We start from the raw sequence: 54435 nt of genomic DNA, 5'->3' as shown, positions 1-54435 counted from the left end.
ATGTCGGCGTCCGTCAGGCTCGTCAGCAGCGGACGCCCCGACTTCTCGTCCGGCGTCGTCGTCGCGTGGCGCGCCCAGACCCCGGCGTAGCAGTCCGCCTGCAGCTCCACCCGTACGGCGTTGGATTCCGCGCCCGTCCGCCCGTCCTGGGAGCGGGCCAGGGTCCCCATCATGTTCTGCACGTGATGGCCGTACTCGTGCGCCACCACGTACGCCTGCGCGAACGGGCCGCCGCTCGAGCCGAACGTGGTCCGCAGCTCGTCGAAGAAGCCGAGGTCGAGATAGACCTGCCGGTCCCCGGGGCAGTAGAACGGCCCGACCGCCGAGGTGGCCGAGCCGCAGGCGGTGGAGACCCGCTGGGAGAACATCACCGTGCGCGCGTCCCCGTACCGGCCGCCCCGGCGCTCGTACTCCGCCCGCCAGAAGTCCTGCACGCTGTTGACGACGGCCACGATGCGGCAGTCCTCGCGGGTGTTCGCGTCCGCGCCGGTCCGGCAGGTCCGCTCGACCTGGGCCAGTGAGGAGGAGGTCGGCACCGGCTCCGGGTCGCCGGAGGAGAGCCCGAGCTGCTCGGGACCCACCCCGAACAGCATCCCCAGGATCAGGGCGATGAGGCCGACGATTCCGCCGCCGACGGTGGCCTTCCCGCCGGGGATGCGGCTGCCGCGGACGTCCCGTACCTCCGAGGTGTCCAGGTTGGCGTCGTCGTCGAACCGCATGGGGCACCACCTCCGCCGTCTCTGCCGCGGCAGTGGCCGCCGCCCTGCGCCCGAGTATCGGCGAATCGGTCAGGGCTCGCCCCTTTTGCCGGTCATGGGCGGGACGCGCGGGGATGTGGCGGGACGCGCGGGGCGCGGTGCCGGCGCCTCCGGCCCTTCGGGCATGGCCGAAAAGCAGTTGCAGGGGCCCGTTAGACTGGCCGCATGGCCATTCTCCTCGTGCACTAGCGGCGTCGATCCGCCCAAGAGCCCTTCCGCCGTCCATCCCCCGCCCTGGAGTCTGTCCGTGATCACCGCTTCCGGCATCGAGCTGCGCGCCGGCGCCCGCATCCTCATCGAGTCCGCTTCCTTCCGCATCGCCAAGGGCGACCGCATCGGTCTCGTCGGCCGCAACGGAGCGGGCAAGACCACCCTCACCAAGTGCCTCGCGGGCGAGGGCATGCCCGCCGCCGGGCAGATCGCCCGCTCCGGCGAGGTCGGCTACCTCCCGCAGGACCCGCGCACCGGCGACCTCGACATCCTGGCCCGCGACCGCATCCTCTCCGCCCGCGGCCTCGACGTCCTGATCAAGAAGATGCGGATGAACGAGGAGCGGATCGCGACCGGCTCCGGCGCCACCCGCGACAAGGCGATGAAGCAGTACGAGCGCCAGGAGACCGAGTTCCTCACCAAGGGCGGGTACGCCGCCGAGGCCGAGGCGTCCACCATCGCCGCCGCGCTCGGGCTCCCCGACCGGGTCCTCGGCCAGCCCCTGCACACCCTCTCCGGCGGTCAGCGCCGCCGGGTCGAGCTGGCGCGGATCCTCTTCTCGGACGCCGACACCCTGCTCCTCGACGAGCCCACGAACCACCTCGACGCCGACTCCATCGTCTGGCTGCGCGACTACCTCAAGACCTACCGCGGTGGCTTCATCGTCATCTCCCACGACGTCGACCTCGTCGAGACCGTGGTGAACAAGGTCTTCTACCTGGACGCCAACCGCTCGACGATCGACGTCTACAACATGGGCTGGAAGCTCTACCAGCAGCAGCGCGAGGCCGACGAGAAGCGCCGCAAGCGCGAGCGCCAGAACGCCGAGAAGAAGGCCGCGGCCCTCAACTCGCAGGCCGACAAGATGCGCGCCAAGGCCACCAAGACCGTCGCCGCCCAGAACATGGCCAAGCGCGCCGAGCGTCTGCTCTCCGGCCTGGAGGCGGTCCGCGTCTCCGACAAGGTCGCCAAGCTCCGCTTCCCGGAGCCCGCGCCCTGCGGCAAGACCCCGCTGACGGCGGAGGGCCTGTCCAAGTCGTACGGCTCACTCGAGATCTTCACCGATGTGAACCTCGCCATCGACAAGGGCTCGCGCGTCGTCATCCTCGGCCTCAACGGCGCGGGCAAGACCACGCTCCTGCGTCTGCTCGCCGGGGCCGAGACCCCCGACACCGGCGAGGTGACCCCGGGCCACGGCCTCAAGCTCGGCTACTACGCCCAGGAGCACGAGACCCTCGACCCGGAGCGCACCGTCCTGGAGAACATGCGCTCCTCCGCGCCCGACCTCGACCTCGTCGAGGTGCGCAAGACGCTCGGCTCCTTCCTCTTCTCCGGCGACGACGTCGACAAGCCGGCCGGGGTCCTCTCCGGCGGCGAGAAGACCCGGCTCGCGCTGGCCACCCTGGTCGTGTCCTCGGCGAACGTGCTGCTCCTGGACGAGCCGACGAACAACCTCGACCCCGCCAGCCGCGAGGAGATCCTCGGCGCGCTGCGCACGTACAAGGGCGCCGTCGTCCTCGTCACCCACGACGAGGGCGCGGTCGACGCGCTGGAGCCGGAGCGGATCATCCTGCTGCCGGACGGCGTCGAGGACCTGTGGGGCCCGGACTACAAGGACCTGGTGGCCCTCGCCTGATCATCCCGGTCTGGATCATTCGGCTCATGGGTGATCCATCATCTGAGTGAGTGCGTCTCATACCCCCGGCGCGGCCCCGATGAGGAATCCTTCCCTCGGGGCCGCGCCGCCCTTGTGCGCCGGGCACGGCGCTGACCTGGCACTTCCCGGCCCGAGCGGCTCCGGGCCGGGGGCCGCGCCCTGCGGAATGCGAGATTCCGGTCGTGACGGGACCTTCCACGGTTGCCAACCTTGTGGCACGGACCTTGTCGAATGGGTGGCCAGGACGTCCGGAAGGGGTGATCATGAGAAGTCCAGAGCGCACTTCCCATGAGGAGGCACGGGTGGCCGAGACTCTGAAGAAGGGCAGCCGGGTGACCGGCGCCGCGCGCGACAAGCTCGCGGCAGACCTGAAGAAGAAGTACGACTCCGGTGCGAGCATCCGGGCGCTGGCCGAGGAAACCGGCCGCTCCTACGGATTCGTCCACCGGATGCTCAGCGAATCCGGAGTCACGTTGCGCGGACGCGGCGGGGCGACACGGGGCAAGAAGGCTGCCTCGGCCTGAGTCGGTCGCGGTTCGTCGGGTCCACCGGTTCCGCGGTGGCCACCCGGTCGACCGTGCGGTCGGCCGGGTGGTTACTGTGCAGTCACTTAGCAGTGCTGCACCGGAACCGGAGGCGCCCCATGACTTCGCTCGACTCTGTGCTCGTGTTCGACAAGGACGGTGTACGGCTCACCGTCGAGGACGCCGTTGCCACGGTGACTCTGACCAACCCGGCGAAGCGCAACGTCCAGTCTCCCGCTCTGTGGCGGGCGTTGACGGAAGCCGGACGGTCACTGCCGGGCAGCGTGCGGGTCGTGATCCTGCGGGGCGAGGGTACGTCCTTCTCCGCCGGGCTCGACCGGCAGGCGTTCACGCCCGAGGGCTTCGACGGCGAGCCGTCCTTCCTCGACCTGGCACGTGGCTCGGACGACGACCTCGACGCGGTCATCGCCGAGTACCAGGAGGCGTTCACCTGGTGGCGCCGCGGCGACATCGTCTCGATCGCCGCTGTCCAGGGGCACGCCATCGGTGCCGGATTCCAGCTCGCCCTCGCGTGCGACCTGCGGGTCGTCGCCGAGGACGTGCAGTTCGCCATGCGCGAGACCAGCCTGGGCCTCGTGCCGGACCTGACCGGCACGCACCCGCTCGTCTCGCTCGTCGGCTACGCCCGCGCGCTGGAGATCTGCGCCACGGGCCGCTTCGTCCACGCGCAGGAGGCCGAGCGCATCGGCCTCGCCAACATCGCCGTGCCCGGCGACGAACTCGACGCCGCGGTACGGGACCTGAGCGCCGCGCTGCTCGCCGCGCCGCGTGACGCGGTGATCGAGACCAAGGCGCTGCTCCAGGGCGCCGCGGGCCGCTCCTACGAGGACCAGCGCACCGCCGAGCGCGCCGCCCAGGCCCGCCGCCTGCGCGATCTGGCCGGCCTCGGCGACTGACACCGCCGCTCAGCGGATCTCCGACACCAGGACCGTGACCGCCGTTCCCTCGGAGGCGGTCGCGGTCGCCGCGGCGCGCACGGCCCGGGCCACGTCCAGCGGGCGGTGCCCCGCGGTCACCGCCACCTCCACGCGCAGTCCGCCCGGGCCGCGATGGAACGCGCTGCCCAGCACGTCGGTGAGCGCCGCCACGCCCTCGACGGCGAGCACCGCCGGGGCCGCCGGATCCTCCGACGACGGCGACGTTCCCCCGGGTGGGGGAGTGGCGGCCGATGCGTCCGGGGCCTTCTGCGCGCGCTCGGCGATGCCCGTCACCCGAAGATCCACCGCCACGACGTTCAGCCCCAACTGCGCTGTGGCCGAGGCGAACAGTGCCTCGCGCACCTCCGCGGCGAGCGTCGGCAGCGGCCTGCTCGCCTCCGTTCCGTACTCGGCCGCGAACTCGGCCGAGATCCCGAGCGTCCCCGGCGGCAGTCCGCCCGGCGGTACGGGGAACGGCTCCTCACCGCTCGCCTCCACGAGCCCCACCCGGAGCACCCCGGGCACCACTCCTCGTACGGCCTCCGCCGCCCTCAGCAGCACCGCCCGCGCCGCCCGCTCCGTCAGCCACGCGCCGTCCGCCGCCTCCCCGAGAGGGAGCAGCCGACCTGGCCCGAGCCGCTCGCGTACCGCTGCCGCCCATCCCGTCCCCGCTGTCGTCGTCATGTACCCAGACTGCCGCATCCCTGGCGCGAGATAGGGCAAGCGCACTTAATGTGGGCGAAGGAGTACGAATCCGCAGGGAAGGGATGAGGACCATGAACGACCCCGCGCACCCCAAGGACCCGAACGTGACCAAGCGCGGCGGCGGTGACCCCGCCTCCCGCGGCCGGACCACCATCGCCGACGGGGTCGTGGAGAAGATCGCCGGCCTCGCCGCCCGCGACGTCGTGGGCGTCCACGCCATGGGCAGTGGAATCTCCCGCACCCTCGGTGCCGTACGCGACCGGGTGCCGGGCGGCGGCGGGGCCAAGTCGAACGCCACGCGAGGCGTGAAGGCCGAGGTCGGCGAGGTGCAGACCGCGCTCGACCTGGAGATCGTCATCGAATACGGCGTCTCGATCGCCGACGTGGCCGGGGCCGTGCGCGAGAACGTCATCGCGGCCGTGGAGCGGATGACCGGTCTGGAGGTCGTCGAGGTCAACATCGCGGTCAGCGATGTGAAGCTCCCCGACGAAGAGGACGAGGACGAGTCGGAGCAGCGGCTCCAGTAGCCGTGGTCAGCCCGGCGGAAAGGGGCACAGCATGAGCATGTCGGTGGTCGGCCTGGTGGCCGGAATGGCCCTCGGTTTCGCCGGGTACTTCGGCGGCTTCGGGGCGTTCGTCCTGGTCGCGGCCTTGGGCGCGATCGGTTTCATCGTCGGACGGTTCGTCGAGGGGGACCTCGAACCCGGCGACTTCTTCCGGAGTCGCGAGCGCGGCGAGCGGCGGCGGTGACGGGGGGTGGCAGCAGACCCGGTACAGCCCGCCGGTCGGGGGGCGACGACCATCGCCGACCGGGTCGTCGCGAAGATCGCCGCGCGGGCCGCGCGGGAAGCCCTCGACGCACTGCCCCCCGGTGCTTCCAAGCCGCATGCGACGGTCGTCGTGCAGCGTGATTCGGCGCGGGTCTCGGTGAGCCTGGAACTCGGACACCCCACGGACCTCGCCCGGCAGTGCGGCGCGGTCCGCAAACAGGTGACGCGCCGGGTGCGGGAGCTGGCGGGTCTGGAGGTACCCGAGGTGGCGGTCCATGTCGAGCGTCTCCACTCGCCGCGTACGGCGCGCGAGTCGGCCGGACGGGGGCTGCGATGAGCACGGTCGGCGACCCCGGAACCGTACCCGTACTGAAGGAAGAGCCACCGGTCACGGCCCAGGCGCGCCGCTTCTGGTCGGCCCGGCGGATCCCGGCGGCCCTGGTCGCCCTCGTCCTCCTCGGCGCCACCGGCCTGCTCCTCTACGACGTGGCGGCCGTACGGGCCGGCCACGGGGCCATGGCCTGGCGCCGCGAACTCGCCGACGCCCTCGCCACCCGGCCCCTCGACAACGGCTGGGTCCTGACCGGCGCCGTTCTCGCCGTCCTGCTCGGCGCCTGGCTGCTGGTGCTCGCGTTCACCCCCGGGCTGCGGGCCGTGCTCCCGATGCGGCGCGAGCACGCCGACGTACGCGCCGGACTCGACCGCGAGGCGGCGGCCCTGGCCCTGCGGGACCGGGCGATGGAGGTCTCCGGCGTGCAGTCGGTACGCGTACGGATGGGGCGCCGGAAGGTGAGGGTGCGGGCGGTCTCGCACTTCCGCGAACTCGACGAGGTGCGCGCCGACGTGGAGAGCGTCGTCGCCACCGGCATCGGCCGGCTGGGGCTCGCCCGCCCGCCCACGCCGAACGTACGGGTGGCCCGTCCACCGAGGAAGGGATGAAGGAGTGACCGTCATTCTGCGGCGCGTCAACCGGGTGCTTCTCGGACTGGCGGGCCTGCTGCTCCTCGCCGTCGGCGGGGCGGTCCTCGCGGCCGGATTCGACCTGCCGGTGCCCTCCTGGTGGCCCTGGTCGGGGCCCTCCGACGTCCTGCTGAGCGAGGCGGACCGGCAACGATGGCGCGACGAGGGCTGGTGGTGGCCCGTGGTCATCGCCGTCCTCGCGCTCCTCGTGCTCCTGGCCCTGTGGTGGCTGCTCGCGCAGTTCCGCCGGGCCCGGCTCGCGGAGGTCCTGATCGACACCGGCGACGGGGAGGGAGCGGCGGTGCGGGGCCGGGCGCTGGAGGCCGTCATGGAGGCGGACGCGGTGGCACAGGACGGGGTGTCCCGTGCCCGGATCGCCCTGACCGGCCGCCGTACCGCCCCGCGCACGCGGGTGGCCCTGCGCCTGGAGCCCTACGCCTCCCCGGGCGACGCCCTGACGTCCCTGACCACCGAGGCCCTGGCCAACGCCCGTACCTCGACGGGCCTGCCGTCGCTCCCGACGGAGGCCCGCCTCCGCGCGGTCAAGCACCGCGCCCGCCGCGTGACCTGACGCGGCGCCGGGACCGTCGGTCAGAACCCGTGCCGCGCCCCGCCGTCCACGTTCACCATCACGCCCGTCACGTACGACGCCGCCGGCGACAGCAGGAACGCCGCCGTGCGGCCGAACTCCTCCGGCGTGCCGTACCGGCGCAGGGGAATGCGGGACTCGCTCGCCGCCCGCGCCGCGTCCGCGTCGCCCGACATCGCGTCGAGCGACCGGACCCGGTCCGTGTCGATGCGCCCCGGCAGAACGCCCACGACCCGGATGCCCCGCGGCCCCAGGTCGCCCGCGAGGGACTTCGCGAAGCCGGCGAGCCCGGGGCGCAGCCCGTTCGAGATCGTCAGGCCCGGGATCGGCTCGTGGACGGAGCCGGAGAGCACGAAGCCGATGACGCCGCCCTCGGACAGGGTCTCCGCCGCCGCCCGGGCCATCCGTACCGCCCCCAGGAAGACCGTGTCGAACGCCGACGCCCACTGCTCGTCGGTGTTGTCGGCCCCGAAGCCGGGCGCCGGGCCGCCCACGCTGACGAGGACGCCGTCGAAGCGCCCGAAGCGGGAGCGTGCCTCGGCGATCAGCCGGCCGGGCGTCGCGGGGTCGGCGTTGTCCGCCGCGAGACCGGCCGCTCCCGGGCCCAGCTCCCCGGCCGCCTCGGCGACCGACTTCTCCTCGCGCCCGGTGATCAGCACCTTCGCGCCCTCGGCGAGCAGCGCCTCGGCCGATGCCCGGCCGAGCCCACGCGTCGCGCCGGTCACCACGTACACACGGTCCTTCAGTCCAAGATCCATGGGCCTATCCTGCCGGGTCCTGCCACGGCAGCGCGACGGCGGTCCCCACCAGCCCGACGTGGCTGAACGCCTGCGGGAAGTTGCCCAGCTGCCGCCGCGCCACCGGGTCGTACTCCTCCGCGAGCAGTCCCACGTCGTTGCGGAGGGCGAGCAGATGCTCGAAGAGCTCCCGCGCCTCCTCCTCCCGCCCGGTCATCCGCAGCGCGTCCGCGAGCCAGAAGGAACAGACGAGAAACGTTCCCTCGCCTCCGGGCAGGCCGTCCACCGAGACCCCTTCGGTGCTGTAGCGCCGGAGTAAACCGCCGTGCGTCAGTTCCTTGCGCACCGCGTGGACCGTCCCGACCACCCGCGGATCGTCCGGCGGCAGGAACCCGACCCGAGGGATCAGCAGCGTCGCCGCGTCCAGCTCCCGCGAGCCGTACGACTGCGTGAAGGTGTTGCGCTCCGGGTCGTACCCCTTCGCGCACACGTCGGCGTGGATCTCGTCCCGCAGCGTGCGCCATCGCGCCGCCTCCCCGCGCAGCGACGGATCCATCTCCAGGGCGCGCACCGCGCGGTCGGCGGCGACCCAGGCCAGCACCTTGGAGTGCACGAAGTGACGGCGCGGCCCCCGTACCTCCCACAGCCCTTCGTCCGGCTGCCGCCAGTTCGACTCCAGGAAGTTCAGCAGGCTCAGCTGCAGGTTCCAGGCGTTCCGCTCGGCCGGGATCCCCGCCGCCCGTGCCATGTCGAGCGAGTCCATGACCTCGCCGTACACATCGAGCTGGAACTGGTCCACCGCCGCGTTCCCGATCCGTACCGGCGCCGAGTCCGCGTAGCCGCGCAGCCAGGGCAGCGTCATCTCCGGCAGCCGCCGCTCGCCGGCCGGCCCGTACATGATCTGCAGATCGGCCGGATCGCCCGCCACCGCCCGCAGCAGCCAGTCGCGCCACGCCGCCGCCTCCTCGACATAGCCGGCCGACAGCAGCGCGCCGAGCGTGAGGGTCGAGTCGCGGAGCCAGCAGGAGCGGTAGTCCCAGTTCCGTACGCCGCCCAGCTCCTCCGGGAGCGAGGTGGTGGGCGCGGCCACGATGCCGCCCGTCGGCGCGTAGGTGAGCGCCTTGAGCGTGATCAGCGAACGGATCACCGCGTCGCGGTACGGGCCTTCGTAGGTGCACCGCGCCGACCACTCCCGCCAGTCGGCGAGCGAGTGCTCCAGGGCGTCGTAAGGGTCGACGAGGGCGGGGCGCGGCTCGTGCGACGGATGCCAGGTGAGGACGAACGCCACCTTCTCGCCCTCGCCGACGGTGAACGACGAGCAGGTGGCGTACTGCTGCCCCCAGGTCTTCACCGGCGGCTCGCTGCGCAGCCACACCGAGTCGGGCCCGGCCACGGCCACCCGATGGCCGTCGCTGCGCCGGACCCACGGCACGATCGAGCCGTAGTCGAAGCGCAGCCGCAGCACCGAGCTCATCTCGACACGGCCGCTGACGCCCTCCACGATCCGCATCACATCGGGCGCCTTGTCGCGCTGCGGCATGAAGTCGACGACCTTCACGATGCCGGTGCGGGTCTCCCAGTACGTCTCCAGGACGAGGGAGTCGCCCGCGTAGCTCCGCCGGGTGCAGGTCGTGGCGTCCTTGGGCGCGATCCGCCAGTGACCGTTGTCCTCGTCGCCGAGCAGCGCGGCGAAACAGGCGGCCGAGTCGAAGCGCGGCAGACACAGCCAGTCGATGGATCCGTCGCGGCCGACGAGTGCGGCGGTCTGCAGATCGCCGATGAGGGCGTAGTCGTCGATACGTTGCGTCACGCTCTGGCGTGTTCCCGAAAGCGACGACGGTCAATCAACGGGGCGCGGTGGGCTGGACAGCCGCAGGCTCCGGCTCGGGGGTCCCCGCGCCCGCGTCGGTGCGGGCCGCCGCTTCGCGATCGCGCTTCTCGCGGCGTACCAGGATGACCCAGCCGACCGGCACGCCGGCCGTGAAGAGCCACCACTGCACGGCGTACGCCATGTGCGCGCCGATCGAGTCGTGGTCCGGCTCGGGAACCAGCTCGGGCGTGTCGCCCGCGGGCTCGGGCGCCGTCTGCTCCAGGTAGCCGCCGAGGACCTCGCGGCCGAGCAGCTCGGCCTGCTGCGCGCTGTTGATCAGCATCACCTGACGGTCCGGCAGGCCGCGCAGGTCCTTGATGCCGCTGGCGTCGGTCGTCTCGTCGGCCTTGAGGCGGCCGGTGACGGTGATCTCGCCCTCGGGGGCGGGCGGCACCTCGGGGTACGCCTTCTGGTCGGGGGCGGCCGGGACCCAGCCGCGGTTCACCAGGACGACCCGGCCGTCCTTCAGGACCAGCGGGGTGAGCACCATCACACCCTGGCGGTCGTCGGCGTTGGTGCGGCGCCGGACGACGACCTCGTGCGCGGTGTCGAAGGTGCCGGTGGCGGTCGCCTGCCGCCAGTAGTCGGCGCGCGGAACGGTGTGACCGGGGGAGGTCAGCTCCTGGACCGGGAGCGGCTTCGCCTTCAGGTTCTCCGCGATCAGGGCGTTCTGGGCGACCCGGCGCTCGTGCCGGTGGAACTGCCAGAAGCCCAGCTCGACCATCGTCGGGACGAGGGCGAGGGCGACGAGGGTGAGGATCACCCACTGCCGGGACAACAGGAAGCGGTACACCCCATGACCGTACAACTCCGGGCATGGGGTGCACGCACGGGGGTTCCGGTCCCGGGAGCCGGGCCGGAGCTCAGACGTGGTCGACGATCCCCGCCTTTCCCTCCGCGCGGGCGCAGTGGCCGCCGCAGTACCAGCTGCCCTCGACCTCGACGCCCTGGCCGATGATCTGCACCTTGCAGTGCTCACAGATGGGCGCCATGCGGTGAATGGCGCAGGAGAAGCAGTCGAAGACGTGCACCGCGCCCTGCGCGTGCACCTCGAAGGACATGCCGTAATCGTTTCCGCAGACCTCACAACGTGCCATGCGCCACAGGGTGCGGTGCGCGCCGGGCGAAGCGCGGGCGGCACGCCCGGTGCGTCACCCGTCTGCCGGGGCCACGTCCCGCAGCAGCTGGGTGAAGGCCGCCTCGTCGACGACCGGAGTGCCGAAGGCCTTCGCCTTGACCGTCTTGGACGTGGCCGCGTCCGGGTCGTTCGTCACCAGCAGGCTCGTCAGGCGGGAGACGCTCGTGGCCACATGGAGCCCCGCCTCGACCGCGCGGTCCTCCAACAGCTCGCGGTCGATGGAGGTGTCGCCCGAGAACGCCACCCGCATGCCCTGCTTGAGCGGTTTGTCTGTTTCGTAACGCCCGGGATTGGGATGCGGGCACGGCGGCCGCTTCCGCGAAGGGCGCCAGCTGTCCGCGTGGTACGAGGCCTGGTAGCCGATCCGCGGGGCGGGCGGGGTGGACACCCACTCCGTCAGCGGCCGGCATTCGAGCAGCGGCAGCCGTACGTTCCGCTCCGCCGCGGTGTGCAGACTCGGCCGGAACGCCTCGGCCAGCACGCGCGCGTCGTCCAGCGCGTGGTGCGCGCGCTGCTGGACCACGCCGAAGTGCGCGGCCAGCGACTCCAGCTTGTGGTTGGGCAGCGGAAGCGACAGCTCCTTGGAGAGGGCGATGGTGCACAGTCGCTGCCGCACCGGCGCGGTGCGCTCGGCCCGCGCGTACTCCCGGGCGATCATCTGCCAGTCGAAGATCGCGTTGTGCGCCACCAGGACCCGGCCGTCGAGCCGGGCGGAGAACTCGGCGGCGATCTCCGGGAAGAGGGGCGCTCCCTCCAGGACGTCACTGGTGAGCCCGTGGATCCAGACCGGCCCCGGGTCCCGCTCCGGATTGACGAGGGTGTACCAGTGGTCCTCGACGTTGCCCTGGGCGTCGAGGCGGTAGACGGCAGCGGACACTATCCGGTCGTCGCGGGCGAGTCCGGTGGTCTCCACGTCGACGACCGCGTACCCCTGCGGGTAGGCGGCCGGCCACGTCGCTGCTGTCGTACGGTCGTCGAGCATGGTCACTGAGAATACGGGCAGCCACCGACAGGGCGGCCCCCGGTGTCCACATCCCGCCGCCGCGATCCGGCCGCCGGGTTGACGCCAGAGGCCCACGAGCGGCTGCCCGTACGGCAGTTCGCGTGCGCTCACCTCGGGTCGGCCCCACGCGCGCGGGGAGCCGGATCAGTCCGGGGATCCGCCACTCTCGCCCCGGGTCGCCAGCAGGCCGTCCACCAGGGCCCGTACGGACGTGATGAAGAGGCGCTCCGTGTCGATCGGCGAGGCCAGGGCGCGCGCGAGGGCGGGGTCGGCGGGGTCCGTCGTCCGCGGCTCCCAGAGCTCCACCTCGGCGGGCGACTGGACCGGGGCCCGCTCGCGGTTGCGCTCGACCAGGACGTGACCGACCACCTGGAACTGCACCGCCCGGACCACCTCCGCCGCCCGAGCGCCGCGCAGGCCGGCCGCGTGCACCTCGTGGGCGAGGGCGCGCTGCGCGGGCAGGAACATCCGCTCCGTCAGGCCCCGCTCGTGGACCATCGCCACCAGATGCGGGTGCTCGCGCAGGTCGCGGCGGAGCGCGCGGGCCACCGAGACGATCCGCGCGGCGGGGGTGCGGCCGCGCGGGGTGATCGCGGACAGATCCGCGACCGTCCGCTCGACCAGCGCGTCGAGCAGGGACTCGCGGTTGCCGACGTGCCAGTAGATCGAGGTGACCGCCGTGCCGAGCTCGGCGGCGAGCTTGCGCATGGTGAGGGCGGCGGGGCCGTGCTGCTTCACCATCGCGGCGGCGGTCTCCAGGACCTCCTCGCGGCTGAGTGCGGTGCGCGCCATCGTCCGTCCCCCGATTCTCTTGCCCGCGCGGCTCTTTACCCTTCATCGCCATCGGTGTAACTGTGTTACAGACCCGACCCCTTGAAGGGTGGTACGTCATGGCACGAGTACGGTACGGGGCGCGCACCGACGCCGAGATCACGGCGGCCCGCACGAAGAGCGCGAAGCTCCCCGACATCTGGTCCACCGGAGTGGTCGCCGTCTGGGAGACCGATCCGGACGTGGTGGCGGCCGTCCTGCCGCCCCCGCTGAAGCCCACCGAGCGGCCCCTCGTGCGGGCCAACATCTCCCAGGTCGACCTGCCCGGCTACCCCCTCGGTGCCGGCTCCGTCGCCGTCGCCGCCGGCCACGGCGACCAGGAGGGCTGGTACCCGCTCGTCATGCCGATGACCCTGGAGCGCGCCCTCGTCGGCGGCCGTGAGGTCTTCGGCGAACCGAAGAAGCTCGGCGAGGTCGCCGTCGAACGCGACGGGCTCGTCGTCCGCGCCTCGCTCGCCCGCCACGGCATCGCCTTCGTCGAGGTGCGCGGTGCGGTCTCCGGCACGCTGCCCCTGCCCGAGCCCGCCGAGAAGACCGACTTCTACTTCAAGTTCCTGCCGGCCGTCGATGGCGCCGGCACCGGCTTCGACGCCGACCCCGTCCTTGTCCACTGCGTCCGGAACGAGAAGGTCCGGAAGCTGGAACGGATCACGGGCGACATCGTCCTGCGCGAGTCCATGTACGACCCCGTCGCCGACCTCCCCGTCCGCCGGATCGTCGAGATCACCATCGGCGAGAAGACCACCGACCAGAAGGGCCGGGTCGTGGAGCGGGTGAGCGCCCAGGCCCTCCTGCCGTACATCCACCAGCGGTACGACGACCCCCAGCAGATCCTCGACGCGCCCCCGGAGGGGTCGACCGGGGGGAGTGTCTGATGGAGCTGCGCGAGGGACAGGTCGCCGTCGTCACCGGCGCGGCGAGCGGCATCGGACTCGCCATGGCGCGCCGCTTCGCCGCCGAGGGGCTCGCCGTCGTCCTCGGCGACGTGGAGGAGGCCGCGCTCGCCGAGGCGGCCGAGGAGCTGATGGAGGGCGGCGCGCAGATCCTCGCCCGTACCGTCGACGTCAGCGAGGCCGCCTCCGTACGGGCCTTCGCCGACGCGGCCTACGACACCTTCGGCGCCGTCCATGTCCTCTGCAACAACGCCGGGGTCGGCTCCGGCGCGGAGGGCCGTATGTGGGAGCACGAGCCCAACGACTGGAAGTGGGCCTTCGCCGTCAACGTCTGGGGCGTCTTCCACGGCATCCAGGCGTTCGTCCCGCGCATGCTCGCCGGCGGCGAGCCCGGACACGTCGTCAACACCTCGTCCGGGGACGGCGGGATCGCCCCGCTGCCCACCGCCTCCGTGTACGCCGTCACCAAGGCGGCCGTGGTGACGATGACCGAGTCGCTGTACGCGCACCTGAAGGCGGAGCACGCGCGCGTGGGGGCCTCCGTGCTCTTCCCGGGCCCGCACATGCTGCGCACCGGCCTGTGGGAGTCGCACCGCAACAGGCCCGCGCGGTACGCCAAGGAGCGGCCGCGCAAGACCCCGTACCGCAGCCTCGACCAGTGGGAGGCGGCCATGAAGGACGCCGGTCACGAGGTGGCCTTCACCCCGGTGGAGGAAGTCGCCGAGCACGTCGTCGACGGCATCCGCGCCGACCGGTTCTGGATGCTCCCGGCGAGCGAGCACAGCGACCGGCAGATCAGGGCGCGCTCGCGGTCGATGCTCGACCGCGCCGACCCGTCGTACCTGGAGAGCTTCATACTCGACTGAGGGACGTGACCATGAGCCACGAGGACCCGTACCTGATCATCTCCTCCGACTGTCACGCCGGTCTGCCCACCGAGCTGTACCGGCCCTATCTCGACTCCCGCCACCACCGCGCCTTCGACGAGTTCCTCGCCGGGCGGGAGGCCCGCCGCGAGGCCATGACCCGGCTCGGGGTGCGCAACGAGGACTTCGCGAACAAGTGGTTCAGCGACAACGAGGAAGGGCTGCGGGGCGGCTGGGACGCCGCGCAGCGGCTCAAGGAGCTGGACGGCGACGGGGTGGCCGCCGAGGTCGTCTTCCCCGACGCGGACGCCGTCGACAGCCGGACCGCCGCGCCCTTCGGGGTCGGCCTCGGGCTCTCCGGCGACCAGGACCCGGAGCTCGGCATGGCGGGCGCGCAGGCGCACAACCGCTGGCTGGCCGAGTTCGTCGGGCAGAATCCCGAACGACACTGCGGGGTCGCGCTCCTCCCGATCACGGCCGAGCCCTCGCGCGTCGTCGCCGAGATCCACCGCGCCAAGGAGTCCGGGCTCGGGGCGCTGATGATCCCCTCCATGTGGGTGGACAAGGAGCCGTACCACGACCGGCGCTACGACCCGGTCTGGGCGGCCGCCGCCGAGACCGGGATGCCGCTCGTCACCCACTCCGGCGCGGCGCCGCGCGAGGAGTACGGCGACCATCTCGGGATCTACGTCAGCGAGGTGACCTGGTGGCCGGCCAGGCCGCTGTGGTTCCTGCTCTGGTCCGGCGTCTTCGAGCGCCACCCGGGGCTGAGGTTCGGCGTCGCCGAGTCCGGCTGCTGGTGGCTGCCGAATCTGCTGTGGTTCATGGACCGGCTCTACCTGGGCGCGCACGGCGGGAAGAAGCTGTCCCCGTTCGCGGAGCTGAAGCGGCCGCCGAGCGAGTACCTGGACCGCCAGATCTTCGTCTGCGCCACCAACACCAAGCGGCGCGAGCTGGCGCAGCGGTACGAGATCGGCGTGGACAACATCCTGTGGGGCTCCGACTTCCCGCACCCGGAGGGGACCTGGCCCGCCACGCGCGCGTGGCTGCGGAACACGTTCCACGACATCCCGGTGGAGGAGACGCGCCGGATGCTGGGCCTGGCTGCGGCGGAGGTCTTCGGATTCGATATTCGAATATTGGATCCGATCGCCCGCCGCATCGGCCCTACCCCCGCCGAGCTCGGCCAGTCGCCCGACCAGGCGGCGGTGGAGGCGTCCTGGGCGCGCTCCCGCGAGGTCGGCCGCCACTGGCTGACGGACCACGACTTCCCGACCCTGGGAGTGACGCCATGACGGACCGTTACACGGTCGTCTCGGCGGACTGCCACGCCGGCGCGGACCTGCTGGACTACAAGCCGTACCTGGAGAAGAAGCACCACGAGGACTTCGACGCGTGGGCGGCCGGCTACGTCAACCCGTACGAGGACCTGCTCGCCGACACCGCCGACCGCAACTGGAACTCGGAGCGACGGCTGTGCGAGCTGGAGGCGGACGGGATCGTCGCGGAGGTCGTCTTCCCCAACACCATCCCGCCGTTCTTCCCCTCCGCCTCGCTGATGGCACCGGCCCCGACCCGGGCGGAGTTCGAGCAGCGCTGGGCCGGGCTGCGCGCGCACAACCGGTGGCTGGCCGACTTCTGCGCGGCCGCGCCCGGCCGCCGGGCGGGCGTGGCGCAGATCCTCCTCAACGACGTCGACGAGGCGGTACGGGAGATCCGCCGCACCAGGGAGGCGGGCCTGACCGGCGGCATCCTGCTGCCCGGCGCCCCGCCCGGCAGCGGGGTCCCGGAGCTGTACTCGCGTACGTACGACCCCATCTGGGCCGTCTGCGCGGAGCTGGACATCCCCGTCAACCACCACGGCGGCTCCGCCTCGCCGCCGCTCGGCGACGAACCGGCCGCGCGTGCGGTGTTCATGGTGGAGACGACGTGGTTCTCGCACCGGGCGCTGTGGCACCTGGTGTTCGGCGGAGCGTTCCGCCGCCACCCCGGCCTGAAGCTCGTCCTGACCGAGCAGGGTTCGGGCTGGATCCCCGGGGTCATGGAGATGCTGGACTACTACCACGCGCGCCTGGTCGCGGCCGCCTCGCGGGCCGCCACCGCCGAATCGAAGTTCGGAGCCGGCCTCGCGGAGTCGATGGGCAAGGGTCCCAGCGAGGTCTGGCGGGACAACTGCTTCGTCGGCGCGAGCTTCATGCGCCCGCACGAGGTGCCGCTGCGCGACCGGATCGGTCTCGACAAGATCATGTGGGGCAGCGACTACCCGCACGACGAGGGCACGACCCCGTACTCCCGCGAAGGCCTCCGCATCGCCTACGCGGGGCTGCCGAGGGAGGAGGTCGCGGCGATGGTCGGCGGCAACGCGGCCCGGGTCTACGGCTTCGACCTGAGGCTCCTGGACTCCCTGGCGGCCGTGCACGGCCCGACCGTCGAGGAGATCGCCGAGCCCCTGAAGGAGGTCCCGCCGGACGCCACGAGCCCCGCCTTCGCCCCGGGCGGGTCGGTCCGCGTCTGGTGAGGGGCCGGGTGAGACCCTCCCGGTTGTGACTGATGCCCCTGTGCACGACGAAGCCCATGGCGGCGGTCTCGGAGTCCGTCTCAACTGGCTCCGGGCCGCCGTGCTGGGAGCCAACGACGGCGTCGTCTCCACCGCCGGACTCGTCGTCGGCGTCGCCGGCGCGACCGAGTCGCAGGCGGCGCTCCTGACCGCCGGTCTGGCCGGCCTGCTGGCCGGTTCGATGTCGATGGCGGCGGGGGAGTACGTCTCGGTCTCCACCCAGCGCGACTCGGAGAGGGCGGCTCTGGCGGAGGAGAAGCGCGAACTGCGGGAACAGCCGGAGGCCGAACTGGCCGAGCTGACCGGCCTGTTGTCGGACCGCGGCCTCTCCCCGGACGTCGCCCGCGAGGCCGCGGAACAACTCACCGAACGCGACGCGCTGCGCGCCCACGCGCGCGTGGAGCTCGGTATCGACCCCGACGAGCTCACCAACCCCTGGCACGCCGCCGGTGCCAGCTTCCTCGCCTTCACGGCCGGCGCCCTGCTCCCGCTCCTCGCGATCGTCCTCCCACCCGCCTCGATCCGCCTCTGGGTCACGGTCCTGTCCGTCCTCGCCGCCCTCGCGGTCACCGGCTGGTGGAGCGCCCGCCTGGGCGCGGCCCCACCGGGCCGAGCGGTCCTGCGCAACATGGGCGGCGGGGCCTTGGCGATGGCGGTGACGTACGCGGCGGGGTCGCTGCTGGGAGCGGCGGGGGTGTGAGAAAGCGCGGTCCTTGTCGGAAGGTGCCAAAGCCTGCTGACAAGTCGTCTCGCATACTTGTTGGTAACAACGTCTAGCCGCGCCCCGACCCCCACCTCTACCGTCGTCGGCATGCCGAACCTGCCCGATGTCGTGCTCTGGTCCATACCGGCGTTCGTCCTGCTCACCGTCCTCGAGATGGTCAGCTACCGGCTCCATCCCGACGAGGACGCCGCCGGATACGAGACCAAGGACGCTGCCACCAGCCTCGGCATGGGGATCGGCAGTCTCGCCTTCGACTTCCTCTGGAAGATCCCGATCGTCGCGATCTACACCGCGGTCTACGAGCTCACCCCGCTCCGGGTGCCCGTCCTGTGGTGGACGATCCCGCTGATGCTGCTCGCCCAGGACTTCTTCTACTACTGGCAGCACCGCGGCCACCACGTCATCCGCATCCTGTGGGCCTGCCACGTCGTCCACCACAGCAGCCGCAAGTTCAACCTCACCACCGCGCTGCGCCAGCCCTGGACCAGCCTCACCTCGTGGCCGTTCTACCTGCCGATGATCGCGCTCGGCGTCCACCCGGCCGCCGTCGCCTTCTGCTACTCGGTCAACCTCGTCTACCAGTTCTGGATCCACACCGAGCGCATCGACAAGCTGCCCCGCCCCTTCGAGTACGTCCTCAACACGCCCTCCCACCACCGCGTCCACCACGCCTCCCAGGGCGGCTACCTGGACCGCAACTTCGGCGGCATCCTGATCGTCTGGGACCGCATGTTCGGTTCCTGGGTGGGGGAGACCGCCAAGCCCGTCTTCGGGCTCACCAAGAACATCGAGACCTACAACCCGCTGCGCGTCGCCACCCACGAGTACGCCGCCATCGCCCGCGACGTACGGGCCGCCACCAGCTGGCGCGAGCGCGCCGGACGGGTCTTCCGCGGGCCCGGCTGGCAGCCCGGTCCCGCCGCCGGCAAGGGCCCCGGCCCCGCCGCCGCGGAGCCGGCCGCGTGAGGCCGTCGTCCCGAGTCCTCCTCGCCGCCTTCGCGCTCGCCGTCGCCGTCGACCTGGTCTCCCTCCTCGCGGGCGCCGAACTCGGGCACCGGATCGCCAAGCCGCTGCTCATGCCGCTGCTCGCCGCGTACGCCGCCACCCGCGGCGCCCCGAGGCTCCTGCTCGCCGCACTCCTCTTCGGCTGGGGCGGGGACGTCTTCCTGCTCTCCGACGCCGACTGGGCCTTCCTCGTCGGCATGGGCTCCTTCGCCGCCGGTCACGTCTGCTACCTGGTGCTGTTCGGACGACGGCGTACGTCCCTTCCCCTCGGGATCGCGTACTCCGCCGCCCTCGTCGGCACCGTCGCGCTCCTGTGGCCCGACCTCCCCGCCGAGCTGCGGATCCCCGTCGCCGGCTACTCGCTCCTGCTGACCGCCATGGCGTACAAGTCCAGTGCTCTGGGCCTCACCGCGGGGGTCGGCGGCGCGCTGTTCCTGCTCTCCGACACACTCATCGCGAGCGGGGTCGCCGACTGGCCCCAGCCGCCGGTCCCCGACTTCTGGGTCATGCTGACCTACATCGCCGCCCAGTACCTGCTGACCGCGGGCGCCCTGAAGGCGGAGTGCGGCGAACGTCGTACGACCGGCTGACGGCGAGGACCGCCCGCCAAGCGCGCCACCACCATCCACGCGCCGCTGCGCGGCGGCGTCGCGCCGGTCCGGGCGTACATCCCCGAACTGCTCCCGGACGTCCTCGACGGGACGATCGACCCGTCCCCGGTCTTCGACCTGACCGTCGGCCTCGACGGCGTACCGGACGGCTACCGGGCCATGGACGAGCGCACCGCGCCGAAGGTCCTCGTCACGCCGTGAGCCAGGCCGGGTCGTCTCCGCCCTGGCGGCCCGGCGGACGTGACCAGCTCGCCGGGCCGCCCTCGTACGAGACGGGCGAGAGCGCGTGCCGCAGCCGGCCCAGCGGCCCGTCCGTCTCGGTCAGGTACCGCTCCGGCTCGTACCGGGGGAGCGTGTGCGTCAGCCAGTGGCCCGTCTGCGCCAGCGCGAGACGTACGAGACGGGTGCCGCCGTCCCGGTCCTGCTCGGTCAGGGAGCGCAGCACGGCCGCCGCGAGCAGATACCCGGAGCCGTGGTCCAGGGCCTGGGCCGGCAGCACGCCCGGCTTCTCCTCGGAGCCCTCGGTCGCGGCGATACCGGTCGCCACCTGCACCAGGCTGTCGAAGCCGCGCCGCTCGCCCCAGGGGCCGTAGTCACCCCAGGCCGAGAGCCGCGCGATCACCAGACCCGGCCGGTGGAGGCCGAAGCGGTCCAGGGCGCCCGGGCGGTATCCGGTGACCAGCACGTCGGCCGCGTCCAGCAGCTCGTCGAACGTGCGGCGGTCCGCGGAGCGGTCGAGATCGAGCGCGGCCGTCCGCTTGCCGATGTCCGTGTCCGCGTGCTGGTCGGGCAGCTCGGGGTTCTCCGGCGGGTCGATCCGCAGCACGTCCGCCCCGAGCAGGGCGAGCGTCCTCGTCGCGACAGGCCCGGCGATGACCCGGGTCAGGTCCAGCACCCGGAGGGGACCCGAACGCCGCCTCGGCGCCGCGTCGTCCAACCGCTCACGCGTCAGCGGCGGCCGCTTCGCCACCTCCCGGCCCTGCTCGGACGCCGCCCACTCCTCCGGGGTGCGCAGGGCGACAGCGAGGCCCCCGGCCGCGTACACGGCTGTCTCCAGCTCCTCGGCGCCGCGCCGCCCGATCGCCGACCTGACGGCCTCCGGCGACTCCTCCCGTACCTCCAGCGCGCGCAGCAGCGCCGCCCGATGGTGCGGGTAGTTGGCGTGGGTACGGATCCAGCCGTCGGCGGCGCGGAAGAAACCGGACAGCGGCGCGAAGTTCACCGGTGCCCGCCCGTCGACGCGGAGATGACGCTCGCTCACGAACGCCGTGGCGACCGCCCCGTCGTCGACCCGGACCGGACCGGGAAGGCCCGCCCGCTCCACCGCCGCCAGGCCCGCGACCGCGACCGTCGCCCGGGCCAGGTCCATCACCGGCAGCCGGGCCGGCAACAGCCCGGAGGGCCCGCCGTACGACACCCGGTCGACCAGGGCGGGATCGCCGCCGAGAGCCGACCACAACAACTCCGTACCTGTACGTACTGTGTTGACCATGACCGCATGATGGCACTCGGTGCCATGCGAAGGGGCCCTGGTGTGGCGTACCCCACCAGGGCCCCTCCCTCACATGCGTGCCGGTCAGCGGCGCACGGCGTCGAGCGCGTCGACCATGCCGGCTCCGTAGAAGCCGTTCTTGTTGACACCGCCCTCGCAGACGGCGTCGACGGTGCCGTTGCCGTCGATGTCGTACGGGTTCGTGCAGGCGCGGTCGTCGGCCTGCGCGTAGAGCAGAGCCTTGAGCGCGGCCGGGCTCGCGTGCGGGTGCGTCGACTTCAGCAGCGCGAGCACACCGGCGGCGTGCGGCGCGGCCATCGACGTACCGGCCTTGTAGTTGTAGCCGCCGTTGACCGTGGTCGACAGGATGCGGCCGTTGACCGCCGGGGCGGCCGGGGTCTGGTACTCGGTGCGGTCGCCGCCGGGCGCCGCGATGTCGATGACGCCGTCACCGTAGTTCGAGTACGAGGACTTCAGGTCCTTGGCACCCGTCGCGGAGACCGTGACCACGCCCGGCAGCATGGCCGGGTAGTCGAGGCACTCCCGCGGGTCGATGACGCGGGTCACCGGCGTGGTGTCGTTCGGGCTGGTGACGTCCGTGAGTTCGTCCGCCGCCAGGTCCATCTTGGAGTTGCCGGCCGCCGCGACGTTGACCGTGCCCTTGCGCTCCGCGTAGCGGGTGGCGCGGGTGACGGCCTCGATCAGCGCCTTCTGGTCGGCGTCGTTCTTGCACGCGAACAGCCACGGGTCCGTGTAGTAGCTGTTGTTGGTGATCTCGATGCCGCGCTCGGCCGCCCACATGAAGCCGCAGACGACGGCCTCGGTGTAGAAGAAGCCGTCCGGGGTGGACACCTTGATGCCCGAGATCTTCACGCCCGGCGCGACGCCGGTGACGCCGATGCCGTTCTTGGCGGCGGCGATGGTGCCGGCGACGTGCGTGCCGTGATCGCTCTCGCCCGGGTTCGGACGCCACGAGCCCGGCGTCGTGTCCGGAGCGCCGGTCACGCAGTTGGCGGAGGCGGCGGCGTCGAAGTTCGGCGCCAGGTCGGGGTGGGTGTCGTCGACACCCGTGTCGATGACGCCGACCGTCACCTTGCTGCTGCCGAGCGTCTTCTGGTGGGCCTTGTCCGCCTTGATGGCGGGCAGGTCCCACTGCAGGGGCTCGAGCGGGTCCTGCGCGTCCGTGGCACCGGCCGCGGCGGCCGTCGCCTCGGCCGCGGTGAGCGCCTGGGCGCCTTCGCCGACCGAGGTGTCGGTCTGGGCGGAGAGCGGCGCGGTACGCGTCGAACCGGCGGACACCACGCCGTCGGCCTGGCGGATCGTCTTCGCGAACTCGGGGTTCTGCGAGTGGACGACGATGACACCGATCTGGTCATAGGAGATGACCACCGTGCCACCGGCCGCGGCTATCGCCTTCTTCACCGAGGCGGCCGTCCAGCGGCCTCCCTCGATGTTCACGACGTACGACAGCTTGGGGCCGTCCGTCGAGACGGCGGCCGTCGCCGGGGCGTCGCTCACCTCGGCGGCGGATGCGCCGGCCGGAAGGAAGCCGAGGGAGGCCGTGAGCGCGAGTCCGGCAGGCAGAGCGAGTACTCGGCCGCGTCTCGATCCCAGATGAGCCATGGGTTCTCCACATCATCCGTATGTACTGCCCGCGCGCGGATTACGGACGGGCAGGTGCATGACGAGTGAAGTTATCGCTGATCTTGCCGACCCTTCAATGAGTTGAGCCGACTTGATACAGATCAGGAGGAAGATCCAGGACGGGTCCCCGGGAGAAAAAATCCGCGGTGAACCGCGTCGCCCCGGCCTCCGTGCCGTTGTGCAGGGGAGGAGCTCCGCAGCGGAGCGCCGTCCCCCACCCCCCAGCGAGGCCCCTTTGTCCATGCCCACCGCACCCGCGTCCCGAGGAGAATCCGTGGCCACCGAAGCACCACCGCCGCCCCCGGGCGGCACGGACGCCGCTCCCCACGGCCCCGTCCAGCCCACGACCGAGGCCTTCGTCGAGGTGCAGGAGAGTGCGGAATTCGGCGAACTGCGCCGCACGTACCGCTCCTTCGCCTTCCCCCTGACGGTCGCCTTCATCGCCTGGTACCTGCTGTACGTGCTGCTCTCCAGCTACGCGGGCGGCTTCATGGGGATCAAGCTCTTCGGCAACATCAACGTGGCGCTCGTCCTCGGCCTCGGCCAGTTCGCCACCACCTTCCTCATCGCCTGGCTCTACTCGCGGCACGCGGCGAACCGCCTCGACCCGAAGGCCGAGGCCATCAAGTCCCGTATGGAGCGCACGGAGGCCGACGCGTGAGCAGCACGACTCTTCTCCTCGCGGCGGGCAACGCCACCAGCGAGCACCGACCGCTGATCATCGCCCTCTTCGGTGCCTTCGTCGTCGCCACGCTCGTCATCACCGTCTGGGCCGGCCGCCAGACCAAGAGCGCCGCCGACTTCTACGCCGGCGGCCGCCAGTTCACCGGGTTCCAGAACGGCCTGGCGATCTCCGGCGACTACATGTCCGCCGCGTCCTTCCTCGGCATCGCCGGCGCCATCGCGCTCTTCGGCTACGACGGCTTCCTGTACTCGATCGGCTTCCTGGTCGCCTGGCTGGTCGCCCTGCTCCTGGTCGCCGAGCCGCTGCGCAACTCCGGCCGCTTCACCATGGGCGACGTCCTCGCCTACCGGATGCGCCAGCGCCCCGTCCGTACCGCCGCCGGCACCTCCACCATCGTCGTCTCGATCTACTACCTGCTCGCCCAGATGGCCGGCGCCGGCGTCCTCGTCTCGCTGCTCCTCGGCATCACCAGCGACGGCGGAAAGATCGCCATCGTCGCCCTCGTCGGCGTGCTGATGATCGTGTACGTCACCATCGGCGGCATGAAGGGCACCACCTGGGTGCAGATGGTCAAGGCCGTCCTGCTCATCGCGGGCACGCTCCTGATCACCTTCCTCATCCTGCTGAAGTTCAACTTCAACCTCTCCGACCTGCTGGGCGCGGCCGCCACCAACAGCGGCAAGGGATCGGCCTTCCTGGAGCCCGGGCTCAAGTACGGCGTCAGCGGCATCTCGAAGCTGGACTTCATCTCGCTCGGCATCGCGCTCGTCCTCGGCACGGCCGGACTGCCGCACATCCTGATCCGCTTCTACACGGTGCCGACCGCCAAGGCCGCGCGTAAGTCGGTCAACTGGGCCATCGGTATCATCGGCGCCTTCTACCTGATGACGATCGTCCTCGGCTTCGGCGCCGCGGCCCTGCTGAAGAACAGCGACATCATCGCCTCCAACAAGGCGGGCAACACGGCTGCCCCGCTGGCGGCCCTGGAGATCGGCGGAGGCGCCGGCTCCACCGGCGGCGCGATCCTGCTCGCGGTGATCTCCGCCGTCGCCTTCGCCACCATCCTCGCGGTCGTCGCCGGACTGACCCTGGCCTCGTCCTCCTCCTTCGCGCACGACATCTACGCCAACGTCATCCGGCGCGGAAAGGCCACCGAGAAGGAGGAGGTCCGTGCCGCCCGCTGGGCGACCGTCCTCATCGGCGTCGTCTCGATCGCGCTCGGCGCGCTCGCCCGCGACCTCAACGTCGCCGGCCTGGTCGCCCTCGCCTTCGCGGTCGCCGCCTCCGCCAACCTGCCGACGATCCTCTACAGCCTGTTCTGGAAGCGGTTCACGACCCAGGGCGCGCTCTGGTCGATCTACGGCGGTCTGATCTCCTCGGTCGTCCTGGTGCTGTTCTCGCCGGTCGTCTCCGGCAAGCCCACCTCGATGTTCAAGACCGTGGACTTCTACTGGTTCCCGCTCGAGAACCCGGGCCTCGTCTCCATCCCGCTCGGCTTCCTGCTCGGCTGGCTCGGCTCCCTCCTCTCGAAGGAGGAGCCGGACAAGGGCAAGTACGCGGAACTGGAGGTCAAGTCCCTCACCGGTGTCGGAGCGCACTGATCCGCACACGGTGCGCGACCGCGCGGCGGCCGCGTCGTAGGGTCCTACGACGCGGCCGCTCCGGTCCTCGTTCCAATCGGCCCCTGCTGGTTGTCGGCGCTCTCGCGTAGGCTCGCTGTATACATCACCGGAAGACGGGGAGGGGGCCCACAGTGCTCATCGACACCTACGGCCGTGTGGCCACTGACCTGCGTGTTTCGCTTACCGACCGGTGCAATCTGCGGTGTACGTACTGTATGCCGGAAGAGGGCCTGCAGTGGCTGGCCAAGCCCGATCTGCTGACGGACGACGAGATCGTCCGGCTGATACGGATCGCGGTCACCGATCTCGGCGTCACCGAGGTCCGCTTCACCGGCGGCGAGCCTCTGCTCCGCCCCGGCCTCGTCGGCATCGTCGAGCGGTGCGCGGCCCTGGAGCCCCGCCCCAAGATGTCCCTGACCACGAACGGCATCGGGCTCAAGCGCACGGCCGCCGCCCTGAAGGCCGCGGGCCTGGACCGGGTCAACGTCTCGCTGGACACGCTGCGGCCGGAGGTCTTCAAGACCCTCACGCGCCGTGACCGCCACCACGACGTGCTCGACGGCATGGCCGCCGCCCGCGACGCCGGTCTCACCCCGGTCAAGGTCAACGCGGTCCTGATGCCCGGGCTCAACGACGACGAGGCCCCCGACCTGCTGGCCTGGGCGGTGGAGAACGCATACGAGCTGCGCTTCATCGAGCAGATGCCGCTCGACGCCCAGCACGGCTGGAAGCGCGACGGCATGATCACCGCCGGGGACATCCTGCAGTCGCTGCGCACCCGCTTCACGCTGACCCCCGAGGGCGCGGACGAGCGTGGCTCGGCCCCCGCCGAGCGCTGGGTCGTGGACGGCGGGCCGCACACGGTCGGCGTCATCGCCTCCGTCACCCGCCCGTTCTGCCGGGCCTGCGACCGGACCCGGCTGACCGCCGACGGTCAGGTGCGCACGTGTCTGTTCGCCACCGAGGAGACCGACCTGCGGGCCGCGCTGCGTGCGGCGGAGCCGAGCGAGGCGTCCGACGCGGAGATCGCCCGGATCTGGAAGCTGGCGATGTGGGGCAAGAAGGCCGGCTCCGGCCTGGACGACCCGAGCTTCCTCCAGCCGGAGCGCCCGATGTCAGCGATCGGCGGTTGAGTCGGACGAGTCGGCCGAGCCCCACTCCGCGAGCGGGACGACGTCCTTGAGGAACCCTCGTACGCCGAGGAACTGCGAGAGATGCTCGCGGTGCTCCTCGCAGGCGAGCCAGGTCTTGCGGCGCTCGGGCGTGTGCAGCTTGGGGTTGTTCCAGGCCAGCACCCACACCGCGTCGACGCGGCAGCCCTTGGCGGAACAGATCGGGGTTTCGTCACTCACCCGATCATTGTCCAGCAATGGCGATGCCGGGCAGCCACGGGGGGAGCTGCCCGGCATCGGTCCGTCGCTCCGACGGGGGATGCGGAGCGCGTAGGAAGTATGTCATGGGGAATGGGGTGTGGTGCACCGGAACTTCATGATTGATCTGAGCTTTTCTTGAGCCTTTAAGTCGCTGTAATGATCAACTCTGACCGTACGAACGTTCCGTACGCGCTTCCGCCGAGGTGTCCGCCGAGGTGTCCCCCGAGATGTCCCCGGGTTCCCCGGTAGGGAGCTCCGGACGGGGCGGCACCGACACGAACGTGGAGGGAAGGGACGGCGGCTTCTCCCGGCCCGCGTTGGCGATGACCACCGCGACGTAGGGGAGCAGGGCGCCGAGAACGAGCGCCACGATGGCCACATGCCGCTCGACGTTCCACAGGCAGACCGCGGCGATGACGGACAGCGTCCGCACCGACATCGAGATCACATACCGTCGCTCCCGGCCGCGGACATCGTCGGACAGGCCCTGACGAGCTCCGGTGATTCGGAAAACCTCTGCTTCGCCATGCTTCCGCATCGCATTCCACCAGCCAGTGTCACGCCGGACTCTCCCCGGTCCGGACCTTTCTCCACGGTACGCCCGTCGGCCGAGGTCGCGAAGGCCGGGTCCCGTATGGCTCCGTCCGACATGCGTCGTATGGCGAAGAGGCCGAGACTGGGCCCACATGCGCAGATTGCGCCGCATGAGGAGGCGAGGCGACCATGAGTTGGTTGTGGGCAATCATCGTGGGCTTGGTGCTCGGCCTGATCGCGAAGGCGATCATTCCGGGAAAGCAGCAGATCCCGCTGTGGCTGACGGTCATTTTCGGCATCATCGGCAGTATTCTCGGCAATTCCGTCGCGGCCTGGATCGGGGTCGAGGACACCAAGGGGATCGACTGGATCCGCCACCTGCTCCAACTCGCCGGCGCGGTCGTCGTGGTGGGTCTGGGCGACATGCTGTGGGCCGCGATCCGGGGCGACAGACGCCGGGCGTGACCCAGCCGCGAGCATGACCCAGCGCCGGGCATGACCCAGCGCCGGGCGTGATGGCCCGGACGGTGCCTGGACACGTCGGAGGCCGGAACGCGCTCGATGCGCGTACCGGCCTCCGGCGTGTCGAGCTCCGGGCCTCAGCCCTCCGAGCCGACCTCGATCGCCGCCAGGTTCTTCTTGCCCCGGCGCAGCACCAGCCAGCGGCCGTGCAGCAGCTCCTCCGCCGACACCTCCGCGTCCTCGGCGGTGACCTTCACGTTGTTCACGTACGCCCCGCCCTCCTTCACCGTCCGGCGCGCCGCCGACTTGCTCGGCGCCAGACCGACCTCGGTGAACAGGTCCACGACCTGCCCGAGCTCCGCCACGCGCGCGTGCGGCAGCTCCGAGAGCGCGGCGGCCAGCGTCGGCGCGTCCAGCTCGGTGAGGTCACCCTGCCCGAACAGCGCCTTCGAGGCGTTGATGACGGCCGCGCACTGCTCGGCGCCGTGCACCAGCGTCGTCAGCTCCTCGGCGAGCGCCCGCTGGGCGGCCCGGGCCTGGGGCCGCTCGGCGGTCTGCCGCTCGAGCTCCTCGAGCTCCTCGCGGGACTTGAAGGACAGGATCCGCATGTAGGTGGAGATGTCCCGGTCGTCCACGTTCAGCCAGAACTGGTAGAACGCGTACGGCGTCGTCATCTCCGGGTCGAGCCACACGGCCCCGCCCTCGGTCTTGCCGAACTTGGTGCCGTCCGCCTTGACCATCAGCGGGGTCGCCAGCGCGTGCACCTCCGCCCCGGGCTCCAGCCGGTGGATCAGGTCGAGGCCCGCCACCAGGTTGCCCCACTGGTCGGACCCGCCCTGCTGCAGCGTGCAGCCGTAGCGGCGGTACAGCTCCAGGAAGTCCATGCCCTGGAGCAGCTGGTAGCTGAACTCGGTGTAGCTGATGCCCTGCTCGGACTCCAGACGCCGGGCGACGGAGTCCTTGGTCAGCATCTTGTTGACCCGGAAGTGCTTGCCGATGTCCCGCAGGAACTCGATCGCCGACATGCCGGCGGTCCAGTCCAGATTGTTCACCATGATCGCCGCGTTCTCCCCCTCGAAGGAGAGGAACGGCTCGATCTGCGTCCGCAGCCGGTTCACCCAGTTCGCGACCGTCTCCGGATCGTTCAGGGTGCGCTCGGCGGTCGGCCGGGGGTCACCGATCTGGCCGGTGGCCCCACCGACCAGCGCCAGCGGCCGGTGACCGGCCTGCTGGAGCCGGCGGACGGTCAGCACCTGGACCAGGTGGCCGACGTGGAGACTGGCCGCGGTCGGGTCGAAACCGCAATAGAACGTGACGGGACCGTCCGCGAGAGCCTTGCGCAATGCGTCCTCGTCAGTGGACTGGGCGAAGAGCCCACGCCACTTCAGCTCGTCGACGATGTCCGTCACGATGTTCGGTCTCCTTGATCGATGGTCGTCGCGCCGTCACTCAGTCTAGGCGGGTCATACACCCTTGCTGACCGAGCTCATGTTGAAGTCCGGCACCCGCAGCGCCGGCATCGCGGCCCTGGTGAACCAGTCGCTCCATTCGCGCGGCAGCGTCTTCTCGGTCCGTCCCGCCTCCGAGGCGCGCGACAGCAGGTCCACCGGCGACTCGTTGAACCGGAAGTTGTTCACCTCGCCGACCACCTCGCCGTTCTCGACGAGGTAGACGCCGTCCCGGGTCAGCCCGGTCAGCAGCAGCGTCGCCGGGTCGACCTCGCGGATGTACCAGAGGCAGGTCAGCAGCAGGCCGCGCTCCGTGGAGGCCACCATCTCCTCCAGCGAACGCTCGCCGCCGCCGTCCAGGACCAGGTTCCCGGCCCCGGGCGCCACGGGCAAGCGAGTAAGCGCCGCGGTGTGCCGGGTCGTGATCAGGTGCTCCAGCTTCCCCTCCCGCACCCAGTCCGTCGCCGCCAGCGGCAGACCGTTGTCGAAGACGGAGGAGTCGTCGCCCGAGGAGTGCGCGATCACGAACGGCGCGGACTCCAGACCCGGCTCGTTCGGGTCGCTGCGCAGGGTCAGCGGCAGCGGGGACAGCGTCTCACCGAGCCGGGTCCCGCCGCCGGGCTTCGAGAAGACGGTGCGGCCCTCCACCGCGTCCCGGGCCGCCGAGGACCACAGCTGGTAGATCAGCAGGTCGGCCACGGCGGTCGGCGGCAGCAGCGTCTCGTACCGGCCGGCCGGCAGCTCGATCCGGCGCTCCGCCCAGCCCAGCCGCCGCGCCAGGTCGGCGTCGAGCGCCGCCGGGTCGACGTCCTTGAAGTCGCGGGTGGAGCGCCCGGCCCAGGCGGAGCGCGAGCGGTCGGGCGACTTGGCGTTGAGCTCCAGGGTGCCGTTCGGCTGGTCGTGCCGCAGCCGCAGCCCCGTCGACGTACCGAGGTAGGTCGAGGTCAGCTCGTGGCTGGCGAAGCCGTACAGCTCGCGGCCGCCGGCCCGGGCCCGGGCGAAGGACTCGCCCAGCGCCGGCGCGAAGTCCGCGAAGACCGCCGAGCTGGTCTCGGCGGGCGCGTCCATGAAGTCGGGGGAGGCGTCGACGCCCTCGACCAGCGGCTGCGCGTCCTCCGCCGGCCCCGCGGCCCGGGCGGCGGCCTCCGCGGCCCGCACCAGCGGCTCCAGGTCGTCGGCGGTCACCGCCGAGCGCGAGACGACACCGGACGCGGTGCCCTGTGCGCCGTCCACGGTGGCGACGACCGTGAGCGTACGGCCGCGGGTGACGCCGTTGGTGGTCAGCGCGTTGCCCGCCCAGCGCAGATTGGCGGAGGACTCCTCGTCCGCGATCACGACACACCCGTCCGCGCGGGACAGCTCCAGGGCCCGCTCGACGATCTCGTACGGCTTGCTGACGCGGCTCATCGACCGGCCTCCTGCGTGGTGTTCAGAATGTTGACGCCCCTGAAGAGGGCGGAGGGGCAGCCGTGGGAGACCGCCGCTACCTGGCCCGGCTGGGCCTTGCCGCAGTTGAACGCGCCACCCAGGACGTACGTCTGCGGGCCGCCGACCTTCTCCATCGAGCCCCAGAAGTCCGTCGTCGTCGCCTGGTACGCGACGTCCCGCAGCTGCCCGGCCAGCTTGCCGTTCTCGATGCGGAAGAACCGCTGCCCGGTGAACTGGAAGTTGTAGCGCTGCATGTCGATCGACCAGGACCGGTCGCCGACCACGTAGATGCCCCGCTCGACACCCCCGATCAGATCCTCCGTGGAGAGCCCGCCCGGGTCCGGCTGGAGCGAGACGTTCGCCATCCGCTGCACCGGAACATGCCCCGGCGAGTCGGCGAAGGCGCAGCCGTTCGACCGGCCCAGGCCCGTGAGCTTCGCGATCCGCCGGTCCAGCTGGTAGCCGACGAGCGTGCCGTCCTTCACCAGGTCCCACGACTGCGCCTCGACGCCCTCGTCGTCGTACCCGACGGTCGCGAGCCCGTGTTCGGCGGTGCGGTCACCGGTCACGTTCATGATCGACGAGCCGTACGCCAGCTTCCCCAGCTGGTCGAAGGTGGCGAAGGAGGTCCCGGCGTACGCCGCCTCGTACCCCAGCGCCCGGTCCAGCTCGGTGGCGTGGCCGATCGACTCGTGGATCGTCAGCCAGAGGTTCGACGGGTCGACGACCAGGTCGTACGTCCCCGCCTCCACGCTCGGCGCCCGCATCTTCTCGGCGAGCAGCCCGGGGATCTGCTCCAGCTCCGCGTCCCAGTCCCAGCCGGTGCCGGTCAGATACTCCCAGCCGCGCCCGACCGGCGGCGCGATCGTCCGCATCGAGTCGAACTCGCCGGTCGTCTCGTCCACGGCGACCGCGGTGAGCTGCGGGTGCAGCCGGACCCGCTGCTGGGTGGTGACGGTGCCGGCGGTGTCCGCGTAGAACTTGTTCTCCTGGACGGTCATCAGCGAGGCGTCCACATGCGCCACGCCCTCCGCCCGCAGCAGCCGCTCGCTCCACTCGGCGAGCAGCGCGCTCTTCTCGGCGCCGGGGACGTCGAAGGGGTTGATCTCGTACGAGGAGATCCAGGTCCTCTCCGCGTGCACCGGCTCGTCGGCCAGTTCCACCCTCTCGTCCGACCCCGCCGCCGCGATCACCTTCGCGGAGAGCTTGGCCATGGCGACCGCCTGCGAGGCGACGCGCGCGGCCCCGTCCATGGTCAGATCGACCCCGGAGGCGAACCCCCAGGCCCCGCCGTGCACCACCCGCACCGCGTACCCGAGGTCCGTGGTGTCCGAGGAGCCCGAGGGCTTGGCGTCGCGCAGCCGCCAGGAGGCGCTGCGCACCCGCTCCAGACGGAAGTCGGCATGGTCGGAGCCGAGCGCACGCGCGCGTGCGAGCGCGGCATCGGCGAGCGCCCGCAGCGGCAGCGCCGTGAAGGCTTCGTCGAGTGAATGAGACCCAGAGGGCACAGTCGTCTCCTGTCGTGTGAGACCGGTCGCCCCCGATCATGTCGCGCTTTGGGCCGCCACGCCCAGAGCTTTATGTAGGGACCCGACAGTGACATCCGTACGCCACTGTCAGGGGTCGATTCCTCGCGGAAGGGGCCGGACCGATAGGTTTTCGGTATCCAGACCGCTATCGAAAGGGTGATCCGTTGAGCCGCTCGGTTCTCGTCACCGGAGGCAACCGGGGCATCGGCCTCGCCATCGCCCGCGCGTTCGCCGAAGCCGGCGACAAGGTCGCGATCACGTACCGCTCCGGTGAGCCGCCGGCCGCCCTGACCGATCTCGGCTGCCTCGCCGTCAGGTGCGACATCACCGACGCCGAGCAGGTGGAGCAGGCGTACAAGGAGATCGAGGAGAAGCACGGTCCGGTGGAGGTGCTGGTGGCCAACGCCGGCGTCACCAAGGACCAGCTGCTCATGCGGATGTCGGAGGAGGACTTCACCTCCGTACTCGACACCAACCTCACCGGCACCTTCCGGGTCGTCAAGCGCGCCAACCGCGGGATGCTGCGGGCCAAGAAGGGCCGCGTGGTCCTGATCTCCTCGGTCGTCGGACTCCTCGGCTCGGCCGGGCAGGCGAACTACGCCGCGTCCAAGGCCGGCCTGGTCGGCTTCGCCCGGTCCCTCGCCCGTGAGCTCGGCTCGCGCAACATCACGTTCAATGTCGTCGCGCCCGGGTTTGTCGACACCGACATGACCAAGGTGCTCACCGAGGAGCAGCGCAAGGGCATCGTGTCCCAGGTGCCGCTCGGCCGCTACGCGCAGCCCGAGGAGATCGCCGCCACGGTGAGGTTCCTCGCCTCCGACGACGCCTCGTACATCACTGGAGCCGTCATCCCGGTTGACGGCGGATTGGGCATGGGTCACTGATCACCATGAGCGGAATTCTCGAGGGCAAGCGCATCCTGATCACCGGTGTGCTGATGGAGTCCTCCATCGCCTTCCACGCCGCCAAGCTGGCCCAGGAGCAGGGCGCGGAGATCATCCTCACCGCCTGGCCCCGGCCGACGCTGACCGAGCGCATCGCCAAGAAGCTGCCCCAGCCCGACAAGGTGAAGGTCCTGGAGCTCGACGTCTCCAACGACGAGCACCTCGCCCGTCTGGAGGGACAGGTCCGCGAGCACCTCGGCGACCGCCTGGACGGCGTCGTGCACTCCATCGGCTTCGCGCCGCAGGACGCGCTCGGCGGCAACTTCCTGAACACGCCGTTCGAGTCCGTGGCCACCGCCATGCACGTCTCGGCCTTCTCCCTGAAGTCCCTGACGATGGCGGTCCTGCCGCTGATGAGCGAGGGCGGTTCGGTCGTCGGCCTCACCTTCGACGCGCAGTTCGCCTGGCCGCAGTACGACTGGATGGGCCCGACCAAGGCCGCCCTGGAGGCCACCAGCCGCTACATGGCCCGTGACCTGGGCAAGCAGAACATCCGCTGCAACCTGGTCTCGGCCGGCCCGCTGGGCTCGATGGCCGCGAAGTCCATCCCGGGCTTCGGCGAGCTGGCGAGCGTCTGGGACAGCCGTTCCCCGCTGGAGTGGGACCTGTCCGACCCGGAGCCGGCGGGCCGCGCCATCGTCGCGCTGCTCTCCGACTGGTTCCCGAAGACGACGGGCGAGATCGTCCACGTCGACGGCGGCCTGCACGCGATCGGCGCGTAACCGGTCGGCGCCTGAGCGCTTGTACGAAGGCCGGGTGGCCCCTCCGCGGAGGGGCCACCCGGCCTTCGTCGTACCCGCGCCCGCTCCCCGAGTCGAAAAGTCGGGCGAACCACCTCACACTGGATCGGAGCGTGACATTCCAGCTACTGACGGGGAGGAGGTAGGGACATGCGCGCGCCGCACCGCAGGGCCGCCGCACTGGCCTCGGCCGCCGCACTCCTCGCCGGGCTCGCCGTCGCCGCCGAGGTGCGCGCGGCTCCCCCTCCCGCCGAGGACCCGCCGCCCGCCGTGGCCCAGGAGCCCGAGGACTTCGGGGCCTCCTGCCGCACGGTCGTCGAGGGCTCCCGGGTCACCGCGTACTGCCACAACCCCTATCCCCGCACCGACCGCGTCCGGCTGCACGTCGAGTGCGACCGGTGGTGGGACGTGGACACCGACAGCGCCCCCGTAGAGGTGGGTCCGACGGTCTACGCCCAGATCGGCGGCCGCTGCTGGAAGGAAGTCCGTTCCGCCTGGCTCACGCACGAGCCGGCGGAGCCGGCTCCGCCGGCCCCAGGTTCCTGAGGCACATGAAGGGATACCCGGCCGCCTCGGCCGCCGCCGTGTCCGCGTCGCCGGCCCGGATCGCCTCCACCAGGCGCGCGTGGTCCATGTGGTGCTCGGGCCGCAGCTCCTGGCCCACGTCGTCGCGCAGCCACTGCCGCAGGACGTCCCCGAGGTCGGCGTAGAGCTCGGTCAGCACGTCGTTGTGCGAGGCGACCACCACCGCGTGGTGGAACACGGCGTCCGCCGTCACGAACCGCTCGGCGTCACCGGACCGCCACGCCTCCTCGCGCCCGGCCAGCAGCGCGTCGAGCTGCTTCAGGTCGCGCTCCGTGCGCCGCCGCGCCGCGAGCCGCGCGGCCGAGGATTCCAGCGTCGAGCGCACCTCGGCGATGTGTCGCGGGTCGGACCCGGCGAACCGCCGGTGCATGACGCCGGCGAGCTCGCTGGTCGCGACGACGTAGGTGCCCGAGCCCTGCCGGATGTCGAGCAGCCCGTTGTGCGCGAGCGCGCGGACCGCCTCGCGCACGGTGTTGCGGGCCACGCCCAACTGCTCGACCAGTTCCGGTTCGGTCGGGATCCGCGACCCGACCGGCCACTCGCCGGAGGTGATCTGGTTCCGCAGCTCGGTGATCACCTGATCGGAGAGCCCGGAACGCCGGGGAGAGCCGAGCGCCATGGTGCACCTTCCATTTCGTTCCGGATTGGACAATCAATCATCCCATGATTCTATGATGGCCCTCATGCATGACGAGCCGCAGACCCTCGAGACCGCCGCATCCCCGGCCCGTACGGCCCAGCCGGCCGCCGCCGTGGGGGACTCCTCCGCACCGGCCCGGTCCGCCCCCTGGATCATCCGGATCGTCCTCGTCGGACTCGTTCTCGCCGCGCTCAACCTCCGCCCCGCCATCACCAGCCTCGGCGCCCTCCTCGAGGAGGTCCGCGACGGGCTTCACATGAGCGGCAGCGTCGCCGGCGTCCTGACCTCCGTGCCGCCGCTCTGCTTCGCGGTCTTCGGCATCACGGCGCCCCGTCTCGCCCGCCGCTTCGGCCCCGCCGCCGTCGTCTGCGCCGGCATGGCCGCGATCTTCGCGGGCCTCGCCGTCCGCCCCTTCGCCTCGGGCACCGCGGGCTTCCTCGCCGCCAGCGCCCTCGCCCTCATGGGCATCGCCGTCAGCAACGTCCTCATGCCCGTCATCGTCAAGCGGTACTTCCCCGACCGCGTCGGCTCCGTGACCGGCCTGTACTCCATGGCGCTCGCCCTCGGCACCTCCCTGGCGGCCGCCGCGACCGTGCCCATGACCGACGCCCTCGGCGGCAGCTGGCGCACCGGCCTCGGCGTCTGGGCGATCCTCGCCGCCCTCGCCGTCGTGCCCTGGATCCCGCTGCTGCGCGACCGCGGTACGGGTCCGGCCACCGGCGCCGCCGACGTCCCGGCCCAGGCGACGGCCCCCTCCGCCGCCCCGCTCCGGATCACCCGCAGCCGTACCGCCTGGGCCCTCGGCGTCTTCTTCGGCCTCCAGGCCACGGGCGCGTACATCACGATGGGCTGGATGCCACAGATCTTCCGCGACGCCGGCGTCCCCGCCGGTACGGCCGGTGTGCTGCTCGCCGTCACCATGGTGATGGGCGTACCGCTCGCCTTCGTCATCCCGCGCCTCGCGACCCGGCTGACGAACCAGGGGCCGATCGCCGTCGCCCTGGCCCTGTGCGGCCTGGCCGGGTACACCGGCCTGTACCTCGCGCCGGCCTCCGGCGCCTGGGCCTGGGCCCTGCTCCTCGGCGTGTCCAACTGCTCCTTCCCGCTCGCCCTCACCATGATCGGGATGCGCTCGCGCAGCAGCGCCGGCGTCGTCCGGCTCTCCGCCTTCGCGCAGAGCGTCGGCTACCTCATCTCCATCCCGGGCCCGCTCCTGGTGGGCGTCCTCTATCAGCACAGCGGCGGCTGGGGCCTGCCCATCGCCCTGATGGCCGGGCTCATGGTCCCGCAGATGATCGTCGGTACGCTCGCCGGAAGGGACCGGACGGTCGAGGACGAATGCTGAGATGCGAGACTGTCCGCATGCCAGTGCTCGACCCGAACCCCCAGAACGGCCAGAAGAAGCTCCTGCTCGTGCTCGGCGCGATGCTCGGGATCTCGGTCGTCATCGCCGTCATCGCCACGATCGCCTCACCCTGACCCGACCCTGATCCGCCTCGCACCGCCCTCGCGGTGGGGTCAACCCCCCGTCCCCTAGGGGGCGAGTCTCAGGGGGAAGTGGGTGGATCACCGGATGGGCCCGGCGGACCGCTCTTTCGTAGCGTGGAGACATCGCGGCAGGCACCGCCGCGGAAGTCCCGACCCACGGAGGCGGCCATGGCGGCCCGTACGCACACCCGGCCCCTGTCCCCGTCCCCGTCTCCGTCCGCCGGTGGCGTCGACACGCGGCTTCCCTGGTGGGCGCTCGCCCTGCCGGTGGCCGCGTTCGTCGCCCTCCTCCTGCTCATAGCGGGGCCCGGCGGGGCCCACGCGGCCGGAGGCCAGGCGTCGGTCGGGCATCTCCTGGAGCAGATCCAGCAGACGCTGCCCCACTGACCCACGGCCCCGCCCCACTGACCCAACACCCTGCGCCCGGTGGCCCGTTTCATGCGAAGCTGGAGCCCATGAGCGTCGATACACCCCGCAGGATTGTGCTGCTCCGGCATGCCAAGGCCGACTGGCCCCAGGTGTCCGACCACGAGCGACCGCTCGCCGAGCGAGGGCGCACCGACGCCCCCGTGGCCGGCCGCCGTCTCGCCGACACCGGAATCTCCTTCGACCTGGCCCTCTGCTCGTCCGCCGTCAGAACCCGCGAGACCTGGAAGCTGGCCGTGGCGGAGCTGCCGCACCGGCCCAGGACCGTCTACGAGGAGCGGCTGTACGAGGCCACTCTCGGCGAACTGATCGCCCTGCTGAACGAGGTCTCCGACGACGTCGAGAACCTTCTCGTCATCGGCCACAACCCCGGGATGCACGCCCTCGCCGACGCCCTTTCGGGTTCGGCCGACGGCGACGCGCTGACCCGGATGAACCGAGCCGGCTTCCCGACCGCCGCGTTCGCCGTCGTCGGCTTCGACGGCTCCTGGAAGTCCGTCGAGCACGGTGTGGGCAAGCTGCTCGACTACTGGGCCCCGCACAGCTGATCCGTTCCGGTACGACGAAGGGCCCGGTCACCGTGCGGCGACCGGGCCCTTCGCCGTACGAGCGGGGTTACGGCGCGCTGCGCTCAGTGCAGCAGCTCCTCGTCGCCGTCCGCCGCCTCGACCTCCTCGCGGGTGATCCCCAGCAGGTAGAGGACGGTGTCGAGGAAGGGGACGTTGACGGCGGTGTGGGCGGCCTTGCGCACCACCGGCTTGGCGTTGAAGGCCACACCGAGACCGGCCGCGTTCAGCATGTCCAGGTCGTTGGCGCCGTCGCCGATCGCCACGGTCTGGGAGAGCGGCACCCCGGCCTCCGCCGCGAACCGGCGCAGCAGCCGCGCCTTGCCCGCCCGGTCGACGATCTCACCGGTGACCCGGCCGGTCAGCTTGCCGTCCACGATCTCCAGGGTGTTGGCGGAGGCGAAGTCGAGCCCCAGCCTCTCCTTGAGATCGTCCGTGACCTGCGTGAACCCGCCGGAGACCACACCGACCTGGTAGCCGAGCCGCTTGAGCGTACGGATGAGGGTGCGGGCCCCCGGGGTGAGCCGTACCTCGGCACGTACCTTGTCCACCACCGAGGCGTCGAGCCCGGCCAGCAGCTCCACGCGCGCGTGGAGGGACTGCTCGAAGTCCAGCTCGCCGCGCATCGCCGCCGCCGTGACCTCGGCGACCTTGTCCTCGCAGCCCGCGTGCGCCGCGAAGAGCTCGATCACCTCGTCCTGGATCAGCGTCGAGTCGACGTCCATGACGACCAGCCGCTGCGCGCGGCGGTGCAGCCCCGCCGAGACGACGGCCACGTCCACACCGATGTCGTGCGCCTGGGTGGCCAGGGCGGTCCGCAGCGGCTCGGTCTCACAGCCCGAGACGGCGAACTCGACCGCCGTCACGGGGTACTTCGCGAGGCGGAAGATGCGGTCGATGTTGCCGCCCTGCTCGGCGATCCTGGCCGTTATGGCGGCGGTCTGCTCGGCGGTCAGCGGGTGACCGAGCACGGTGACGTGCGAGCGGCCACTGCCGCGGGGACGGTTGTCGCCGGTGCCGGAGATGATCTCCGCCTGGAGCTTCAGCGACTCGGCCCAGCTGTGGACGGTCGCCCGCAGCTCGCCCTGGGAGGCGACGGTCGGCTCGGTGACGAGCGCGCACAGGACGAGGCGGCCGCGGGACACGACCTGCTCGATGTCCACGACGTCGACGGAGTAGGCGGCGAGGGTGTCGAAGAGCCCGGCGGTGATCCCGGGACGGTCCTTCCCGAAGATCTTGACGAGAAGGGTGGGAACGTCTGAGGTCTGCGATGCGCTCATGGTGGTTCCACCGTATCGGGCACTGGGTGCCACCAGTCCCCCCGTCCCGCGTACCGGACACCTGGCTGGTCGCCCTCCTGCCACGGTAGCCCCCCGCGGACGTACCCGCCCGGCGCCCGGCTCGCCCGGCGATCGAGGCCAGAATCACATCGATCGGTACCGGCCGACGGCCATCGCCTTCCGCGCCCACCAGAACCCCACGGTTCGTGGAGAGTTGTCCGATTCACTCATGATCGTACGCACTCGTGGGTGCTTACCCCGCCCCGGTCGTTTCCTCCTCGCGTCAACGGCCCGCGCGGGGGCACTCCGAGGGTGGCCGAAGCGTGCCTCTGCGGGGTCTTCACACCGCCCGACTTTCCCCGTACGGGCAGGGCCTGAAATAGTTCCCCCCGGATGTTCGCCATCCCTGGACTCCCTGTGACGGGGGTACATCGGGGGACAAGTAGTGGGGCATGGAGTGCCAGAACTCGTACTGGAATTGAACGGAAGGACCTGGACTCTCGATCCGTCCAGGTCGTACACCCTGGGACGTGATCCGCAGGGCGACCTCGTGATCGACGACGCCAGGGTCTCGTGGCGACACGCCACCATCAGCTGGGGCGGCCGGAGTTGGGTCATCGAGGACCACGGCTCGACCAACGGCACCTTCCTGCAGGGGCAGCGGATCCAGCAGGTGGAGATCGGCCCGGGCTCGGCCGTCCACCTCGGCAACGCGACCGACGGCCCGCGGCTGAATCTCGCCGCCGGCGCCCCGGCCCAGCAGCAGGCAGCGGCCCAGGCGCCGCACGCGGCGCAGGCAGCCCACGCCGCCCCGAACGCCCAGCAAGCCGCCGCGCAGGCCGACTGGGCCACCCACCAGGCCCCGCCGCCGCACCAGGCGCCCCAGCACCAGGCCTGGCAGCAGCAGCCGGCGCAGGCCCAGGGACACGGTCAACCGCAGTTCCCGCACCAGCAGGGCGGCCCTGCCGAGCAGTTGGCGCAGAAGGCGCCCGGCCAGGGTGGCGGCGTCGCGGGGGCACCGCCGGTCTACGGCGACCGCAGCCCGACCACGTTCCACCAGCTGGCCCTCGGTCACGTCATGCGCATCGGTCGTGCGCTCGAGAACGAGCTGGTCGTCTCCGACCTCCAGGTCTCGCGCCACCACGCCGAGTTCCACGCCACGCCCGACGGCCGCTTCGAGATCCGTGACCTCGGCTCGCACAACGGCACGTACGTCAACGGTCAGCCGATCGCCAAGGGCGGCTCCGTCCTCATCGGCCCCAACGACATCGTCGGTGTCGGTCACTCGACCTTCCGGATGGTCGGCGGCCAGCTCGAGGAGTTCGTCGACACCGGTGAGGTCTCCTTCTCGGCCCGCCACCTCACGGTCACCGTGGACGGCGGCAAGCAGATCCTGAAGGACGTCTCCTTCGGCGTCCCCGAGAAGTCGCTGATCGGCGTCATCGGCCCGTCCGGCTCCGGCAAGTCGACCCTGCTCAAGGCGCTGACCGGCTACCGCCCGGCCAACGAGGGCGATGTCCTCTACGACAACCGGAGCCTCTACAAGCAGTTCGCCGAGCTGCGCCAGCGCATCGGACTGGTCCCGCAGGACGACATCCTGCACAAGGAGCTGACCGTCCAGAAGGCGCTCCGCTACGCGGCCAAGCTCCGCTTCCCCGGCGACACCGCCCCGGCCGAGCGCGAGGCCCGTATCGACGAGGTGCTGCGCGAGCTCAAGCTGGACATCCACAAGGAGAAGAAGGTCACCTCCCTCTCCGGTGGCCAGCGCAAGCGCGTCTCCGTCGCCCTGGAGCTCCTCACCAAGCCGTCGCTGATCTTCCTGGACGAGCCGACCTCCGGCCTCGACCCGGGCATGGACCGCGACGTCATGCAGCTGCTGCGCGGCCTCGCCGACGACGGCCGCACGGTCCTCGTCGTCACCCACTCGGTGGCGGAGCTGGGCCTGTGCGACAAGCTCCTCGTCATGGCGCCCGGCGGCTCGGTGGCCTACTTCGGTCCGCCGGAGGAGGCGCTGAACTTCTTCGGCTACAGCACCTGGGCCGATGTCTTCTCCGCCTTCGAGAACTACCGCGACTACGACTGGGCGGGCCGCTGGAAGGGCTCGCAGCACTACCAGATGTACGCCGCGGACATCGACGCCGTCGCCGCGCAGCCGGTCCACATGCCGCAGCAGGCGATGGCCAGGCAGCCCAAGCCGCAGGGCTGGGGCTCCCAGCTGTGGACCCTGATCCGCCGCTACTCCTCGGTCATCGCCTCCGACAAGGGCTTCATGGGCCTGATGGTGATCCTGCCGGCCGTCCTCGGCCTGGTCTCGGTCGTCATCCCGGCCGACTTCGGCCTCGCCGCGCCCAAGCCGCCGTCCCGCTTCAACGGCGACGCCGGCACGATCATGCTGATCCTCGCGGTCGGCATGTGCTTCTCGGGCGCCGCCAACTCCGTACGAGAACTGATCAAGGAACGGGTCATCTACGAACGGGAGCGGGCCACCGGCCTGTCCCGCTCGGCGTACCTGATGTCCAAGGTCATCGTCCTCGGCGTGATCACCGCCATCCAGGGCGTCATCATCTGCGGCATCGGCTTCGCCACCCGCGAGCTGCCCGCCGAGGGTCTGGTCATGCCGCCGGCCGTCGAGCTCTGCGTCACGATCATCGCGCTGGGCTTCACCTCGATGATGTTCGGCCTGGTCATCTCCTCGCTGGTGAAGACCGCCGAGAAGACGATGCCGCTGCTCGTGATGTTCGCGATCGTCCAGGTCGTCTTCACCGGCATCCTCTTCCAGGTGTACGGATCGCCCGGCCTGGAGCAGTTCGCCTGGCTGATGCCTTCCCGCTGGGCCATCGCCGCCGCGGGCTCGACGCTCGACCTCGCGCACCTGATGCCGCCGTGGGACCACAAGGACCCGACCAACCTGGACCCGCTGTGGGACCACACCGTCGGCCAGTGGGGCTTCAACCTCACGGTCCTGCTGCTCATCGGCGTCGCCTGCGGCGTCGCGGTGGCGCGCCTGCTGCGCCGCCACGAGCCCGAGGTCATGCGGAAGTGATCGCGGTCCGGAAGTGATCGCGGTCCGGACGCGCCGAAGGGCGGCACCCCAGCACGGGTGCCGCCCTTTCGGCGTGTCTGCTGCTCAGCGTCCGTCAGTAGGCGCTGTTGACGTTGTCCATGGAGCCGTAGCGGTCGGCGGCGTAGTTGCAGGCCGCGACGATGTTGGCGACCGGGTCGTACTGGTCGAACTTGGTGCCCGGCACGTGGTAGGTCTTGAAGGTCGGGTAGATGACCTGGAGCAGACCCTTCGACGGGACGCCGTTGATCGCGTTGATGTCCCAGTTGTTGATGGCCCGGGGGTTACCGCTGGACTCCCGCATGATGTTGCGGTGGATGCCCTCGTAGGTGCCCGGGATGTTGTGCTTCTTCATGATGTCCAGCGACTCGCGGATCCAGCCGTCGAGGTTGTTCGCGTAGACCGGCTTGCGGGCGGCGGCGCGGCTCGCGGCCGCCTTCGCGTCGGCACGCTTCTTCGCGTCGGCCTTGGCCTTGGCCTCGGCCTTCGCCTTGGCGTCAGCCTTGGCCTTCGCGTCGGCCTTCGCCTTCGCGGCGGCCTGGGCGGCGGCCTTGGCCTTGGCCTCGGCCTCCTGCTTGGCCTTCAGGCCGATACTCGTGTGCTGGTCGGTGAGACTGGCGTGCAGGGCCTTGGCCTGCGCGCTGTCCGCGTTGTAGCCCCAGGCCACCTGCTGCGTGTTCGCCAGCGCCTGCGGCTCGGTCTGGGTGGCGGCGTTGGCCGGCACGAGGGTGAAGCCGAGGGCCGCGGCGCCGATAAGGGCGACACCGGCGATGGAAGCCTTGTGGGTCTTGTTCAGACGACTGTGACCAGAAGTGTTCGCAGACATGCAGGACTACCTCTTCGAATAGCAGGGGGTCGCTCAGGCCGGGCGGCGCTGCGCCCTTTCGGCGGCGACGGCTGCAATTCTTAGCGGCAGCAAAATGCTGTGGCAAAGGTGTGACGTACGACCCCAGGTAGTGGATCAGGGGCCCGTGCACGAGGCACGGACACCCGCCCGTGACCCGCTCACACCGTCCTCATCTGCCTTTTATCCCTCCACTAGGGAGATTCGTAAGTGACGTGGGTCCTATGCGCGGGCTCACATCGGGCACGTAACAGACTCACCGCGAGTTGCGTCAGCAATGCGTACGGTGAGGGGCCTCATCCGGCAGGATGAGGTGGACGTCCCCGAACTCGTGCCAGAGGTAGAGCTCGCGTACCGCTTCCGTATAGGCACGGTGCAGGGCAGGCCCCCCGGCGACCGCCTCCAGCATCAGCAGATGCGAGGCCTCCGGCTCGTGCAGCCCGGTCAGCAGCCCGTCGACGACCCGCACCCCACGGGCCGGGGTGACGACCAGATCGGTCCACCCCGAGGCCGCCCGGACCACCCCCGCCGCGTCCGCTGCCCCCGCCCCCGCGCCAGCCCCTGCCGCGTCCGCCTCCGGCCGGCGCGGCACGGCCGCCGACTCGAGGGCCCGGACGGCCGTCGTCCCCACGGCGATCACCCTGCCCCCGCCCGCCTTCACCGCGTTCACCAGCCATGCCGTCGACGCCGGGACCTCGAAGCGCTCCGGATACGGAGGCTCGTGGGCCTCCGTCGACGCCACCCCCGTATGAAGGGTGAGCGGAGCGAACTGCACACCCCGCCTCACCAGCTCCGCCACGAGCCCCGCCGTGAAGGGCCGGCCCGCGCTCGGCATCTCCGCCGACCCCGAGCCGTCGGGGGAGGACAGCGCGAACACCGTCTGATACGCGGCCAGCGGCTGGTCCCGCTCCGTGTACCCGTATCGGATCGGCCGCCCGTACCGCGCGAGCAGCGCCGGTACGGACGTGTCCACCCGCGCCCACCACAGCCGGGCCGCCCCGGGCCCCCGGGGCGCGGAGAGGGGCTCCTCCAGCACCAGACGCGCCCGGCCCGGCAGCCGGACCACCGCTCCCTCCGGGCCGCCGGGCCGCGGCCGGGTGCTCCCGGCCCCGTCCGGCTCCCGCAGCTCCACCGCCCACCGGCCGTCGTCCCCACGCGTCGAGAAGTGCACGACGACCGCCTCCCCGCCGGCCTCCGGACCCAGCCGCCCGGTCACCGCAGCGGCGAGCGTCGTACTCGTGTTCACGACGAGCACGTCCCCGGCCCGCAGCTGCCCCGGCAGCTCCCGGAACGCGTGGTGCGACACCTCCGTCCCGCGCGACACCATCAGCCGCACGTCGTCCCGCCCGCGACCCGGCCCGCGCTGTTCGGCCGGCACCCTCGCCGACAGCTCCTCGGGCACCCCTACGTCCACCGACACCCCCACCGGACCCCTCCTGCCGACGCCGTCCCGGCACCGCTCGACCCCGACCTCGACCTCGACCCCGACCTCGCCCCTGACCCCGGCCCCAGGCCGCCGGGAGGTCGCCGCACTCATCGGACCGCCTCCATCAGCTCCGCGGCCGCGTACCGGCCGCTCACCGGCCTACGGTCGAGCAGCGCGAGGAACCCCGGCACCACCGACACCGGCTCCGGCCGCGGATCGTCGTCCTCCGGGACGGCCGCCGCGTACAGATCCGTCGCCATGTCACCCGGATCCACCGCCCACACCCGCAGCCCCGGCTCCTCCACCGCCAGAACCGCCGCCAGCTGGTCGAGCGCCGCCTTCGACGCCCCGTAACCGCCCCACGTCTCGTACGCCCCGACCGCCGCGTCCGAACTCACCGCCACGACCGCCCCCGCCCCGCTCTCCCTGAGCAGCGGCAGTCCTTCCTGTACGAGACCCAGGGCAGCCACCACGTTCGTCTCGAGCGCCGTCCGCAGACCGTCCAGCGGCAGCGTGGCCAGCCGCACCAGCGGCTCGGCGCCCAGCGCGCTCGCGTTGCTCACCAGCAGATCGAGCCCACCGAGCTCCCCCGCGGCCGCCACCAGCTCCCGACGGTGCGCCGCGTCCGTCACGTCCCCGGGCAGCGCCACCACCCGTGCGCCACGCGCGCGTGCCGCCTCCGCACTCTCCTCGAGCACCTTCGCCGTCCGGGCGTCGAGCACCAGATCCCATCCCCGCCCGGCCAGCGCGCCCGCCAGCGCCCGGCCAAGGCCCTTCGACGCCCCCGTGATGATCGCAACCGGCATGACACCCATCCCCTTCTCCTGACGATGGATCCACCCTCCGGCCGCGGCCCGTACCGCCGCCTCGTCCGCGGGCCCCGACCGCACAAGGCACTTCGACCTAGTCCCGCGGTCCCAGGAGACGGCCGTCCACAGGCGGATACGCACCGTCACGGGGCACCGGTACGGTGAATTCATGAGCCACCGACCCAGCTCAGGCCTGGCCGCCGTGAGCACCGCGCTCCTGGCGATGAGCCGCCACCTGGAGGTGCGCGACGTCCTCAAGACGATCGTGGCCTCCGCCCGTGAGCTCCTCGACGCCGAGTACGCGGCCCTGGGAGTCCCCGACGACCACGGCGGCTTCGCCCAGTTCGTCGTCGACGGCGTCAGCGAGGAACAATGGCGGGCCATCGGGCCGCTGCCCCGCCAGCACGGCATCCTCGCGGCCATGCTCCACAAGGCGGAGCCCGAGCGGCTCGCGGACGTCCGCAAGGATCCCCGCTTCGAGGGCTGGCCCGCGGCCCACCCGGAGATGTCCGACTTCCTCGGCCTGCCCATCCAGGACGGCGAGGAGACCATCGGCGCCCTCTTCCTCGCCAACAAGCGGTGCCCCAAGCGGGACGGCGGCTGCGGTTTCACCGCCGAGGACGAGGAGCTGCTGTCGATCCTGGCCCAGCACGCCGCCATCGCCCTGACCAACGCCCGGCTCTACGAGCGGAGCCGCGAGCTCACCATCGCCGAGGAGCGCTCGCGCCTCGCCCACGAGCTGCACGACGCCGTCAGCCAGAAGCTCTTCTCGCTCCGGCTCACCGCTCAGGCCGCGGCCGCCCTCGTCGACCGGGACCCGGCCCGCGCCAAGGGCGAACTCCAGCAGGTCGCCGCCCTCGCCGCCGAGGCCGCGGACGAGCTGCGCGCCGCCGTCGTGGAGCTGCGGCCGGCCGCGCTCGACGAGGACGGACTCGTCCACACCCTCCGTACGCAGGTGCAGGTCCTGGACCGGGCCCACAGCGCCCGGGTCACATTCGAGAGCTCCGCCATGCGCGCGCTGCCCGCCGCCCAGGAGGAGGCCGTGCTCCGGGTCGCCCAGGAGGCCCTGCACAACGCCCTGCGGCACGCGGAGCCGAAGCACGTCTCCGTCTCCCTGGTCCGCAGCGGCCAGGGCGCGCTGCTGACCGTCACCGACGACGGCAAGGGGTTTGACCCCCGTACGGTCCGCAGGGCGGGCCGGCACCTCGGCCTCGTCTCCATGCGGGACCGGGCCGGCGGGGTCGGCGGCACACTCACCGTGACATCGGCACCGGGCCGAGGCACCACGATCGAGATGGAGGTCCCCGGTGGCTGACAAGGTCATCCGCGTCCTGCTGGTCGACGACCACCAGGTGGTCCGCCGTGGCCTGCGGACCTTCCTGGAGGTCCAGGACGACATAGAGGTCGTCGGCGAGGCGGCCGACGGCGCCGAGGGCATCGCACGCGCCGAGGAGCTGCGGCCCGACGTCGTCCTGATGGACGTCAAGATGCCCGGCATGGACGGCATCGAGGCGCTGCGGAAGCTGCGCGAGCTGGCCAACCCGGCGAAGGTTCTGATCGTCACGAGCTTCACCGAGCAGCGCACGGTCGTGCCCGCCCTGCGCGCGGGCGCCTCGGGTTACGTCTACAAGGACGTGGACCCGGACGCCCTGGCCGGCGCCATCCGCTCCGTCCACGCCGGGCACGTGCTGCTCCAGCCGGAGGTGGCCGGGGCGCTGCTCTCCCAGGAGGAGGGCCAGGGCGGCACCGGCCGCGGCTCGACGCTCACCGAACGCGAACGCGAGGTGCTCGGCCTGATCGCGGACGGCCGGTCCAACCGGGAGATCGCCCGGGCGCTGGTCCTCTCGGAGAAGACGGTCAAGACGCACGTCTCGAACATCCTGATGAAGCTCGACCTGGCGGACCGGACACAGGCGGCGCTCTGGGCGGTGCGGCACGGTCTGACCACGTGAAACGTGTGAGGCGGAGGAGGCACCTCCGTTCCCATCTTCATACTGTCGGGTGGATGTCCCCCGTTTGGCGCAACCCGGCGAGGGTGGCGGCGTTCTTCAGGGCGTGCTGCGGCGGCCGGCCGCGGCGAATACCAGGAGGAACCTGAAAGTGAAGAACCTCAAGAAGGCCGCTGCCCTCACCATGGTCGCCGGTGGCATCGTCGCCGCCGGTGCGGGTGTCGCCTCCGCCCACGGCGCGGACGCGCACGGCAAGGCCGTCGGTTCGCCGGGCGTCGGGTCCGGCAACCTGGTGCAGGCTCCGGTGCACGTTCCCGTGAACGTCTCCGGCAACACGGTCAACGTGATCGGCCTGCTCAACCCGGCCTTCGCGAACGGCGCCGTCAACCACTGACGCCCCCACGAGACGAGCCCGGCCCCTGGACGATCCCCCGGGGGCCGGGCTTCTCCCTTTCCCGCCGCGCGCCGCTCACACCCCTGGGCGTCACTTCGGTCCGCTGCGCCGGACTCCGTCCGTCGGAGTGGCGCCGCTGCTGGGCGTCAGCGCTCGCGTTCCTTCTCCTCCACGTACGCGTTGTACGCCGCCACCTGCGCCCGCCTGGCCACCCGCTCCACCGGCCGCAACGCACTCCCTCGCGCCGCCGGCCTCTCCTTCCTGACGCGTCGCTCGCACCGCTCGGCGCCGGGGCGCCTCACGGGCTTCGGTCCGCTGCGCCGGACTCCGTCCGTCGGAGTGGCGCCGCTGCTGGGCGTCAGCGCTCGCGTTCCTTCTCCTCCACGTACGCGTTGTACGCCGCCACCTGCGCCCGCCTGGCCACCCGCTCCACCGGCCGCAACGCACTCCCTCGCGCCGCCATCTCCGAGGCGCTGACCGCGCCGCCGTGGCCGTGGTCGTAGGCGAGGTCGACCAGCAGACCCACCCGCTGGGCCAGCTCCAACACCCGTACCGCACGTGGCGGATAGCCCGGGGCCAGTACCTCGCGGCCCACCTCCGCCCGCGCCCGGTACGCCTCGCGGGCCGCGTCCGCCACCGGACCCGACGCCGCGACGTCCAGCCTCGTCAGCACGGCCGTCGCCTCGCGCAGCGCCTCCGCCAGCTCCCGCTCCGCCTCCCCGAGCGACGGCACGTCCGCGGGCGGCGCCTCCCGCACGGTCAGGCAGTGCCAGACCACCTCCACGTGCACATCACCCGGCGGACCCACCTCCGTGACCTCCGGCACCAGACCGTACGGAGCGCCGAACCCAACCACCGCCTCCTCCGCCTCCAGCGCCCGCGCGTTGAAGTCCGGCGGCCCGCTCAGCCCCAGCGGATGCCCCGGCGCCGGCAGCGCCACCCGCCACCCGGACACCCCGAGCCGCCGCAGCCGGCCGAGCGCCAGGGTCAGGCCGACCTGCCCCGCCTCGCCCGGCAGCCCCTCGACGCGGTGCACCGCGTCGTCCCCGACGATGGCCAGCGCCGCGTCGTCCGGCGATACCGATCCGGCCGACAGGGCATTGCCCCAAGCGGCCAGGCGTCCTGAGCGTGGTTCCGAAAGCATGCCCCCAGCCTAGGGACTCCCCGCACCCGAGCGGGGAACCACCGGACTAAGGGCACACCTAAGGACCGGCCCGCTCCGGCAGTGGCGTAGGTTTTCCCTGGACGCCGCGCCCACAGGCGCACGGCGACGACTCGACTCGACCGCAAGGGGAGACAACGCGCTCATGAGCGATGTACTGGAGCTGGTGGACGTATCCGTGGTCCGCGACGGACGGGCTCTGGTGGACGATGTCTCGTGGTCGGTCAAGGAGGGTGAGCGCTGGGTCATCCTCGGCCCCAACGGCGCCGGCAAGACCACGCTCCTCAACATCGCCTCCAGCTACCTCTTCCCCTCCGCCGGCACCGCCCGGGTCCTCGGAGAGCAGCTCGGCGGCGTCGGCACGGACGTCTTCGACCTCCGCCCCCGCATCGGCATGGCCGGCATCGCCATGGCGGAGAAGCTCCCCAAGAAGCAGACCGTCCTGCAGACCGTCCTCACCGCCGCGTACGGCATGACCGCCACCTGGCACGAGAACTACGACGAGGTCGACGAGCAGCGCGCCCGCGCCTTCCTCGACCGCCTCGGCATGACCGAGTACCTGGACCGCAGGTTCGGCACCCTCTCCGAGGGCGAGCGCAAGCGCACCCTGATCGCCCGCGCCATGATGACCGACCCCGAACTCCTCCTCCTCGACGAGCCCGCCGCCGGACTCGACCTCGGCGGCCGCGAGGACCTCGTCCGCCGCCTCGGCCGCCTCGCCCGCGACCCGTACGCGCCCTCCATGATCATGGTCACCCACCATGTCGAGGAGATCGCCCCCGGCTTCACCCACGTCCTGATGATCCGCCAGGGCAAGGTACTCGCGGCCGGCCCGATGGAGACCGAGCTGACCTCCCGCAACCTCTCCCTCTGCTTCGGCCTGCCGCTCCTCGTCGAGCACGTCGGCGACCGCTACACCGCACAGGGCCTCCCGCTCAAGTAGCCGCAGGCGTACGGAAACCGGGAACACCGGGCGTCGTTTCTCCGCACAGAGCCGCGCCCTGTCCCCGACCCACCCCACCGCCCTACCATGACCATGTGGACATCGACGCATGGGTCTGGTGGCTGATTGGCGCGGTAGGACTGGGCATTCCCCTGGTTCTGACCGCGATGCCCGAATTTGGCATGTTCTCCGTCGGTGCGATCGCCGGAGCCGTGACCGCAGGTCTCGGCTTCGGCATCGTCGCGCAGGTGGTCGTCTTCGCCGTCGTCTCGGTCGCACTCCTCGCGGTGGTACGCCCCATCGCTGCCCGCCACCGCAACGGCCCACCCCAGCACGCCAGCGGCATCGACGCCCTGAGGGGCCGTCAAGCCGTCGTCCTGGAACGGGTCGACGGCAACGGCGGCCGCATCAAGCTCGCCGGCGAGATCTGGTCCGCCCGTACGCTCGACTCCGGACAGTCCTTCGAACCGGGCGACCAGGTCGACGTCGTCGAGATCGACGGGGCGACCGCCGTGGTCATGTGACCGAACCCCCCGAACCCCCCACACGACGGCGTGCCGTCTGGGAAACTCGATCATCGAAATCAACCCGGCAGTCAACCGGTAGCGAAGGGCACGGGGAAACACGATGTCAGCAGTCATCATCGTCCTGATCATTCTGGTGGTGCTTGTCTTCATCGCCCTGATCAAGACGATCCAGGTCATTCCGCAGGCGAGCGCCGCCATCGTGGAGCGCTTCGGCCGCTACACCCGCACGCTCAACGCCGGCCTGAACATCGTCGTCCCCTTCATCGACTCCATCCGCAACCGGATCGACCTCCGCGAACAGGTCGTCCCGTTCCCGCCCCAGCCGGTGATCACCCAGGACAACCTGGTCGTCAACATCGACACCGTCATCTACTACCAGGTGACCGACGCCCGGGCCGCGACCTACGAAGTCGCCAGCTACATCCAGGCGATCGAGCAGCTCACCGTCACCACCCTGCGCAACATCATCGGCGGCATGGACCTGGAGCGGACCCTCACCTCCCGCGAGGAGATCAACGCGGCCCTGCGCGGCGTCCTCGACGAGGCCACCGGCAAGTGGGGCATCCGCGTCAACCGCGTCGAGCTCAAGGCGATCGAGCCGCCGACCTCCATCCAGGACTCGATGGAGAAGCAGATGCGCGCCGACCGCGACAAGCGCGCCGCGATCCTCACCGCCGAGGGCATCCGCCAGTCCGCGATCCTCACCGCCGAGGGCGAGAAGCAGTCCGCGATCCTCCGCGCCGAGGGTGAGGCCAAGGCCGCCGCCCTGCGCGCCGAGGGCGAGGCCCAGGCCGTCCGTACGGTCTTCGAGGCCATCCACGCCGGAGACCCGGACCAGAAGCTCCTCTCGTACCAGTACCTCCAGATGCTCCCGAAGATCGCCGAGGGCGACGCCAACAAGCTCTGGATCGTGCCCAGCGAGATCGGCGACGCCCTCAAGGGCCTCTCCGGCGCCTTCGGCAACCTCGGCAACGGCGCCCCCGGCTTCAACACCGGTGCGGTGCCCGGCAGCCGTACGGGCAACGAGACCGAGCGCCGCGAAGCGCCCCCGGTCGACTGACACGTACACGTAGTCGTGCATGATCGGTGCGAGCCCCTCGACCCCGACGGACGTCAGGGCGGGGAGGCGAGCCACTGATCCTGTAAGGAGATGGCGTTGTCCATCTGGGAAGTCCTGGCGGTCTTCGCGGCCGGCGTCGGAGCCGGCACCATCAACACCATCGTCGGATCGGGAACGCTGATCACGTTCCCCGTCCTCCTCCTCACCGGACTGCCCCCGGTGACGGCCACCGTCTCCAACGCCCTCGGCCTCATCCCCGGCTCCATCAGCGGAGCCATCGGCTACCGCCAGGAACTCAAGGGCCAGCGCCGCCGCATCCTGCGCCTCGGCACCGTCGCCGCGATCGGCGGACTCGGCGGAGCCGTCCTGCTGTTGATGCTCCCGGCCCGGGCGTTCGAGACCATCGTCCCCGTCCTCGTCGCCCTCGCGCTGGTCCTGGTCATCCTCCAGCCCCGGCTCTCGAAGGCCGTACAGGCCCGCCGCGAACGCAGCGGCCACCACGGAGACCCGGACGGCGGACCGCTCCTGCTGACCGGACTGCTCCTCGCCAGCGTCTACGGCGGCTACTTCACCGCCGCCCAGGGGATCATCTACCTCTCCCTCATGGGCATGCTCCTCGCCGACACCCTCCAGCGCCTGAACGCGGTCAAGAACGTCCTCGCCGCGATCGTCAACAGCATCGCCGCGCTCTTCTTCCTCTTCGTCGCCGACTTCGACTGGACCGCCGTCCTGCTCATCGCCGTCGGCTCGGCGATCGGCGGCCAGATCGGCGCCAAGGTCGGCCGGCGCCTCCCGCCACCCGTCCTGCGCGGCTTCATCGTGGCCGTCGGCACCGTCGCCATCGTGCAACTGCTGCTCCGCTGAACGACGAGGGCCCGCCCCCCGAACAGGAAGCGGGCCCTCACCCGTACACAAACCCGTTATCACGCCGCCGAGTTGGCCAGCCACTCCGGCAGCTCCGACCGCTCACCGGCCCGCATCGCCAGCAGCATCGCGTCCGCCGGCGACGGCACGAACGGCTCGTGCAGCAGCGGCATCCCCGCCTGCTCCGGCGTACGGTCCGCCTTGCGGTGATTGTCCTCGGCACAGGACGCCACCGTGTTCAGCCAGCTGTCCCCGCCACCCTGCGCCCGCGGCACCACATGGTCCACGGTCGTCGCGCGCCTCCCGCAGTACGCGCACCGGTGCTGGTCCCGGACCAGCACACCCCGCCTCGACCACGGGGCCTGTCTTCGGAACGGCACCCGTACGTAGCGGCAGAGTCTGATCACCCGGGGGACCGGAATGTCCACGGCGGCGGCACGCATGCGAAGATCGGGATGCTCCTGCTCGACGACGGCCTTGTCCTGCAGGACAAGCACCACCGCACGGTTGAGTGTGACCGTCGACAGCGGCTCGAAGCTCGCGTTCAGTACCAGCGTGTCCCGCATTGGTGCCCACCTCCCGTGTGCCGGCCCAGCCCCGTGGCAGGGCTCCGGGCTGGGATCAACTCTGGCCGGGCGCGCCGGGTTGGACAACGCAATATCGTGCGCAACGAAAGATGCCCGCTTCTGATCTCTCCAAGACCAGAAGCGGGCAAACAACAAACGAACGCTCAGCTGTCCGCGGGAACCTCGTACTCGCCGATCAGCTGGGCGCGCCCCAGCGCGTGGAAGCGCAGGTGGAAACCGACGGCCGCGGGCGAGGCGTCGGCGTCCGGACCCAGCTTCTCCCGGTCCACGGCGTACACCGTGAACACATAGCGGTGCGGACCGTCCCCGGCCGGGGGAGCGGCACCGCCGAAGTCCCGGGACCCGTAGTCGTTCCGCACATGCACGGCACCCGCCGGCAGCCCCTCGAACGACCCCGAGCCCGCGCCCGCCGGCAGTTCCGTCACCGACGCCGGGATGTCGAACAGCACCCAGTGCCAGAACCCGCTGCCCGTCGGCGCGTCAGGGTCGAAGCAGGTGACGGCGAAGCTCTTCGTCTCCGCGGGGAAACCCTCCCAGCTCAGCTGGGGCGAGGTGTTCCCCGCCGCGTACACCTGCGCGTCCTTCAGCACACCGTCCGGCACGATGTCGTCGCTCACCACGGTGAACGCCGGCACCGGCGGATGGAAGTCGTGAGGGAGCGGTGCCCTCTTCCCCTCGGCCACGTCCGTACCTCCGTATCGCTGCCTTGCTGTACGAGGCCCGAGCCTAGAGCCAGTTGCGCTTGCCACCGACGTCGGCGAGCCACTGGTTGAGGTAAGCCGCCCAGTCGGTCGTGTGGAAGTCGCTCAGCCCCACCTTGAACGCGCGGAACGAGTCGCTGCCCTCGCCGAACAGACCCGGCTTCTTGTCCATCTCCAGGACGACGTCCATCTCACGGTCGTCCGCGATGAAGCTGATCTCGACCTGGTTCAGACCGCGGTACTGCTGCGGCGGGAAGAACTCGATCTCCTGGTAGAACGGCAGCTTCTGCCGGGTCCCCCGGATGTGCCCACGCTCCATGTCCGCGTTCTTGAAGCGGAAGCCCAGCTGGATGAAGGCGTCCAGGATCGCCTGCTGCGCCGGCAGCGGGTGGACCTTGATCGGGTCCAGGTCGCCGGAGTCCACCGCACGCGCGATCTCCAGCTCGGTGGTCACACCGATGTTCATACCGTGCAGCTGCTGGCCCGCGATGACGGTGACCGGCGTCTCCCACGGAATCTCGAGCCCGAACGGTACGACGTGCACCGCACCGGCCTGCACCGTGAAGGCACCGCCGAGCCGGACCTTCAGGAACTCGATGTCCTGCTTCGTCTCCTGGTCCGCCCCCTCGACCTCGACCCGGGCCTGCAGTCCTACGGACAGCCCCTCGATCTGCTGGTCGACCGAACCGCCCTGGATCCGCACCTCACCCTGGACGACGCCGCCCGGGACGACGTTCTCCTCGGTGAGCACCGTCTCCACGGACGCGCCGCCGGCACCCAGGCTCGCGAGCAGCTTCTTGAACCCCATGAACACTCCCTCTTGTTCCAGCTTGGTCTCGACCCCTACATACGCGCGACGACCGTAGCCGGTTCCCCCACTTCCAGGGGCTCCCACTACGCTCGGACGCCATGAGCGAGAGCCCCGACCGTACGCCGCTCCCGCGGGCCTTCTTCGACCGCCCCGTCCTGGAGGTCGCGCCCGACCTGCTCGGCCGCACCCTTGTGCGGACATCGAAGAAGGGCCGCATCGAACTCCGCCTCACGGAGGTGGAGGCGTACGCCGGCGCGATCGACCCCGGCTCCCACGCCTTCCGCGGCCGTACCGCCCGCAACGCCGTCATGTTCGGCCCGCCCGGACACGCGTACGTCTACTTCACCTACGGCATGTGGCACTGCCTCAACCTGGTGTGCGGCCCGGAGGGGCACGCGAGCGGGGTCCTGCTGCGCGCGGGCGAGATCCTGGTGGGCGCGGAACAGGCCCGTGCCCGTCGACTCTCGGCCCGGTACGACAGAGAACTGGCCAAAGGCCCGGCCCGCCTGGCCACAGCCCTCGACGTCACCCTCTCCATGAACGGCACCGACACATGCGGGGACGGGGACGCCCCGCTGTCCCTCCTTACGGGCACCCCACCCCCGCCCGACCAGGTACGCAACGGTCCGCGCACGGGCGTGGGCGGCGAGGGGGCTCCGCACCCCTGGCGCTTCTGGATCGACGCCGACCCGACGGTGAGCCCGTACCGCGCGCATGTGCCCCGCAAGAGGACCTCTTGACCGGACTTGACTCGCGTGCTGCGGGTGCCTAATGTAGTCCGAGCCGCAGGAACCGGGCAGTGCTTGCTCAAGCGCCCCCGGAGCGGCCATCCACTACCTACAACGAACCCCAAAGGGTACGGATCTTCGGCATGCCGGGAATCCGAACCGAATGGCTCGATTATGAGTCGCCGGGGAATTCGGCTAAAGTAGTGAACACGCCGGAAGGGCCCGGAGCGAAAGCAAAGGGACCGGAAAGCACCGAGGAAATCGGATCGGAAAGATCTGATAGAGTCGGAAACGCAAGACCGAAGGGAAAAGCCCGGAGGAAAGCCCGAGAGGGTGA

General features: G+C 71.3%; 59 protein-coding genes and 1 pseudogene (1 of these 60 only partly in view). 36 read left to right on the top strand and 24 right to left on the bottom strand.

Annotated elements, in window-relative coordinates:
- Window positions 1-719: the 5' portion of a neutral zinc metallopeptidase gene (locus ACFYV5_RS24990; protein ID WP_389172081.1), read on the bottom strand. It extends 172 nt beyond the left edge of the window; the window shows 719 of its 891 coding nt (coding positions 1-719); the start codon lies at window positions 717-719; its stop codon lies beyond the left edge, outside the window.
- 286 nt (window positions 720-1005) lie between these two features.
- Here ACFYV5_RS24990 and ACFYV5_RS24985 point away from each other — a divergent pair, with 286 nt between their 5' ends.
- From ACFYV5_RS24985 to ACFYV5_RS24975, 3 genes are all read left to right on the top strand, one after another.
- Window positions 1006-2604, top strand: coding sequence for an ABC-F family ATP-binding cassette domain-containing protein (locus tag ACFYV5_RS24985; protein WP_355111480.1), 1599 nt, complete (start codon window positions 1006-1008; stop codon window positions 2602-2604).
- Window positions 2605-2927: 323 nt separating this feature from the next.
- Window positions 2928-3149: a helix-turn-helix domain-containing protein gene (locus ACFYV5_RS24980; RefSeq protein ID WP_006123601.1), complete on the top strand. Its 222-nt coding sequence runs from the start codon at window positions 2928-2930 to the stop codon at window positions 3147-3149.
- Window positions 3150-3268: 119 nt separating this feature from the next.
- The gene (locus tag ACFYV5_RS24975; protein ID WP_355111482.1) at window positions 3269-4066 is read left to right on the top strand and encodes an enoyl-CoA hydratase/isomerase family protein; all 798 of its coding nucleotides are present in this window, start codon (window positions 3269-3271) and stop codon (window positions 4064-4066) included.
- A gap of 9 nt (window positions 4067-4075) precedes the next feature.
- Here the strand turns inward: ACFYV5_RS24975 and ACFYV5_RS24970 are convergent, their stop codons facing one another.
- Complete coding sequence (locus tag ACFYV5_RS24970; RefSeq protein ID WP_389172078.1) at window positions 4076-4771, bottom strand: hypothetical protein; 696 nt, start codon at window positions 4769-4771, stop codon at window positions 4076-4078.
- Between the two features lie 92 nt (window positions 4772-4863).
- Here ACFYV5_RS24970 and ACFYV5_RS24965 point away from each other — a divergent pair, with 92 nt between their 5' ends.
- The 5 genes from ACFYV5_RS24965 to amaP are packed head-to-tail and all read left to right on the top strand — an operon-like array spanning window position 4864 to window position 7093.
- On the top strand, window positions 4864-5319 hold the full coding sequence (locus tag ACFYV5_RS24965) for an Asp23/Gls24 family envelope stress response protein (RefSeq protein ID WP_355111485.1): 456 nt from the start codon (window positions 4864-4866) through the stop codon (window positions 5317-5319).
- Window positions 5320-5350: 31 nt separating this feature from the next.
- Entirely contained in the window at window positions 5351-5542 is a 192-nt protein-coding gene (locus tag ACFYV5_RS24960) for a hypothetical protein (RefSeq protein WP_389172076.1), read from the top strand.
- A gap of 6 nt (window positions 5543-5548) precedes the next feature.
- Entirely contained in the window at window positions 5549-5899 is a 351-nt protein-coding gene (locus tag ACFYV5_RS24955) for an Asp23/Gls24 family envelope stress response protein (RefSeq protein ID WP_389172074.1), read from the top strand.
- Window positions 5896-6501 (top strand): DUF6286 domain-containing protein, encoded by a 606-nt coding sequence (locus ACFYV5_RS24950; RefSeq protein WP_389172072.1) that lies wholly within the window; start codon window positions 5896-5898, stop codon window positions 6499-6501. Before ACFYV5_RS24955 ends, ACFYV5_RS24950 begins: the two co-directional genes overlap by 4 nt.
- 13 nt (window positions 6502-6514) lie before the next feature.
- A complete protein-coding gene (gene amaP, locus ACFYV5_RS24945) occupies window positions 6515-7093 on the top strand; it encodes an alkaline shock response membrane anchor protein AmaP (protein ID WP_389172571.1) in 579 nt (192 codons plus the stop codon).
- Between the two features lie 20 nt (window positions 7094-7113).
- On the opposite strand, the gene ACFYV5_RS24940 is transcribed toward amaP, so the two are convergent.
- The 6 genes from ACFYV5_RS24940 to ACFYV5_RS24915 form a co-directional block, all read right to left on the bottom strand.
- A complete protein-coding gene (locus tag ACFYV5_RS24940; protein WP_389172070.1) occupies window positions 7114-7869 on the bottom strand; it encodes an SDR family oxidoreductase in 756 nt (251 codons plus the stop codon).
- A gap of 4 nt (window positions 7870-7873) precedes the next feature.
- Complete coding sequence (locus tag ACFYV5_RS24935; protein ID WP_389172068.1) at window positions 7874-9658, bottom strand: glycoside hydrolase family 15 protein; 1785 nt, start codon at window positions 9656-9658, stop codon at window positions 7874-7876.
- Between the two features lie 34 nt (window positions 9659-9692).
- Complete coding sequence (locus ACFYV5_RS24930) at window positions 9693-10511, bottom strand: SURF1 family protein (RefSeq protein ID WP_355111497.1); 819 nt, start codon at window positions 10509-10511, stop codon at window positions 9693-9695.
- A gap of 70 nt (window positions 10512-10581) precedes the next feature.
- Window positions 10582-10815, bottom strand: coding sequence for a hypothetical protein (locus ACFYV5_RS24925; RefSeq protein ID WP_355111499.1), 234 nt, complete (start codon window positions 10813-10815; stop codon window positions 10582-10584).
- A 54-nt stretch (window positions 10816-10869) separates the two neighbouring features.
- Window positions 10870-11844, bottom strand: coding sequence for a DEDDh family exonuclease (locus tag ACFYV5_RS24920; RefSeq protein WP_389172067.1), 975 nt, complete (start codon window positions 11842-11844; stop codon window positions 10870-10872).
- 159 nt (window positions 11845-12003) lie between these two features.
- A complete protein-coding gene (locus tag ACFYV5_RS24915) occupies window positions 12004-12651 on the bottom strand; it encodes a TetR family transcriptional regulator (protein WP_355111502.1) in 648 nt (215 codons plus the stop codon).
- A 98-nt stretch (window positions 12652-12749) separates the two neighbouring features.
- Here ACFYV5_RS24915 and ACFYV5_RS24910 point away from each other — a divergent pair, with 98 nt between their 5' ends.
- The 8 genes and pseudogenes from ACFYV5_RS24910 to ACFYV5_RS24875 form a co-directional block, all read left to right on the top strand.
- Window positions 12750-13565, top strand: coding sequence for an acetoacetate decarboxylase family protein (locus tag ACFYV5_RS24910; protein WP_389172066.1), 816 nt, complete (start codon window positions 12750-12752; stop codon window positions 13563-13565).
- Complete coding sequence (locus ACFYV5_RS24905) at window positions 13565-14449, top strand: SDR family NAD(P)-dependent oxidoreductase (protein WP_389172065.1); 885 nt, start codon at window positions 13565-13567, stop codon at window positions 14447-14449. Before ACFYV5_RS24910 ends, ACFYV5_RS24905 begins: the two co-directional genes overlap by 1 nt.
- An 11-nt stretch (window positions 14450-14460) precedes the next feature.
- Window positions 14461-15744, top strand: coding sequence for an amidohydrolase family protein (locus tag ACFYV5_RS24900; RefSeq protein ID WP_355111508.1), 1284 nt, complete (start codon window positions 14461-14463; stop codon window positions 15742-15744).
- Window positions 15741-16967, top strand: coding sequence for an amidohydrolase family protein (locus ACFYV5_RS24895; RefSeq protein ID WP_355111510.1), 1227 nt, complete (start codon window positions 15741-15743; stop codon window positions 16965-16967). The genes ACFYV5_RS24900 and ACFYV5_RS24895 overlap by 4 nt, the downstream gene beginning before the upstream one ends.
- A 25-nt stretch (window positions 16968-16992) precedes the next feature.
- The gene (locus ACFYV5_RS24890; protein WP_355111512.1) at window positions 16993-17706 is read left to right on the top strand and encodes a VIT family protein; all 714 of its coding nucleotides are present in this window, start codon (window positions 16993-16995) and stop codon (window positions 17704-17706) included.
- Between the two features lie 111 nt (window positions 17707-17817).
- Entirely contained in the window at window positions 17818-18696 is an 879-nt protein-coding gene (locus ACFYV5_RS24885; protein ID WP_389172064.1) for a sterol desaturase family protein, read from the top strand.
- Entirely contained in the window at window positions 18693-19325 is a 633-nt protein-coding gene (locus ACFYV5_RS24880) for a lysoplasmalogenase (RefSeq protein ID WP_389172062.1), read from the top strand. Before ACFYV5_RS24885 ends, ACFYV5_RS24880 begins: the two co-directional genes overlap by 4 nt.
- A 45-nt stretch (window positions 19326-19370) precedes the next feature.
- Window positions 19371-19547: pseudogene (locus ACFYV5_RS24875) on the top strand (IMP dehydrogenase); the annotation flags it as partial.
- Here ACFYV5_RS24875 and ACFYV5_RS24870 read toward each other — a convergent pair.
- Both ACFYV5_RS24870 and ACFYV5_RS24865 read right to left on the bottom strand, forming a co-directional pair.
- On the bottom strand, window positions 19537-20838 hold the full coding sequence (locus tag ACFYV5_RS24870; RefSeq protein ID WP_389172060.1) for a CoA transferase: 1302 nt from the start codon (window positions 20836-20838) through the stop codon (window positions 19537-19539). The pseudogene ACFYV5_RS24875 and the gene ACFYV5_RS24870 sit on opposite strands and share 11 nt — an antisense overlap.
- An 84-nt stretch (window positions 20839-20922) precedes the next feature.
- Entirely contained in the window at window positions 20923-22461 is a 1539-nt protein-coding gene (locus ACFYV5_RS24865) for a S8 family serine peptidase (RefSeq protein WP_355111521.1), read from the bottom strand.
- Window positions 22462-22756: 295 nt separating this feature from the next.
- Here ACFYV5_RS24865 and ACFYV5_RS24860 point away from each other — a divergent pair, with 295 nt between their 5' ends.
- From ACFYV5_RS24860 to moaA, 3 genes are all read left to right on the top strand, one after another.
- The gene (locus ACFYV5_RS24860; protein ID WP_389172058.1) at window positions 22757-23143 is read left to right on the top strand and encodes a DUF485 domain-containing protein; all 387 of its coding nucleotides are present in this window, start codon (window positions 22757-22759) and stop codon (window positions 23141-23143) included.
- The gene (locus tag ACFYV5_RS24855) at window positions 23140-24768 is read left to right on the top strand and encodes a cation acetate symporter (protein WP_389172055.1); all 1629 of its coding nucleotides are present in this window, start codon (window positions 23140-23142) and stop codon (window positions 24766-24768) included. Before ACFYV5_RS24860 ends, ACFYV5_RS24855 begins: the two co-directional genes overlap by 4 nt.
- 152 nt (window positions 24769-24920) lie before the next feature.
- Window positions 24921-25922 carry a GTP 3',8-cyclase MoaA gene (gene moaA, locus ACFYV5_RS24850; RefSeq protein ID WP_355111525.1) on the top strand — a complete coding sequence of 334 codons (1002 nt, stop codon included), beginning with the start codon at window positions 24921-24923 and terminating at the stop codon, window positions 25920-25922.
- Here the strand turns inward: moaA and ACFYV5_RS24845 are convergent.
- Complete coding sequence (locus ACFYV5_RS24845) at window positions 25905-26141, bottom strand: hypothetical protein (RefSeq protein WP_389172051.1); 237 nt, start codon at window positions 26139-26141, stop codon at window positions 25905-25907. The two genes, moaA and ACFYV5_RS24845, sit on opposite strands and share 18 nt — an antisense overlap.
- Window positions 26142-26322: 181 nt before the next feature.
- On the bottom strand, window positions 26323-26610 hold the full coding sequence (locus ACFYV5_RS24840; RefSeq protein WP_389172048.1) for a DUF3099 domain-containing protein: 288 nt from the start codon (window positions 26608-26610) through the stop codon (window positions 26323-26325).
- 275 nt (window positions 26611-26885) lie between these two features.
- On the opposite strand from ACFYV5_RS24840, the gene ACFYV5_RS24835 reads away from it, so the two are divergent.
- On the top strand, window positions 26886-27161 hold the full coding sequence (locus tag ACFYV5_RS24835; protein WP_355111530.1) for a GlsB/YeaQ/YmgE family stress response membrane protein: 276 nt from the start codon (window positions 26886-26888) through the stop codon (window positions 27159-27161).
- 134 nt (window positions 27162-27295) lie between these two features.
- On the opposite strand, the gene tyrS is transcribed toward ACFYV5_RS24835, so the two are convergent.
- From tyrS to ACFYV5_RS24820, 3 genes are read right to left on the bottom strand one after another with little or no spacing between them, the layout of a single operon-like run.
- Window positions 27296-28567: a tyrosine--tRNA ligase gene (tyrS, locus tag ACFYV5_RS24830; protein WP_389172045.1), complete on the bottom strand. Its 1272-nt coding sequence runs from the start codon at window positions 28565-28567 to the stop codon at window positions 27296-27298.
- A 54-nt stretch (window positions 28568-28621) separates the two neighbouring features.
- Window positions 28622-30013 (bottom strand): metallopeptidase TldD-related protein, encoded by a 1392-nt coding sequence (locus ACFYV5_RS24825; RefSeq protein WP_389172042.1) that lies wholly within the window; start codon window positions 30011-30013, stop codon window positions 28622-28624.
- A complete protein-coding gene (locus ACFYV5_RS24820; protein ID WP_355111536.1) occupies window positions 30010-31542 on the bottom strand; it encodes a TldD/PmbA family protein in 1533 nt (510 codons plus the stop codon). Before ACFYV5_RS24820 ends, ACFYV5_RS24825 begins: the two co-directional genes overlap by 4 nt.
- Window positions 31543-31727: 185 nt before the next feature.
- On the opposite strand from ACFYV5_RS24820, the gene fabG reads away from it, so the two are divergent.
- The 3 genes from fabG (at window position 31728) to ACFYV5_RS24805 (ending at window position 33793) form a co-directional block, all read left to right on the top strand.
- Window positions 31728-32447, top strand: coding sequence for a 3-oxoacyl-[acyl-carrier-protein] reductase (fabG, locus tag ACFYV5_RS24815; RefSeq protein ID WP_355111538.1), 720 nt, complete (start codon window positions 31728-31730; stop codon window positions 32445-32447).
- 5 nt (window positions 32448-32452) lie between these two features.
- The gene (gene fabI, locus ACFYV5_RS24810; RefSeq protein WP_389172039.1) at window positions 32453-33229 is read left to right on the top strand and encodes an enoyl-ACP reductase FabI; all 777 of its coding nucleotides are present in this window, start codon (window positions 32453-32455) and stop codon (window positions 33227-33229) included.
- Between the two features lie 168 nt (window positions 33230-33397).
- Window positions 33398-33793, top strand: coding sequence for a hypothetical protein (locus ACFYV5_RS24805; protein WP_389172036.1), 396 nt, complete (start codon window positions 33398-33400; stop codon window positions 33791-33793).
- Here the strand turns inward: ACFYV5_RS24805 and ACFYV5_RS24800 are convergent.
- Complete coding sequence (locus ACFYV5_RS24800) at window positions 33747-34451, bottom strand: FadR/GntR family transcriptional regulator (protein ID WP_355111543.1); 705 nt, start codon at window positions 34449-34451, stop codon at window positions 33747-33749. The genes ACFYV5_RS24805 and ACFYV5_RS24800 overlap by 47 nt on opposite strands.
- Before the next feature lie 64 nt (window positions 34452-34515).
- Between ACFYV5_RS24800 and ACFYV5_RS24795 the strand changes: the two genes are divergently transcribed.
- The 4 genes from ACFYV5_RS24795 (at window position 34516) to ACFYV5_RS24780 (ending at window position 36934) form a co-directional block, all read left to right on the top strand.
- Complete coding sequence (locus ACFYV5_RS24795; RefSeq protein WP_389172033.1) at window positions 34516-35817, top strand: CynX/NimT family MFS transporter; 1302 nt, start codon at window positions 34516-34518, stop codon at window positions 35815-35817.
- A gap of 17 nt (window positions 35818-35834) precedes the next feature.
- The gene (locus ACFYV5_RS24790; RefSeq protein WP_261992078.1) at window positions 35835-35951 is read left to right on the top strand and encodes an SGM_5486 family transporter-associated protein; all 117 of its coding nucleotides are present in this window, start codon (window positions 35835-35837) and stop codon (window positions 35949-35951) included.
- 177 nt (window positions 35952-36128) lie between these two features.
- Complete coding sequence (locus ACFYV5_RS24785) at window positions 36129-36347, top strand: hypothetical protein (RefSeq protein ID WP_355111546.1); 219 nt, start codon at window positions 36129-36131, stop codon at window positions 36345-36347.
- A gap of 68 nt (window positions 36348-36415) precedes the next feature.
- Window positions 36416-36934: a histidine phosphatase family protein gene (locus ACFYV5_RS24780; RefSeq protein ID WP_355111548.1), complete on the top strand. Its 519-nt coding sequence runs from the start codon at window positions 36416-36418 to the stop codon at window positions 36932-36934.
- Between the two features lie 83 nt (window positions 36935-37017).
- Here the strand turns inward: ACFYV5_RS24780 and serB are convergent, their stop codons facing one another.
- The gene (gene serB, locus ACFYV5_RS24775) at window positions 37018-38232 is read right to left on the bottom strand and encodes a phosphoserine phosphatase SerB (RefSeq protein ID WP_355111549.1); all 1215 of its coding nucleotides are present in this window, start codon (window positions 38230-38232) and stop codon (window positions 37018-37020) included.
- A gap of 445 nt (window positions 38233-38677) precedes the next feature.
- Between serB and ACFYV5_RS24770 the strand changes: the two genes are divergently transcribed.
- A complete protein-coding gene (locus ACFYV5_RS24770; protein WP_389172028.1) occupies window positions 38678-41275 on the top strand; it encodes an FHA domain-containing protein in 2598 nt (865 codons plus the stop codon).
- 94 nt (window positions 41276-41369) lie between these two features.
- Here ACFYV5_RS24770 and ACFYV5_RS24765 read toward each other — a convergent pair whose 3' ends face one another.
- The 3 genes from ACFYV5_RS24765 to ACFYV5_RS24755 form a co-directional block, all read right to left on the bottom strand.
- The gene (locus tag ACFYV5_RS24765; RefSeq protein ID WP_389172024.1) at window positions 41370-42119 is read right to left on the bottom strand and encodes a transglycosylase SLT domain-containing protein; all 750 of its coding nucleotides are present in this window, start codon (window positions 42117-42119) and stop codon (window positions 41370-41372) included.
- Window positions 42120-42408: 289 nt separating this feature from the next.
- Complete coding sequence (locus ACFYV5_RS24760; protein WP_389172021.1) at window positions 42409-43674, bottom strand: S-adenosylmethionine:tRNA ribosyltransferase-isomerase; 1266 nt, start codon at window positions 43672-43674, stop codon at window positions 42409-42411.
- Entirely contained in the window at window positions 43671-44369 is a 699-nt protein-coding gene (locus ACFYV5_RS24755; protein ID WP_389172018.1) for an SDR family NAD(P)-dependent oxidoreductase, read from the bottom strand. The genes ACFYV5_RS24760 and ACFYV5_RS24755 overlap by 4 nt, the downstream gene beginning before the upstream one ends.
- Window positions 44370-44541: 172 nt before the next feature.
- Between ACFYV5_RS24755 and ACFYV5_RS24750 the strand changes: the two genes are divergently transcribed.
- The 3 genes from ACFYV5_RS24750 (at window position 44542) to ACFYV5_RS24740 (ending at window position 46715) form a co-directional block, all read left to right on the top strand.
- On the top strand, window positions 44542-45687 hold the full coding sequence (locus tag ACFYV5_RS24750; protein WP_389172015.1) for a GAF domain-containing protein: 1146 nt from the start codon (window positions 44542-44544) through the stop codon (window positions 45685-45687).
- Window positions 45680-46324: a response regulator transcription factor gene (locus tag ACFYV5_RS24745; protein WP_355111557.1), complete on the top strand. Its 645-nt coding sequence runs from the start codon at window positions 45680-45682 to the stop codon at window positions 46322-46324. The genes ACFYV5_RS24750 and ACFYV5_RS24745 overlap by 8 nt, the downstream gene beginning before the upstream one ends.
- 148 nt (window positions 46325-46472) lie before the next feature.
- On the top strand, window positions 46473-46715 hold the full coding sequence (locus ACFYV5_RS24740; RefSeq protein WP_355111558.1) for a chaplin: 243 nt from the start codon (window positions 46473-46475) through the stop codon (window positions 46713-46715).
- Window positions 46716-47073: 358 nt separating this feature from the next.
- Here ACFYV5_RS24740 and ACFYV5_RS24735 read toward each other — a convergent pair whose 3' ends face one another.
- Window positions 47074-47859: a hypothetical protein gene (locus tag ACFYV5_RS24735; protein WP_355111560.1), complete on the bottom strand. Its 786-nt coding sequence runs from the start codon at window positions 47857-47859 to the stop codon at window positions 47074-47076.
- 163 nt (window positions 47860-48022) lie between these two features.
- Between ACFYV5_RS24735 and ACFYV5_RS24730 the strand changes: the two genes are divergently transcribed.
- The 4 genes from ACFYV5_RS24730 (at window position 48023) to ACFYV5_RS24715 (ending at window position 51271) form a co-directional block, all read left to right on the top strand.
- On the top strand, window positions 48023-48820 hold the full coding sequence (locus ACFYV5_RS24730; RefSeq protein ID WP_355111561.1) for an ABC transporter ATP-binding protein: 798 nt from the start codon (window positions 48023-48025) through the stop codon (window positions 48818-48820).
- A gap of 95 nt (window positions 48821-48915) precedes the next feature.
- Complete coding sequence (locus ACFYV5_RS24725; RefSeq protein ID WP_355111563.1) at window positions 48916-49344, top strand: NfeD family protein; 429 nt, start codon at window positions 48916-48918, stop codon at window positions 49342-49344.
- A 103-nt stretch (window positions 49345-49447) separates the two neighbouring features.
- On the top strand, window positions 49448-50407 hold the full coding sequence (locus ACFYV5_RS24720) for an SPFH domain-containing protein (RefSeq protein ID WP_355111564.1): 960 nt from the start codon (window positions 49448-49450) through the stop codon (window positions 50405-50407).
- A gap of 90 nt (window positions 50408-50497) precedes the next feature.
- Window positions 50498-51271, top strand: coding sequence for a sulfite exporter TauE/SafE family protein (locus ACFYV5_RS24715; RefSeq protein ID WP_355111566.1), 774 nt, complete (start codon window positions 50498-50500; stop codon window positions 51269-51271).
- A gap of 59 nt (window positions 51272-51330) precedes the next feature.
- Here ACFYV5_RS24715 and ACFYV5_RS24710 read toward each other — a convergent pair whose 3' ends face one another.
- From ACFYV5_RS24710 to ACFYV5_RS24700, 3 genes are all read right to left on the bottom strand, one after another.
- The gene (locus ACFYV5_RS24710; RefSeq protein ID WP_355111568.1) at window positions 51331-51837 is read right to left on the bottom strand and encodes an HNH endonuclease; all 507 of its coding nucleotides are present in this window, start codon (window positions 51835-51837) and stop codon (window positions 51331-51333) included.
- Window positions 51838-52001: 164 nt separating this feature from the next.
- The gene (locus ACFYV5_RS24705; protein ID WP_389172007.1) at window positions 52002-52541 is read right to left on the bottom strand and encodes a YbhB/YbcL family Raf kinase inhibitor-like protein; all 540 of its coding nucleotides are present in this window, start codon (window positions 52539-52541) and stop codon (window positions 52002-52004) included.
- 43 nt (window positions 52542-52584) lie between these two features.
- Window positions 52585-53367: a sporulation protein gene (locus ACFYV5_RS24700; protein WP_355111571.1), complete on the bottom strand. Its 783-nt coding sequence runs from the start codon at window positions 53365-53367 to the stop codon at window positions 52585-52587.
- Window positions 53368-53468: 101 nt separating this feature from the next.
- On the opposite strand from ACFYV5_RS24700, the gene ACFYV5_RS24695 reads away from it, so the two are divergent.
- Window positions 53469-54110: a DNA-3-methyladenine glycosylase gene (locus ACFYV5_RS24695; RefSeq protein ID WP_355111573.1), complete on the top strand. Its 642-nt coding sequence runs from the start codon at window positions 53469-53471 to the stop codon at window positions 54108-54110.
- The last annotated feature ends 325 nt before the right edge of the window (window positions 54111-54435 follow it).

The sequence above is a fragment of the Streptomyces sp. NPDC003035 genome, from assembly GCF_042888285.1.
Taxonomy (GTDB): domain Bacteria; phylum Actinomycetota; class Actinomycetes; order Streptomycetales; family Streptomycetaceae; genus Streptomyces.
This window is presented reverse-complemented; position numbering and strand designations above follow the sequence as displayed.

What these genes read in the sequence shown, in the direction of transcription:
- ACFYV5_RS24975 (WP_355111482.1), top strand. Translation starts at nt 3,269, where the DNA reads ATGACTTCGCTCGACTCTGTGCTCGTGTTCGACAAGGACGGTGTACGG.
- ACFYV5_RS24970 (WP_389172078.1), bottom strand. Translation starts at nt 4,771, where the DNA reads ATGACGACGACAGCGGGGACGGGATGGGCGGCAGCGGTACGCGAGCGG.
- ACFYV5_RS24965 (WP_355111485.1), top strand. Translation starts at nt 4,864, where the DNA reads ATGAACGACCCCGCGCACCCCAAGGACCCGAACGTGACCAAGCGCGGC.
- ACFYV5_RS24960 (WP_389172076.1), top strand. Translation starts at nt 5,351, where the DNA reads ATGAGCATGTCGGTGGTCGGCCTGGTGGCCGGAATGGCCCTCGGTTTC.
- ACFYV5_RS24950 (WP_389172072.1), top strand. Translation starts at nt 5,896, where the DNA reads ATGAGCACGGTCGGCGACCCCGGAACCGTACCCGTACTGAAGGAAGAG.
- ACFYV5_RS24940 (WP_389172070.1), bottom strand. Translation starts at nt 7,869, where the DNA reads ATGGATCTTGGACTGAAGGACCGTGTGTACGTGGTGACCGGCGCGACG.
- ACFYV5_RS24925 (WP_355111499.1), bottom strand. Translation starts at nt 10,815, where the DNA reads ATGGCACGTTGTGAGGTCTGCGGAAACGATTACGGCATGTCCTTCGAG.
- ACFYV5_RS24915 (WP_355111502.1), bottom strand. Translation starts at nt 12,651, where the DNA reads ATGGCGCGCACCGCACTCAGCCGCGAGGAGGTCCTGGAGACCGCCGCC.
- ACFYV5_RS24910 (WP_389172066.1), top strand. Translation starts at nt 12,750, where the DNA reads ATGGCACGAGTACGGTACGGGGCGCGCACCGACGCCGAGATCACGGCG.
- ACFYV5_RS24905 (WP_389172065.1), top strand. Translation starts at nt 13,565, where the DNA reads ATGGAGCTGCGCGAGGGACAGGTCGCCGTCGTCACCGGCGCGGCGAGC.
- ACFYV5_RS24900 (WP_355111508.1), top strand. Translation starts at nt 14,461, where the DNA reads ATGAGCCACGAGGACCCGTACCTGATCATCTCCTCCGACTGTCACGCC.
- ACFYV5_RS24895 (WP_355111510.1), top strand. Translation starts at nt 15,741, where the DNA reads ATGACGGACCGTTACACGGTCGTCTCGGCGGACTGCCACGCCGGCGCG.
- ACFYV5_RS24885 (WP_389172064.1), top strand. Translation starts at nt 17,818, where the DNA reads ATGCCGAACCTGCCCGATGTCGTGCTCTGGTCCATACCGGCGTTCGTC.
- ACFYV5_RS24870 (WP_389172060.1), bottom strand. Translation starts at nt 20,838, where the DNA reads ATGGTCAACACAGTACGTACAGGTACGGAGTTGTTGTGGTCGGCTCTC.
- ACFYV5_RS24865 (WP_355111521.1), bottom strand. Translation starts at nt 22,461, where the DNA reads ATGGCTCATCTGGGATCGAGACGCGGCCGAGTACTCGCTCTGCCTGCC.
- ACFYV5_RS24835 (WP_355111530.1), top strand. Translation starts at nt 26,886, where the DNA reads ATGAGTTGGTTGTGGGCAATCATCGTGGGCTTGGTGCTCGGCCTGATC.
- ACFYV5_RS24825 (WP_389172042.1), bottom strand. Translation starts at nt 30,013, where the DNA reads ATGAGCCGCGTCAGCAAGCCGTACGAGATCGTCGAGCGGGCCCTGGAG.
- fabI (WP_389172039.1), top strand. Translation starts at nt 32,453, where the DNA reads ATGAGCGGAATTCTCGAGGGCAAGCGCATCCTGATCACCGGTGTGCTG.
- ACFYV5_RS24805 (WP_389172036.1), top strand. Translation starts at nt 33,398, where the DNA reads ATGCGCGCGCCGCACCGCAGGGCCGCCGCACTGGCCTCGGCCGCCGCA.
- ACFYV5_RS24800 (WP_355111543.1), bottom strand. Translation starts at nt 34,451, where the DNA reads ATGGCGCTCGGCTCTCCCCGGCGTTCCGGGCTCTCCGATCAGGTGATC.
- ACFYV5_RS24795 (WP_389172033.1), top strand. Translation starts at nt 34,516, where the DNA reads ATGCATGACGAGCCGCAGACCCTCGAGACCGCCGCATCCCCGGCCCGT.
- ACFYV5_RS24790 (WP_261992078.1), top strand. Translation starts at nt 35,835, where the DNA reads ATGCCAGTGCTCGACCCGAACCCCCAGAACGGCCAGAAGAAGCTCCTG.
- ACFYV5_RS24785 (WP_355111546.1), top strand. Translation starts at nt 36,129, where the DNA reads ATGGCGGCCCGTACGCACACCCGGCCCCTGTCCCCGTCCCCGTCTCCG.
- ACFYV5_RS24780 (WP_355111548.1), top strand. Translation starts at nt 36,416, where the DNA reads ATGAGCGTCGATACACCCCGCAGGATTGTGCTGCTCCGGCATGCCAAG.
- serB (WP_355111549.1), bottom strand. Translation starts at nt 38,232, where the DNA reads ATGAGCGCATCGCAGACCTCAGACGTTCCCACCCTTCTCGTCAAGATC.
- ACFYV5_RS24765 (WP_389172024.1), bottom strand. Translation starts at nt 42,119, where the DNA reads ATGTCTGCGAACACTTCTGGTCACAGTCGTCTGAACAAGACCCACAAG.
- ACFYV5_RS24760 (WP_389172021.1), bottom strand. Translation starts at nt 43,674, where the DNA reads ATGAGTGCGGCGACCTCCCGGCGGCCTGGGGCCGGGGTCAGGGGCGAG.
- ACFYV5_RS24755 (WP_389172018.1), bottom strand. Translation starts at nt 44,369, where the DNA reads ATGCCGGTTGCGATCATCACGGGGGCGTCGAAGGGCCTTGGCCGGGCG.
- ACFYV5_RS24750 (WP_389172015.1), top strand. Translation starts at nt 44,542, where the DNA reads ATGAGCCACCGACCCAGCTCAGGCCTGGCCGCCGTGAGCACCGCGCTC.
- ACFYV5_RS24735 (WP_355111560.1), bottom strand. Translation starts at nt 47,859, where the DNA reads ATGCTTTCGGAACCACGCTCAGGACGCCTGGCCGCTTGGGGCAATGCC.
- ACFYV5_RS24730 (WP_355111561.1), top strand. Translation starts at nt 48,023, where the DNA reads ATGAGCGATGTACTGGAGCTGGTGGACGTATCCGTGGTCCGCGACGGA.
- ACFYV5_RS24720 (WP_355111564.1), top strand. Translation starts at nt 49,448, where the DNA reads ATGTCAGCAGTCATCATCGTCCTGATCATTCTGGTGGTGCTTGTCTTC.
- ACFYV5_RS24715 (WP_355111566.1), top strand. Translation starts at nt 50,498, where the DNA reads ATGGCGTTGTCCATCTGGGAAGTCCTGGCGGTCTTCGCGGCCGGCGTC.
- ACFYV5_RS24710 (WP_355111568.1), bottom strand. Translation starts at nt 51,837, where the DNA reads ATGCGGGACACGCTGGTACTGAACGCGAGCTTCGAGCCGCTGTCGACG.
- ACFYV5_RS24700 (WP_355111571.1), bottom strand. Translation starts at nt 53,367, where the DNA reads ATGGGGTTCAAGAAGCTGCTCGCGAGCCTGGGTGCCGGCGGCGCGTCC.
- ACFYV5_RS24695 (WP_355111573.1), top strand. Translation starts at nt 53,469, where the DNA reads ATGAGCGAGAGCCCCGACCGTACGCCGCTCCCGCGGGCCTTCTTCGAC.